Origin of the sequence: Pseudomonas nitroreducens TX1 (genome assembly GCF_000313755.1) — a bacterium.
In the GTDB taxonomy this organism is placed as follows: Bacteria; Pseudomonadota; Gammaproteobacteria; order Pseudomonadales; family Pseudomonadaceae; genus Pseudomonas; species Pseudomonas nitroreducens_A.
Genome location: NZ_AMZB01000133.1, coordinates 1 through 54,835 on the forward strand (window position 1 = coordinate 1; position 54,835 = coordinate 54,835).

Annotated in this window: 55 protein-coding genes and 1 pseudogene (1 of these 56 cut by a window edge); 30 read left to right on the forward strand and 26 right to left on the reverse strand. The window is 65.9% G+C overall.

What is annotated here, in order from left to right; genetic code table 11:
* Window positions 1-197 precede the first annotated feature (197 nt).
* The 10 genes from C167_RS0125040 (at window position 198) to C167_RS0125085 (ending at window position 9,531) form a co-directional block, all read left to right on the forward strand.
* The gene (locus C167_RS0125040; protein ID WP_017521058.1) at window positions 198-2,996 is read left to right on the forward strand and encodes a monovalent cation/H+ antiporter subunit A; all 2,799 of its coding nucleotides are present in this window, start codon (window positions 198-200) and stop codon (window positions 2,994-2,996) included.
* Window positions 2,996-3,328: a Na+/H+ antiporter subunit C gene (locus C167_RS0125045; RefSeq protein ID WP_017521059.1), complete on the forward strand. Its 333-nt coding sequence runs from the start codon at window positions 2,996-2,998 to the stop codon at window positions 3,326-3,328. The genes C167_RS0125040 and C167_RS0125045 overlap by 1 nt, the downstream gene beginning before the upstream one ends.
* On the forward strand, window positions 3,325-4,821 hold the full coding sequence (locus tag C167_RS0125050) for a monovalent cation/H+ antiporter subunit D (protein ID WP_017521060.1): 1,497 nt from the start codon (window positions 3,325-3,327) through the stop codon (window positions 4,819-4,821). Before C167_RS0125045 ends, C167_RS0125050 begins: the two co-directional genes overlap by 4 nt.
* Window positions 4,818-5,318, forward strand: coding sequence for a Na+/H+ antiporter subunit E (locus tag C167_RS0125055; RefSeq protein WP_017521061.1), 501 nt, complete (start codon window positions 4,818-4,820; stop codon window positions 5,316-5,318). The genes C167_RS0125050 and C167_RS0125055 overlap by 4 nt, the downstream gene beginning before the upstream one ends.
* A complete protein-coding gene (locus C167_RS0125060; RefSeq protein ID WP_017521062.1) occupies window positions 5,303-5,572 on the forward strand; it encodes a K+/H+ antiporter subunit F in 270 nt (89 codons plus the stop codon). The genes C167_RS0125055 and C167_RS0125060 overlap by 16 nt, the downstream gene beginning before the upstream one ends.
* Window positions 5,569-5,892 (forward strand): Na+/H+ antiporter subunit G, encoded by a 324-nt coding sequence (locus C167_RS0125065; RefSeq protein WP_017521063.1) that lies wholly within the window; start codon window positions 5,569-5,571, stop codon window positions 5,890-5,892. Before C167_RS0125060 ends, C167_RS0125065 begins: the two co-directional genes overlap by 4 nt.
* A gap of 621 nt (window positions 5,893-6,513) precedes the next feature.
* Window positions 6,514-7,419, forward strand: a complete 906-nt coding sequence (locus C167_RS0125070) for a DMT family transporter (protein ID WP_017521064.1) — start codon at window positions 6,514-6,516, stop codon at window positions 7,417-7,419.
* Between the two features lie 38 nt (window positions 7,420-7,457).
* Window positions 7,458-8,558, forward strand: coding sequence for a PLP-dependent cysteine synthase family protein (locus tag C167_RS0125075; protein WP_017521065.1), 1,101 nt, complete (start codon window positions 7,458-7,460; stop codon window positions 8,556-8,558).
* A gap of 17 nt (window positions 8,559-8,575) precedes the next feature.
* Complete coding sequence (locus tag C167_RS0125080; RefSeq protein ID WP_017521066.1) at window positions 8,576-9,283, forward strand: aspartate/glutamate racemase family protein; 708 nt, start codon at window positions 8,576-8,578, stop codon at window positions 9,281-9,283.
* The gene (locus tag C167_RS0125085; RefSeq protein WP_017521067.1) at window positions 9,280-9,531 is read left to right on the forward strand and encodes a hypothetical protein; all 252 of its coding nucleotides are present in this window, start codon (window positions 9,280-9,282) and stop codon (window positions 9,529-9,531) included. Before C167_RS0125080 ends, C167_RS0125085 begins: the two co-directional genes overlap by 4 nt.
* Before the next feature lie 230 nt (window positions 9,532-9,761).
* Here the strand turns inward: C167_RS0125085 and C167_RS0125090 are convergent, their stop codons facing one another.
* Window positions 9,762-10,430: a COG3650 family protein gene (locus C167_RS0125090; RefSeq protein ID WP_017521068.1), complete on the reverse strand. Its 669-nt coding sequence runs from the start codon at window positions 10,428-10,430 to the stop codon at window positions 9,762-9,764.
* A 76-nt stretch (window positions 10,431-10,506) separates the two neighbouring features.
* On the opposite strand from C167_RS0125090, the gene C167_RS0125095 reads away from it, so the two are divergent.
* On the forward strand, window positions 10,507-10,905 hold the full coding sequence (locus tag C167_RS0125095) for a DUF488 domain-containing protein (RefSeq protein ID WP_017521069.1): 399 nt from the start codon (window positions 10,507-10,509) through the stop codon (window positions 10,903-10,905).
* A 191-nt stretch (window positions 10,906-11,096) separates the two neighbouring features.
* On the opposite strand, the gene C167_RS0125100 is transcribed toward C167_RS0125095, so the two are convergent.
* Window positions 11,097-11,696, reverse strand: a complete 600-nt coding sequence (locus C167_RS0125100; RefSeq protein WP_017521070.1) for a short chain dehydrogenase — start codon at window positions 11,694-11,696, stop codon at window positions 11,097-11,099.
* Between the two features lie 95 nt (window positions 11,697-11,791).
* Between C167_RS0125100 and C167_RS0125105 the strand changes: the two genes are divergently transcribed.
* From C167_RS0125105 to C167_RS0125115, 3 genes are all read left to right on the forward strand, one after another.
* Window positions 11,792-12,721 carry a LysR family transcriptional regulator gene (locus tag C167_RS0125105; protein ID WP_037006346.1) on the forward strand — a complete coding sequence of 310 codons (930 nt, stop codon included), beginning with the start codon at window positions 11,792-11,794 and terminating at the stop codon, window positions 12,719-12,721.
* Between the two features lie 115 nt (window positions 12,722-12,836).
* Window positions 12,837-13,298, forward strand: coding sequence for a glycine zipper 2TM domain-containing protein (locus tag C167_RS0125110; RefSeq protein WP_017521072.1), 462 nt, complete (start codon window positions 12,837-12,839; stop codon window positions 13,296-13,298).
* Between the two features lie 20 nt (window positions 13,299-13,318).
* Window positions 13,319-13,780 (forward strand): hypothetical protein, encoded by a 462-nt coding sequence (locus C167_RS0125115; RefSeq protein WP_017521073.1) that lies wholly within the window; start codon window positions 13,319-13,321, stop codon window positions 13,778-13,780.
* A 77-nt stretch (window positions 13,781-13,857) separates the two neighbouring features.
* On the opposite strand, the gene C167_RS0125120 is transcribed toward C167_RS0125115, so the two are convergent.
* The 3 genes from C167_RS0125120 to C167_RS0125130 all read right to left on the reverse strand — a co-directional run bounded on the left by C167_RS0125120 (window position 13,858) and on the right by C167_RS0125130 (window position 17,400).
* Window positions 13,858-15,180, reverse strand: coding sequence for an aspartate aminotransferase family protein (locus C167_RS0125120; RefSeq protein WP_017521074.1), 1,323 nt, complete (start codon window positions 15,178-15,180; stop codon window positions 13,858-13,860).
* The gene (locus C167_RS0125125; RefSeq protein ID WP_017521075.1) at window positions 15,177-16,262 is read right to left on the reverse strand and encodes a phosphotransferase; all 1,086 of its coding nucleotides are present in this window, start codon (window positions 16,260-16,262) and stop codon (window positions 15,177-15,179) included. Before C167_RS0125125 ends, C167_RS0125120 begins: the two co-directional genes overlap by 4 nt.
* A gap of 109 nt (window positions 16,263-16,371) precedes the next feature.
* Window positions 16,372-17,400: an ABC transporter substrate-binding protein gene (locus C167_RS0125130; protein ID WP_017521076.1), complete on the reverse strand. Its 1,029-nt coding sequence runs from the start codon at window positions 17,398-17,400 to the stop codon at window positions 16,372-16,374.
* A gap of 297 nt (window positions 17,401-17,697) precedes the next feature.
* Between C167_RS0125130 and C167_RS0125135 the strand changes: the two genes are divergently transcribed.
* Window positions 17,698-18,432, forward strand: a complete 735-nt coding sequence (locus tag C167_RS0125135; protein ID WP_017521077.1) for an SDR family NAD(P)-dependent oxidoreductase — start codon at window positions 17,698-17,700, stop codon at window positions 18,430-18,432.
* A 72-nt stretch (window positions 18,433-18,504) separates the two neighbouring features.
* A complete protein-coding gene (locus tag C167_RS0125140) occupies window positions 18,505-19,191 on the forward strand; it encodes a GntR family transcriptional regulator (RefSeq protein WP_017521078.1) in 687 nt (228 codons plus the stop codon).
* A gap of 123 nt (window positions 19,192-19,314) precedes the next feature.
* Here the strand turns inward: C167_RS0125140 and C167_RS0125145 are convergent, their stop codons facing one another.
* Window positions 19,315-20,514, reverse strand: coding sequence for a CaiB/BaiF CoA transferase family protein (locus tag C167_RS0125145; RefSeq protein WP_017521079.1), 1,200 nt, complete (start codon window positions 20,512-20,514; stop codon window positions 19,315-19,317).
* A 260-nt stretch (window positions 20,515-20,774) separates the two neighbouring features.
* On the opposite strand from C167_RS0125145, the gene C167_RS32935 reads away from it, so the two are divergent.
* The 3 genes from C167_RS32935 (at window position 20,775) to recJ (ending at window position 24,427) form a co-directional block, all read left to right on the forward strand.
* Window positions 20,775-21,953, forward strand: a complete 1,179-nt coding sequence (locus C167_RS32935; RefSeq protein WP_037006347.1) for a sensor domain-containing diguanylate cyclase — start codon at window positions 20,775-20,777, stop codon at window positions 21,951-21,953.
* A 61-nt stretch (window positions 21,954-22,014) separates the two neighbouring features.
* The gene (locus C167_RS0125155) at window positions 22,015-22,554 is read left to right on the forward strand and encodes a YaeQ family protein (RefSeq protein WP_017521081.1); all 540 of its coding nucleotides are present in this window, start codon (window positions 22,015-22,017) and stop codon (window positions 22,552-22,554) included.
* A 157-nt stretch (window positions 22,555-22,711) separates the two neighbouring features.
* Window positions 22,712-24,427 carry a single-stranded-DNA-specific exonuclease RecJ gene (gene recJ, locus C167_RS0125160; protein WP_017521082.1) on the forward strand — a complete coding sequence of 572 codons (1,716 nt, stop codon included), beginning with the start codon at window positions 22,712-22,714 and terminating at the stop codon, window positions 24,425-24,427.
* A gap of 231 nt (window positions 24,428-24,658) precedes the next feature.
* Here recJ and C167_RS0125165 read toward each other — a convergent pair whose 3' ends face one another.
* From C167_RS0125165 to C167_RS0125175, 3 genes are read right to left on the reverse strand one after another with little or no spacing between them, the layout of a single operon-like run.
* Window positions 24,659-24,982, reverse strand: coding sequence for a hypothetical protein (locus C167_RS0125165; RefSeq protein WP_017521083.1), 324 nt, complete (start codon window positions 24,980-24,982; stop codon window positions 24,659-24,661).
* A complete protein-coding gene (locus C167_RS0125170; protein ID WP_017521084.1) occupies window positions 24,979-25,503 on the reverse strand; it encodes a hypothetical protein in 525 nt (174 codons plus the stop codon). The genes C167_RS0125165 and C167_RS0125170 overlap by 4 nt, the downstream gene beginning before the upstream one ends.
* Window positions 25,500-26,684 (reverse strand): PepSY-associated TM helix domain-containing protein, encoded by a 1,185-nt coding sequence (locus C167_RS0125175; RefSeq protein ID WP_026079268.1) that lies wholly within the window; start codon window positions 26,682-26,684, stop codon window positions 25,500-25,502. Before C167_RS0125175 ends, C167_RS0125170 begins: the two co-directional genes overlap by 4 nt.
* Window positions 26,685-26,985: 301 nt before the next feature.
* Here C167_RS0125175 and C167_RS0125180 point away from each other — a divergent pair, with 301 nt between their 5' ends.
* The 3 genes from C167_RS0125180 (at window position 26,986) to C167_RS0125190 (ending at window position 29,323) form a co-directional block, all read left to right on the forward strand.
* Complete coding sequence (locus C167_RS0125180) at window positions 26,986-27,606, forward strand: hypothetical protein (RefSeq protein WP_017521086.1); 621 nt, start codon at window positions 26,986-26,988, stop codon at window positions 27,604-27,606.
* A 20-nt stretch (window positions 27,607-27,626) separates the two neighbouring features.
* Window positions 27,627-27,938 carry a hypothetical protein gene (locus tag C167_RS0125185; protein ID WP_017521087.1) on the forward strand — a complete coding sequence of 104 codons (312 nt, stop codon included), beginning with the start codon at window positions 27,627-27,629 and terminating at the stop codon, window positions 27,936-27,938.
* A gap of 278 nt (window positions 27,939-28,216) precedes the next feature.
* Window positions 28,217-29,323, forward strand: coding sequence for an NADH:flavin oxidoreductase/NADH oxidase (locus C167_RS0125190; RefSeq protein ID WP_017521088.1), 1,107 nt, complete (start codon window positions 28,217-28,219; stop codon window positions 29,321-29,323).
* An 88-nt stretch (window positions 29,324-29,411) separates the two neighbouring features.
* Here C167_RS0125190 and C167_RS0125195 read toward each other — a convergent pair whose 3' ends face one another.
* From C167_RS0125195 to C167_RS32945, 3 genes are read right to left on the reverse strand one after another with little or no spacing between them, the layout of a single operon-like run.
* Window positions 29,412-30,218, reverse strand: coding sequence for a hypothetical protein (locus C167_RS0125195; protein ID WP_157791873.1), 807 nt, complete (start codon window positions 30,216-30,218; stop codon window positions 29,412-29,414).
* A 26-nt stretch (window positions 30,219-30,244) separates the two neighbouring features.
* Complete coding sequence (locus C167_RS32940) at window positions 30,245-30,646, reverse strand: TssQ family T6SS-associated lipoprotein (RefSeq protein ID WP_017521090.1); 402 nt, start codon at window positions 30,644-30,646, stop codon at window positions 30,245-30,247.
* Between the two features lie 38 nt (window positions 30,647-30,684).
* Window positions 30,685-31,728: a hypothetical protein gene (locus C167_RS32945; protein ID WP_017521091.1), complete on the reverse strand. Its 1,044-nt coding sequence runs from the start codon at window positions 31,726-31,728 to the stop codon at window positions 30,685-30,687.
* A 313-nt stretch (window positions 31,729-32,041) separates the two neighbouring features.
* Here C167_RS32945 and C167_RS0125210 point away from each other — a divergent pair, with 313 nt between their 5' ends.
* Window positions 32,042-32,371: a hypothetical protein gene (locus C167_RS0125210; RefSeq protein ID WP_017521092.1), complete on the forward strand. Its 330-nt coding sequence runs from the start codon at window positions 32,042-32,044 to the stop codon at window positions 32,369-32,371.
* 34 nt (window positions 32,372-32,405) lie between these two features.
* On the opposite strand, the gene C167_RS35520 is transcribed toward C167_RS0125210, so the two are convergent.
* From C167_RS35520 to C167_RS0125255, 10 genes and pseudogenes are all read right to left on the reverse strand, one after another.
* Entirely contained in the window at window positions 32,406-33,137 is a 732-nt protein-coding gene (locus tag C167_RS35520) for a cache domain-containing protein (protein ID WP_419146534.1), read from the reverse strand.
* 132 nt (window positions 33,138-33,269) lie between these two features.
* Window positions 33,270-33,455, reverse strand: a pseudogene (locus C167_RS35525) (methyl-accepting chemotaxis protein); the annotation flags it as partial.
* 379 nt (window positions 33,456-33,834) lie between these two features.
* Window positions 33,835-34,311, reverse strand: a complete 477-nt coding sequence (locus C167_RS0125220) for an ester cyclase (protein WP_017521094.1) — start codon at window positions 34,309-34,311, stop codon at window positions 33,835-33,837.
* A 103-nt stretch (window positions 34,312-34,414) separates the two neighbouring features.
* Entirely contained in the window at window positions 34,415-35,839 is a 1,425-nt protein-coding gene (locus tag C167_RS0125225; RefSeq protein WP_017521095.1) for a gamma-aminobutyraldehyde dehydrogenase, read from the reverse strand.
* Window positions 35,840-36,103: 264 nt separating this feature from the next.
* Window positions 36,104-36,910, reverse strand: a complete 807-nt coding sequence (locus C167_RS0125230; RefSeq protein ID WP_017521096.1) for an ABC transporter permease — start codon at window positions 36,908-36,910, stop codon at window positions 36,104-36,106.
* Complete coding sequence (locus C167_RS0125235) at window positions 36,900-37,850, reverse strand: ABC transporter permease (protein ID WP_037006348.1); 951 nt, start codon at window positions 37,848-37,850, stop codon at window positions 36,900-36,902. The genes C167_RS0125230 and C167_RS0125235 overlap by 11 nt, the downstream gene beginning before the upstream one ends.
* A gap of 1 nt (window position 37,851) precedes the next feature.
* Window positions 37,852-38,880 (reverse strand): ABC transporter ATP-binding protein, encoded by a 1,029-nt coding sequence (locus tag C167_RS0125240; protein WP_017521098.1) that lies wholly within the window; start codon window positions 38,878-38,880, stop codon window positions 37,852-37,854.
* Between the two features lie 232 nt (window positions 38,881-39,112).
* Entirely contained in the window at window positions 39,113-40,258 is a 1,146-nt protein-coding gene (gene ydcS, locus C167_RS0125245) for a putative ABC transporter substrate-binding protein YdcS (RefSeq protein WP_017521099.1), read from the reverse strand.
* A gap of 119 nt (window positions 40,259-40,377) precedes the next feature.
* Window positions 40,378-41,832, reverse strand: coding sequence for a gamma-aminobutyraldehyde dehydrogenase (locus C167_RS0125250; protein WP_017521100.1), 1,455 nt, complete (start codon window positions 41,830-41,832; stop codon window positions 40,378-40,380).
* Window positions 41,833-42,100: 268 nt separating this feature from the next.
* Window positions 42,101-43,012, reverse strand: coding sequence for a LysR family transcriptional regulator (locus C167_RS0125255; protein ID WP_017521101.1), 912 nt, complete (start codon window positions 43,010-43,012; stop codon window positions 42,101-42,103).
* Between the two features lie 255 nt (window positions 43,013-43,267).
* Here C167_RS0125255 and C167_RS0125260 point away from each other — a divergent pair, with 255 nt between their 5' ends.
* From C167_RS0125260 to eco, 3 genes are all read left to right on the forward strand, one after another.
* Window positions 43,268-43,984 carry a tellurite resistance TerB family protein gene (locus tag C167_RS0125260; protein ID WP_017521102.1) on the forward strand — a complete coding sequence of 239 codons (717 nt, stop codon included), beginning with the start codon at window positions 43,268-43,270 and terminating at the stop codon, window positions 43,982-43,984.
* Between the two features lie 196 nt (window positions 43,985-44,180).
* Complete coding sequence (locus tag C167_RS0125265) at window positions 44,181-44,957, forward strand: tellurite resistance TerB family protein (RefSeq protein ID WP_017521103.1); 777 nt, start codon at window positions 44,181-44,183, stop codon at window positions 44,955-44,957.
* A gap of 110 nt (window positions 44,958-45,067) precedes the next feature.
* Complete coding sequence (gene eco / locus C167_RS0125270; protein ID WP_017521104.1) at window positions 45,068-45,550, forward strand: serine protease inhibitor ecotin; 483 nt, start codon at window positions 45,068-45,070, stop codon at window positions 45,548-45,550.
* 375 nt (window positions 45,551-45,925) lie between these two features.
* On the opposite strand, the gene C167_RS0125275 is transcribed toward eco, so the two are convergent.
* A complete protein-coding gene (locus C167_RS0125275) occupies window positions 45,926-46,840 on the reverse strand; it encodes a LysR family transcriptional regulator (RefSeq protein WP_017521105.1) in 915 nt (304 codons plus the stop codon).
* A 266-nt stretch (window positions 46,841-47,106) separates the two neighbouring features.
* Between C167_RS0125275 and C167_RS0125280 the strand changes: the two genes are divergently transcribed.
* The 3 genes from C167_RS0125280 (at window position 47,107) to C167_RS0125290 (ending at window position 51,010) form a co-directional block, all read left to right on the forward strand.
* Complete coding sequence (locus C167_RS0125280) at window positions 47,107-48,771, forward strand: GMC family oxidoreductase (RefSeq protein WP_017521106.1); 1,665 nt, start codon at window positions 47,107-47,109, stop codon at window positions 48,769-48,771.
* 186 nt (window positions 48,772-48,957) lie between these two features.
* On the forward strand, window positions 48,958-50,580 hold the full coding sequence (locus C167_RS0125285; RefSeq protein ID WP_017521107.1) for an MFS transporter: 1,623 nt from the start codon (window positions 48,958-48,960) through the stop codon (window positions 50,578-50,580).
* Between the two features lie 145 nt (window positions 50,581-50,725).
* Entirely contained in the window at window positions 50,726-51,010 is a 285-nt protein-coding gene (locus tag C167_RS0125290; protein WP_017521108.1) for a hypothetical protein, read from the forward strand.
* Window positions 51,011-51,102: 92 nt separating this feature from the next.
* On the opposite strand, the gene C167_RS0125295 is transcribed toward C167_RS0125290, so the two are convergent.
* From C167_RS0125295 to C167_RS0125305, 3 genes are all read right to left on the reverse strand, one after another.
* Window positions 51,103-51,492: a hypothetical protein gene (locus C167_RS0125295; protein ID WP_017521109.1), complete on the reverse strand. Its 390-nt coding sequence runs from the start codon at window positions 51,490-51,492 to the stop codon at window positions 51,103-51,105.
* Between the two features lie 117 nt (window positions 51,493-51,609).
* Window positions 51,610-53,232 carry a methyl-accepting chemotaxis protein gene (locus C167_RS0125300; protein WP_017521110.1) on the reverse strand — a complete coding sequence of 541 codons (1,623 nt, stop codon included), beginning with the start codon at window positions 53,230-53,232 and terminating at the stop codon, window positions 51,610-51,612.
* 152 nt (window positions 53,233-53,384) lie between these two features.
* Entirely contained in the window at window positions 53,385-53,822 is a 438-nt protein-coding gene (locus C167_RS0125305) for a YqaA family protein (RefSeq protein WP_017521111.1), read from the reverse strand.
* Window positions 53,823-54,026: 204 nt separating this feature from the next.
* Here C167_RS0125305 and C167_RS0125310 point away from each other — a divergent pair, with 204 nt between their 5' ends.
* Window positions 54,027-54,835: the 5' end (the start) of a methyl-accepting chemotaxis protein gene (locus C167_RS0125310; RefSeq protein ID WP_017521112.1), read on the forward strand. It continues 811 nt past the right edge of the window; the window shows 809 of its 1,620 coding nt (coding positions 1-809); its start codon is at window positions 54,027-54,029; its stop codon lies beyond the right edge, outside the window.

A 54,835-nucleotide genomic window follows, 5' to 3' on the forward strand; every position in this document is an offset into this window, starting at 1 on the left:
CTGTCGCGCGCTATCGTTTGGGGGATCGCAAAATCTGCCGAAGCTCAATGCTGATGCGGCTCAAGCTTGCTATTTCGTAATAATTCAATCCATGACGCGTAATCGATAGATATGGATAATCGTCGTCTTTGCAAGCCGGCTGCCTGTGCGCGGGGTTGCCTGTCTGAACGCCGTGCGGCGGTGAAAAGGAGTGGGTCATGACGTTGGCGCTGATCATTGCGCTGCCTTTCCTCGGGGTATTGCTGCCGCTGCTCGCTGAGCGTTTCGGCCGCACCGCCTGCGCTGCCGCTACCGGCGGGGTGCCGCTCGCCGGGTTGATCCTGCTGATGTCCCAGCGCGCCGTGCTGGGCGCCGAGCCACTGGTGCAGCGCGTGGACTGGCTGCCGGAACTGGGCCTGAACCTCAGCCTGCGCCTGGACGGCCTGGGCTTCCTGTTCGCCCTGCTGATCCTCGGCATCGGCCTGCTGGTGATCCTCTACGCCCGCTATTACCTGTCGGAGAAGGAGCCTGCCGGGCGCTTCTTCGCTTTCCTGCTGCTGTTCATGGGCGCAATGCTTGGCGTGGTGTTGAGTGAAAACCTGCTGCTGATGCTGGTGTTCTGGGAACTGACCAGCCTCTCGTCGTTCCTGCTGATCGGCTTCTGGGGCCATCGCTCGGACGCGCGCAAGGGCGCGCGCATGTCGCTGGCGGTCACCGGTGGGGGCGGCCTGGCGCTGCTTGCCGGCATCCTGCTGATTGGCCACGTGGTCGGCAGCTTCGAGCTTTCCACGGTGCTCGGGGCCCGCGAGGTGCTGCAGGCCAGCCCGCTGTTCCCATTGGCGCTGTGCCTGGTGCTGCTCGGTGTATTCACCAAGTCCGCGCAGTTCCCGTTCCACTTCTGGCTGCCCCATGCGATGGCGGCGCCGACGCCGGTGTCGGCCTATCTGCACTCGGCAACCATGGTGAAGGCCGGCGTGTTCCTGCTGGCGCGCCTTTATCCGCTGCTGTCGGGCAACGACCTGTGGTTCTACCTGGTCAGCCTGACGGGCCTTGCAACCCTGCTGATGGGCGCCTTCATGGCGCTGTTCCAGAACGACCTCAAGGGCCTGCTGGCGTACTCGACCATCAGCCACCTGGGCCTGATCACTTTGCTGTTCGGGCTGGATTCGCCCATGGCCAACGTCGCGGCGATCTTCCACATCATCAACCACGCCACCTTCAAGGCCTCGCTGTTCATGGCCGCCGGGATCATCGACCACGAGACCGGCAGCCGCGACATGCGCCGCATCAACGGCATGTGGAAGTACATGCCGCACACCGCCGTGCTGGCGATGGTGGCGTCGGCGTCCATGGCCGGCGTGCCGCTGCTCAACGGCTTCCTCAGCAAGGAGATGTTCTTCGGCGAGACCCTGGCGCAGAACATGATGGGCAGCTTCAACTGGCTGATCCCGGCGCTGGCGACCCTGGGTGCGCTGTTCTCGGTGAGCTACTCGGTGCGCTTCATCCACGACGTGTTCTTCAACGGCGAGCCGATCAACCTGCCCAACCCGCACCCTCACGAGCCGCCGCGCTACATGAAGGTGCCGGTGGAAATCCTCGTGCTGATCTGCCTGCTGGTCGGCGTCATGCCGGGGATCATCGTCGGCCCCCTGCTGGCCGGCGCCGCCGCGTCGAGCCTGAACGGCGCGCTGCCCGAGTACAGCCTGGCAATCTGGCACGGCTTCAACGCTCCGCTGGCCATGAGCTTCGTCGCCACCGCCGGCGGTATATTGCTCTACGTGCTGCGCAAGCCGCTGTTCGACTGGTACGCCGGGTTGCCGGCGATGGATGCCAAGCGGGTGTTCGAGCAACAGGTGCAGCGAGTGGTGCGCTTTGCCGCGCGGGTTACCGACTACCTGGAGAGCGGCTCGCTGCAGCGCTATTCGATGTTGCTGGTGCTGGCCGCCGTGGTCGTGGTGTTCGCCGGCCTCGCGCCGTTGCCGGGTATCGAAGGTAACCGGGCGCAGACGCCGTTGGACGGCATCACCGCCCTGGGCCTGGTCCTGCTGGCCATCTCCGGGCCGCTTACCGTCTGGTTCCACCGTCAGCGCCTGACCGCGCTGGTCATTCTCAGCATCGCCGGCCTGCTGGTGGCGCTCGCCTTCGCCCGCTTCGCCGCGCCGGACCTGGCGCTGACCCAGCTGTCGGTGGAGGTGGTGACCATGGTCCTGCTGATGCTGGCGCTGTACTACCTGCCGGCACGCACGCCGAAAACCTCCAGCAGCTTGCGCCGCCTGCGCGATTTCGTGATCGCCATGGGTGCCGGGGTGATGGTCACGCTGCTGGCCTACGCCGTGCTCACCCGCCCCTATGACAGCATCGCTGGCTACTACCTGGAGAACAGCGTCACCGGTGGCGGCGGACACAACGTGGTGAACGTGATCCTGGTGGACTTCCGGGGCTTCGATACCCTGGGCGAGATCACCGTGCTGGCGATTGCCGCGGTCGGCATCTTCGCGCTGCTGGACGGCCTGCGCCTGCTGCGCCGCGAGGCTGACGACGAGGGGCGCGCCTGGGCGAAAGACCGCTTCCCGCCGATCCTCGCCACGCTGTCGCGCCTGCTGCTGCCGCTGGCGCTGCTGGTCTCGGTGTTCATCTTCCTGCGCGGGCACAACCTGCCGGGCGGCGGGTTCATCGCCGGGCTGATCACCTCGGTAGCGCTGATCCTCCAGTACATCGCCTGCGGCAGCCGCTGGGTGAGCACGCGCCTGCCGCTGGACTACAGCCGCCTGGCCGGCGTCGGTGTGCTGATCGCAGGGCTGACTGGCCTGGGCGCCTGGTTCTTCGGCTTCCCGTTCCTCACCTCGGCATTCGGCCACTTCCACATTCCGCTGGTGGGTGATATCGAACTGGCTACCGCCATGCTCTTCGACCTGGGCGTGTACTTCACTGTCGTCGGCGCGACGCTATTGATCCTTTCGGGCCTCGGTTCGGTCACCGCACCACCGGAGCCCGTGCTGTCCAAGGAGGCGCCCTGATGGAAGCGCTTTTCGCCATCGCCCTCGGCCTGCTGACCGCCAGCGGCGTCTACCTGCTGCTGCGCGCACGCACTTTCCCGGTGGTGCTGGGGCTGACCCTGTTGTCCTACGCGGTCAACCTGTTCCTCTTCGCCATGGGCCGGCTGGCCGGCGACCCGGCGGTGATCGGCCAGGTCGCCAACGCCGGAGACCCGATTCCCCAGGCGCTGGTGCTGACCGCCATTGTCATCGGTTTCGCCATGACCGCCTTCGTCATCGTGCTGGCCCTGCGCGGGCTGGCGGAAACCGGCGGTGACCATGTGGATGGTGGAGAAGGGGAGGACGGTCGATGAACCACTGGCTGATCCTGCCCGTCCTGCTGCCGCTGTTAGCCGGCTGCGCGCTGCTGCTGGTGGGCGAGCGTTGGCAACGCGGCCTGTCGCTGCTCGCGACCGTGGCACTGCTGCCGCTTTCCGCCGTGCTGCTGCAACAGGCCGACAGCGGCGTGGTGCAGTTCTACGCGCTGGGCAACTGGCAGCCGCCGTTCGGCATCATCCTGGTGCTGGACCGTCTCAGTGCGCTGATGATCGCTGCCACCGCGCTGCTCGCCAGTCTGTCACTGATCTACGCGGTGCGTGGGGATGACCGGCGTGGCAAGCGCTTCCATGCGCTGTTCCAGTTCCAATTGCTGGGGCTGAACGGGGCGTTCCTCACCGGCGACCTGTTCAACCTGTTCGTGTTCTTCGAGATCCTGCTGATCGCCTCCTACGCGCTGCTGCTGCATGGCGGCGGGGCCGGAAGGGTGCGCGCGGGGTTGCATTACGTGGTGCTCAACCTCGTCGGCTCGGCGTTCTTCCTCATTGCGGTGGGCATGCTCTACGGCATCACCGGCACCCTGAACATGGCGCACATGGCCGAACGTGTGGCCCAGCTGAGCGCCGAGCAGGCGCCACTGGTGCGTGCGGCAGCGTTGCTGCTGCTGGTGGTGTTCGGCCTGAAGGCGGCGCTGCTGCCACTGTACTTCTGGCTGCCCAAAGCCTATGCCGAGGCCAGCGCCCCGGTGGCGGCGCTATTCTCGATCATGACCAAGGTGGGCATCTACTCCATCCTGCGGGTCTACACGCTGATCTTCGGCGAGCAGGCCGGCGAACTGGCGAACCTCGCGCAGGCCTGGCTGTGGCCGCTGGCGCTGGCCGGGATAGTCGCCGGTGCGCTGGGCGCGCTGGCGGCGACCACGCTGCAAGGCCTGCTGTCCTACCTGGTGGTGGTTTCTGCCGGCACGCTGCTGGCGGCCATTGCGCTGGACACGCCGGAGGCGCTGTCCGCCGCGCTCTACTACCTGCTGCACAGCATCTGGGTGGCCGGCGGCCTGTTCCTGCTGGCCGATCTCATTGCCCGCCAGCGTGGCGACAAGGGCGGCCGACTGGTGCAGGGGCCGGCGCTGCTGCAACCGCATCTGCTGGGTGGTGCGTTCTTCTTCGGTGCTATTGCGGTCGCCGGCTTGCCGCCGCTGTCGGGCTTCCTCGGCAAACTGATGCTGTTGCGTTCGGTGAGTGGCGGCAGCGACGCCATTGCGTTGTGGAGCGTGGTACTGGTCAGTGGTCTGGTCACCCTAGTCGCGCTGAGCCGCGCCGGCAGCACGCTGTTCTGGCGGACCGGCCTGAGCGTGCTGGGCAGCGCCAATCGCGAGCCGGTGAAAATGCTCGCCGCTTTCGGCCTGCTGGCCAGCGCTCCGCTGATGGTGGTCGCCGCGCGGCCGCTGATCACTTACGCGCAGGCCACGGCGGCGCAGTTGCTGGATGCCGGGCTCTACCGCCAGGCGATCCTGCTGGGAGGTGGCGCATGATTCGGCGCATCCTGCCGCACCCGTTGCTCAGCGGCGTGCTGCTGCTGAGCTGGTTGTTGCTGGTCAATGATTTCTCCCTCGGCCACTGGCTGCTCGGTGCTTTCCTCGGCCTGACGATCCCGCTGCTGTGCCGCAACCTGTTGCTGGCCGCGCCGCGCATCCAGCGGCCGGGTCTGCTGCTGCGCTTCATCGGCCTGGTGCTCTATGACATCGTGGTCGCCAACCTGCAGGTGGCGAAACTGGTGCTGGGGCCGAAGGCGAAACTGCAACCGGGCTTCGTCGAGATTCCCCTGGAGCTGACCGATGACCTGGCCATCAGCATCCTCGCCAGCGTCATCACCCTGACCCCGGGCACCTGTTCTGCCGACCTGTCCGTCGACCGCCGCACACTGCTGGTCCACGGCATCGACGTACCGGACCCACAGGCGCTGGTGGCGGACATCAAGGCGCGCTACGAGGCGCCGCTGAAGGAGGTGTTCCCGTGCTCGGCATCGTGATCCCGATCTGCCTGGCGCTGTTGGGCGTCGCCGTGCTGCTCACCGTAGCGCGGCTGATCCGCGGGCCGTCGGTGGCGGACCGCATCCTCGCGCTGGATACCCTGTCGATCAAAGCCATCGCGCTGATCGTGCTGTTCGGCATCTGGAAGGGCAGCGGCCTGTACTTCGAGGCGGCGCTGCTGATCGCGGTGATGGGCTTCGTCAGCACCGTGGCGCTGTGCAAGTTCCTCCTCCGGGGAGACATCATCGAATGATCATTGAAGCGTTGGTTTGCCTGCTGTTGCTCGCCGGCAGCCTGTTCGCCCTGCTCGGTGCCATCGGCCTTTACCGCCTGCCGGACTTCTACACGCGCCTGCATGCGCCGACCAAGGCCTCGACCCTGGGCGTGGGCGGAATCGTCCTGGCTTCGCTGCTGTATTTCAGCTCGCGTGGCGAAGGCGTCAGCCTGCATGAGGTCCTGATCACCGTGTTCCTCTTCATCACCGCGCCGGTGAGCGCGCACCTGCTGGCCAAGGCGGCGATGCAGCAGCGCGTGCCGGTGGAGCGGGGGACCCAGGGTAAGCCCTGGGACTGATTTTGAGTCTTGTTGGCGATACTTCTGGATTGGGTGTTCCGCGTCGCTTCGGCGTGCGCGTGGGCTTTTCGTTTCGCCCCCTCGGGCGAGTTACTTTTCCAAACGACGGAAGGCCGCCCCCCCAAAAAGTAACCAAAAGGCTTGCCCCGGACATCCGGTTTTTCGCTTAGGCGAAAAATTCCCTCGTTGAAGCGAAGTTTCAGGGGCACGCCGCGAAGGGCCATCCCTGGCCCATCGCGGCTCTCGCGGCATCCATGCCGCTCAACCCCTGAAACTCCGCTTCAACGAGGCCTCCTGAACAGGGCCGTTCGGAGTGCGCGGGTGTTTCTCTGGAAGCCTTCAGAGCCGGAGCCGGGAAGTTTTTCGTAGGAGCGGACCTTGTCCGCGAATTCCCTTGCGGCGGAAGCGAATCTTTCAGGATCACGCCAAATCATCCCGCCAACTGTAGGAGCGAGCTTGCTCGCGAACCGCGTCAGCGATGGAGTTGCCGGTGAATCTGTTCGCGAACACGCTCGCTCCTACGAAAGATATCCAGCCCATACAGTTTCCCCGCGATTCTGTACCTGTCGGCCGCCAGTGCGCGCCTCCTATACTCCGGGGACCTTTTGACTGGAGCGTCCCGTGCAGCAATCCCGGCCGTTCGCCCTCGCGTGCCTGGTGCTGGCCATGGCGCTCTGGGGCAGCTCGTTCATTGCACTGAAATTCGCCTTCCAGGAAATGCCGGCCATGTGGGTGATCTTCGCTCGCATGGCGCTGGGCAGCCTGATCTTCCTCGCCGCCTGGCGCTGGCGGGGACGCGTCGATTACCGCTCCGGCGACTGGAAGTGGCTGCTGGCGCTGGCCGCCTGCGAGCCCTGCCTGTACTTCATCTTCGAGTCCCTGGCGCTGCAGCAGACCAGCGCCGCGCAGGCCGGGATGATCACCGCGCTGTTGCCGCTGCTGGTGGCAGTCGGCGCGTTCTTCCTGCTGCATGAGAAGATCGCCCGCAACACCTGGCTGGGCTTCGCCCTGGCGGTGCTCGGCTCGCTCTGGCTGACCCTGGCCAGCGAGCCGGACAGCCACGCGCCCAATCCGCTGCTGGGCAATTTCTACGAGCTGCTGGCGATGCTCTGCGCCACCGGCTACACCCTGCTGCTCAAGCACCTGTCGGCGCGCTACTCGCCCTTCATCCTCACCGCCATGCAGGCGTTCATCGGTTCGCTGTTCTTCCTGCCGCTGGCGCTGACGACCTCCGGCCTGCCGGCGGCGCCCGGCCCGACCGGCTGGTTCGCCCTGGTGTACCTGGGCAGCGTGGTCACTGTCGGTGCCTATGGCTTGTACAACTTCGGCGTCAGCCGCCTGCCGGCGAGCCAGGCCACTGGCTTCATCAACCTGATCCCGGTGTTCACCCTGGTATTCGCCGCGCTGCTGCTGGGCGAGGTACTCAGCGGTCAGCAGGCGCTGGCCGCCGGCCTGGTGTTCGCCGGCGTCGCCCTCAGCCAATGGCGCAGCGCGCCGCCCACAGCGCCCGCCGGTGTGCTGGACTGAACCTATTGAATCGCTTGCCCTGCCAGGAGAACGACACGATGGCGACCCAGGAACGCAACTGGACCCGAGAGGCGATCCGCATCATCGAAGCGGATTTCCAGCGCAGCGCCGATACCCACCTGATCCCCCTGGACATGCCCGGCCTGCCGGGCGTGGACCTGTATTTCAAGGACGAGTCGAGCCACCCCACCGGCAGTCTCAAGCACCGCCTGGCGCGCTCGCTGTTCCTCTATGCGCTGTGCAACGGTTGGCTGAAGCCGGGGGCGCCGGTGATCGAGGCGTCCAGCGGGTCGACGGCGATCTCCGAGGCGTACTTCGCCCGCCTGGTCGGCCTGCCGTTCATCGCCGTGGTGCCCGCCAGCACCTCGAAGGAAAAGATCGCCCAGATCGCCTTCTACGGCGGCCAGGCTCACCTGGTGGAGGACCCGACGCAGATCTACGCCGAGTCCGAGCGGCTGGCGAAGGAAACCGGCGGCCACTTCATGGACCAGTTCACCTACGCCGAACGCGCCACCGACTGGCGGGCGAACAACAACATCGCCGAGTCGATCTTCCAGCAGTTGCGCCACGAGCGCTTTCCCGAGCCGGCCTGGCTGGTCTCCAGCCCCGGTACCGGCGGCACGCTGGCGACCCTGGGGCGCTTCGCCCGCTATCGCCGGCATGACACCCGCGTGCTCTGCGCCGATGCCGAGCGCTCGGTGTTCTTCGAGTCCTACAAGACCGGCGATCGTGACCTGACCCTGAGCTACGGCTCGCGCATCGAGGGCATCGGCCGGCCGCGGGTGGAGGCGTCCTTCCTGCCCAACGTGCTCGACGCCTGCTGCAAGGTGCCGGACGACCTTTCGCTGGCCGCCATGCACTATCTCGCCCAACGCCTGGGCCGGCGCGTCGGCGGCTCCAGCGGCACCAACCTGATCGGCGCGCTGCTGGCTGCGCGGCAGATGGTGGCGCGGCGCGAGAGTGGCTCGGTGGTGGCGATCCTGTGCGATGGCGGTGAGCGCTACGAGACCACCTACTACAACCCGTTGTGGCTGATCTCCCAGGGCTTCGACCTCGATCCGCTGATCGAGGCCGTGCGCCAGTGCGCCGAGCACGGCGCCGCGCTGCCCGGCGATCTGCCCTGCATCGGACTGGACTGATACCCATGGAGGGAAGCATGAAAACCATCGGCCTGATCGGCGGCATGAGCTGGGAATCGACCATTCCCTATTACCGGCAGATCAACGAACGCATCAAGGAACGCCTGGGTGGCCTGCACTCGGCGAAGGTCGCGCTGTTCAGCGTGGACTTCCACGACATCGAGCGCCTGCAGCATGCCGGCGAGTGGGACGCCGCCGGCCGTGTGCTGGCTGATGCGGCGCGTTCGCTGAAGGCGGCGGGCGCGGACTTCCTCGTGCTCTGTACCAACACCATGCACAAGGTGGCGCCGGCCATCGAGGCGGCGGTGGATATCCCGCTGCTGCACATCGCCGACCCGACCGCCGAGGCGATCCGCGCGGCGGGCGTCTCCACGGTCGGCCTGCTGGGCACGCGCTTCACCATGGAGCAGGCGTTCTACAAGGATCGCCTGGTGGAGAAGTTCGGACTGAAGGTGCTGACGCCTAACGAGGCCGATCGCCAGGTGGTGCACCGGATCATCTATGAGGAACTGTGCCTGGGGCGGATTCGCGACGAGTCGCGGGAAGAGTACCGGCGCATCATCGGGGCATTGGTGGAGCAGGGCGCGGAAGCGGTGATCCTCGGCTGCACGGAAATTTCCCTGCTGGTCGGCGCGGCGGATTCGTCGGTGCCGCTGTTCGATACCACTGCATTGCACGCCCTGCACGCGGCCGACGCCGCTCTTCGAGGAGGACCCGGAGCATGAGTTTCATCAGCCTGAAGGTACGCGCGGCGTTCATCATGCACGGCTACGACGAGCAGAACCGCGAGGTGATCGAGCAGGTCTCGGACCCGGATTTCGTCGAGAAGCTGGTGCGCGTCGAGCGCATCCAGTCGATCAGCGAGAAGTACGTGCTGGTCACCGCCAGCGATGGCCGGCTGGCGTACTGGGAGTACGAGGGCGAATTCGCCGTGCTCAAGGCACGATTGATGGCGGCGGGGTTGCTGATCTAGCGGGGGCCGCTCCTACCTGAAATATCGTGCCTAGGCATGCCCTGGCTGCGCGCCCCGCTCCGAAGGGAGAGGGAGCTATCCGTGCCGGCTGACGCCATTGATTCAGCCGACGCCGAACCGGTCCCCTCTCCCTTCAGGGAGAGGGTTAGGGAGAGGGGAAGTCCCAGGCACGAACTATCAGAAGAAGACAGTTGCTCCTAGGTCTCCGGGGTGTTCGCAGCCGGGTGTGATCAATCGCCGCTGGAGCCGCCCGGATAGGCACACCCGCGCATGACCTTGTTATCCAGGCGCAGCTCGGCGGAGAGGTTACTCAGCGCGCCGCTCATGCTGTCCTGGCAGCGTGCCGGGGCGACCCAGAGTTCGACCTTCTCGCCGTTGGCTTCGCTGGAATAGCTGGTGCTGCCATCGGGTACGCCTTCGGCGATATACGGTAGCGCCAGCGACTCCTTGCCCGGTTGCTCGATCAGCATGCCCTGGCTGTTCACCAGTACGCTCCAGCCCGGCTCATTGCCGTGGGCGCGGACCACCGCGCGCTTGAAGTTCGGGTCGTCGCAGCCGGAGCCTTCGTTCTGCAGGCGATAGACCTTGGCCACCTCCAGCTTGCCGTCGGTCCCCTGGGCGCTGCTGCCGCTGAAGCTGCCGCGCAGGTCGGCGTACAGCGAGGTGGCGCCGTCGTTGAACATCTCCAGCGCGTCGCGGGGCAGGCCGGTATTGCCGGTGTCCTCGATGCTGAAGCGGCGCTGCTCGGTGCAACTGCGGAACACCAGCTTGCCGTCCTGACGAGTCAGTTCGCCCTGCAGGCGGGTGGAAGCATTAAGATCGGTCTTGTTCGGCGTCCACACCTGGCAGGCGGCGAACAGGGGCAGCAGGCTGAACAGAATGAAACGGCTGGATCGCATGGAACGGGCTCCCTCGAAAGTGCGCCCACGTTACCCAGCGAAGCCGGCCATCTCAAGCCGACGAGGAGGTTTTCGGATGATTCGTTGCAAGCGCGCCTATGAACCGGCGACGAAGGATGATGGCCAGCGGGTCCTGGTGGATCGCCTGTGGCCACGGGGAATTCGCAAGGAAGACCTGCACATGCTGCAGTGGGCCAAGGAGGCCTCGCCGTCCAACGAACTGCGCCAGCGCTTCCACCACGATCCGGGTCTGTTCGAGGACTTCCGCAAGGCCTACCACGGCGAGCTGAATGCCCACCCGGAGCACTGGATCGGGATGCTGGACCTGGCGCGCAAGGGTACGCTGACGCTGCTTTATGCGGCCAAGGACGAGGAGCACAACAACGCCCGGGTGCTGGCGGAGTTCCTCGAGGACGAGTTGGAGAAGCAGGGCGAGGGGAGTTCGCCGGTGTGCTATGCCGGGAGGGCCGAGTAGGGGCGGTTCGCGAGCAAGGCCAACGACTGACGCAGAATGTAGGGCGTATAACGTTCGACGTTATACGCCGTTTGTCCTGCCCCCAGCGCGCTCCGAGTGGGCATTGCCAGCGCTATCGAGCCACGGATTATCGGCGTACAACCGCGAACGGTTGTACGCCCTACGTCAGCGGACGGGGTGAGGCCGTTGGTTTACCAGATCTTGTACACCTGCCCGCTCTGCTTGCCTTCCACGCTGCGGGCGAAGCCCAGCGCGGCATCGGCGGCCGGCACCGGCTTGAAGCCGCGGAAGAACGGCGCGTAACCTTCCATCGACTCCACCAGCACGTTCGGGCTCACGGCATTGATCCGCTGACCGCGCGGCAGCTCCAGTGCGGCACTGCGCACGAAGCCTTCCACTGCGCCGTTCACCAGGCTGGCCGAGCTGCCCAGGACGATGGGCTGTTCGCTGAGGATGCCGCTGGTGAGGGTGAAGGACGCCCCGTCGTTGGCGTACTGACTGCCGATCAGCACCAGGTTGACCTGGCCCATCAGCTTGTCCTTCAGGCCGACCGCCATTTCCGCCTCGCCCATTTCAGAAAGCGCGCCGAAGTGCACCTTGCCGGCGGCGCTGATCAGCGCGTCGAAGCCGCCGACCTGTTCGAACAGTGCGCGGATCGAGGCGCTGTCAGTGATGTCCACGCGATAGTCGCCGCTGCTGCGGCCGACGCGGATGATCTCGTGGCGTGGTGACAGTTCGTTGTCGACCGCCCGGCCGAGGGTTCCGCTGGCGCCGATCAGGATGATTTTCATAAGCACTCCACTGAGGTGTTTGGCTGAAAGTGAATTCAGTCTAGAGTGGCTTTCTGTTTTGATAATCCAGCCAATCGATAACCTTTGGTTTTCATATGGAAACAATCGCCAGTGACTTGGAAGCTCTCGCCGCCTTCGCCGTGCTGCTCGAAAGCGGTAGCTTCACCCGTGCGGCCGAGAAGCTCGGCTGCAGCAAGGGCCAACTGTCCAAGCGGATGTCCGCGTTGGAGCGGGCGTTGGGGGCGACGCTGTTGCACCGTACGACACGGCGTCTGTCGCTGACCGCCGCGGGCGCTGCGCTGTTGCCCGAGGCCCAGGCGCTCAACATACAGGCGGCACGGGCGCGGCAGGCGGTGCTGGCGTTGCAGGAGGAGGCGCAGGGCAAGGTCCGGCTGAGTGTGCCGGTGTCCTTGGGCGAGACCTTCTTCGATGCCTGGCTGATGGAGTTTTCCCGTCAGTACCCGGACATCCGTCTGGAGCTGGACCTGTCCAACGAGCGCCGCGACCTGATGGCGGACGGTTTCGACCTCGCCATCCGCTCGGGCAGCCTGGCAGTGGACGAGCGTCTGGTGGCGCGGCCGCTGTTCGCCCTTCAGGAGCTGACCTGCGCGACACCGGCCTATCTCGCCGAGCACGGCGTGCCGCAGGCTCCCGCGGAGCTGGCCGCACATTCCTGCCTGCAGAACACCCACTATCAGGACAGCGACGTCTGGCTCTACCAGCGCCACCACGAACTGTTCCGTGTGACAGTGAATGGCCTGCTGGCGAGCAACCACTACACCCTGTTGAAAAAAGCGGCTCTGGCCGGCGCAGGGATCAGCCGACTGCCGTCCTACATGATTCAGCAGGAATTGGCTGAAGGCAGCCTCGTCTGGCTGCTGCGTGATTACCAGACCCGCACCCAGCCGGTGTTCCTCATTCACCCGTACCAGAGGCGCCTGCCGCGCCGCACGCAGCTTCTGGCGGACTATCTGCTGCGCTGGTTCGAACGCAGTCGGATGCAACTGATTGCCCTGGAAGGCTGAAAGAAAGTTCGTTCAGCTTCGTTCAGCGTTGGTTCAGAGAGGGTTCAGGGGGAGTTCAGGGACCGCTCGTTAGGCTTTTCACCATCACTTTTGAGAGCCTTCCGAGGTCAACATCATGAATCGTCCCACGCTGCTTCTGACTGCCCTGATTGCCAGCGCCGCTCTGCTGAGCGGCTGCGCTTCCAACCTGTCGGGTTCTTCCTACTCCCGTGCGGATGCCCGCGCCGTGCAGAACGTGCGCATGGGTACTGTCGAGTCCCTGCGGCCGGTGCAGATCGAAGGCACCAAGACGCCTATCGGCACCCTGGCCGGCACGGCGGTCGGCGGTATCTCCGGCAACTCCATCGGCGGCGGCCGCGGCAAGGCCATTACCACCATTCTTGGCGGCGTTGCTGGCGGCGCGGCAGGCTCGGCGGTGGAAGAGGGCATCACCCGCACCCAGGGCGTCGAAATCGTGGTCCGCGAGGATGACGGCGGCACCCGCGCCTATGTCCAGGCGGTGGATTCCCAGCAGTTCCGAGTCGGTGATCGCGTTCGCATCCTGTCCGTCAACGGCGCCAGCCGCGTGACCCTTTGAGCTGACGCGGAGAGCCCACCATGCGCCGCCTGTTGATCGCTCTGTTGCTGACCCTCGGCTGTGGCACCGCTATGGCCGATGACGACGGGGGATTCTGGTACCTGCAGACCAGCGTCTACACCACCCACTGGACCCACGATCCGGAGCACAACAACCACCAGGAACTGATCGGCCTCGAGCGTAACCGCGCCGATGGCATCGTCTGGGGCGGCGCGACCTTCAAGAACTCCTTCAGCCAGCGCTCCAACTACGTCTACGCCGGCAAGCGCTTCGACTGGGAAGGCACGCCGTTCTACGCCAAGGTCACAGGCGGCGCGCTGCAGGGCTATCGTGGCGACTACCGCGACAAGATTCCGCTGAACCGCTTCGGCGTGGCGCCGGCGATCATTCCTTCGGTCGGGGCGCATCTGGGGCCGGTCGGTGCCGAATTCGTGGTGTTGGGCGGCTCGGCGGCGATGATCAACGTCGGCGTGCGCTTCTGACCTTTCTGTCAGCCGAAATGAAACGGGCCGCGATGCATGTGCATCGCGGCCCGCGTCGTTTCTGAAGGAGGTAAGTGTCAGGCGGTGACGTCCTTCAGCGACTTGTCCAGGCAATCGATGAACAGCTCGGCATGTTCCTGCTCGAAGGCCAGCAACGGGCGAATCTTCAGGATGTTTTCCAGTGGACCGGCGGCGCTGATCAGCACGCCGCGCTCGCGCATGCCGTTGACCACCTGGCGGGTCTGGTTGGCGGCGGGAGACTTCGACGCGCGGTCGGTGACGAGTTCGACGCCGAGGAACAGGCCCGCGCCGCGTACGTCGCCGATCAGTTCATGGCGCTCGGCCAACTGGCGGATGCCGTCAGCGAGGAAGGTGCCGATACGCTGGGAGCGTTCCTGCAGCTGCTCGTCGCGGATCACGTCGAGCACCGCCTGGGCGGCTGCGCAGGACACCGGGTTGCCGCCGAAGGTGTTGAAGTAGCGCACCTCGCGACCGAAGCTTTCGAGGATTTCCGGGCGCACCACCACACCGGCGATGGGCTGGCCGTTGCCCATGGGCTTGCCGAGGGTAACCAGGTCCGGTTGCACGCCGTGGCGCTGGAAGCCCCACATGGTGTCGCCGGTGCGGGCGAAGCCGCTCTGCACTTCGTCGGCGATGTAGAGCAGGCCTTCGTCCTGGGCGACCTTCACCGCTTCGGCGAGGAAACCGGCCGGGCCTGCCAGCACGCCGTCGCTGGCGAAGATGCCATCGAGCAGCAGCGCGGCGGGCTTGATGCCGTGGGCGCGCATATCGGCGATGGCGGCGCGCACGTCGTCGGCGAACAGCTTGCCGACGTTCTCCAGACCCAGCCGGTAGGCGTCCGGCGCAATCACGGTGCGGGCGTGGGCGGGCAGGGTGATGCCGGCGCCGAGGGACGGCGACAGTTCGGAAATGGTCCCGGTGACGCCATGGTAGGCGAAGCGGGTGATGATCACCCCGGTGCCGCCGGTGTACTGGCGGGCGATGCGCAGGGCCAGGTCGTTCGCCTCGCTGCCGGTGCAGGTGAACATCACCTGGTCCAGGCCAGCGGGGAAGGTGGCGAGCAGGTCCTCGGCGTAGTCGAGGATGCCTTCCTGCAGGTAGCGCGTGTGGGTGTTCAGCACTGCTGCCTGGTTGGCGATGGCCTGCACCACGCGCGGGTGGCAGTGGCCGATGGAGGCGACGTTGTTGTAGGCGTCGAGATAGCGGTTGCCCTGGTTGTCGTAGAGCCACACGCCCTCGCCGCGCACGGTGTGCAGCGGACGCTCGTAGAACAGCCGGTAGGCCGGGCCAAGCAGGCGCGCCCGGCGCTCGATCAGGCGGCGCTCCTGTGCGCTCAGGCGCTCGGCATCGGCGGCGCTGAATCCGTTGGGCATGGTCATGGGCGGGGCTCCTCTTCTTTCCTGGCGGCTTGGCAGGCCGCAATGATCTGCTCCTGCGCCTGTTCCCGGCTCAGGCTGGCCAGGCCTTGCAGGCTCTGCCAGGCGTGGCGGGTGTTGCGCAGGATGTAGTCGCGGTTCTCGGGGTGCAGGCTGGCGCGCCAGGCCGTGATGCTCAGGGTCATGATCAACCGCGTGGCGATCAGGTCGGCGAGGATTTCCTGTTCCTCGACCAGCAGCGGGCAGCGGCGGTGGTAGGCGGCGATCATTTCGCAAGCGGTGGCCAGCGGTGCGTCCGGTTCGCCCACCTGGTAGGCGGCGGCGACGCCGAGGTCGTTGATCAGCGGCGCATGGACCATGTCGCCGAAGTCGAGGATGTTGCGTACCTGGTCCGGGTGCTGGGCATCGACTATGACGTTGTGCGGGTTCAGGTCGTTGTGGATGACCTGGGCGCGCAGCGTGGCCTGGCGGGGCAGGGCATGGCGCTCGAAGTTGTCGAGGAAACGCTCGACCAGAGCGCGTTGCTCCCGGTCCTGAATGTAGGCCAGCAGGTTGCGCAGGCGCGAGGCGTGCTTGAGGTCCCAGAGCAGTTCGTGACCGGCGGTGGCCGGGTGCTCGAACCCCTTGAGCGCCAGGCCCAGGCGGGCTAGGTCGTCGCCCAGGTTCTCGCGCAGGGCGCGGCTGCGCTGATGCACGCGGTGCAGCGGAACGCCGTCGACGAAGGAGAACAGCCGGGCAATCATCGGCTGGCCGTCGACGGTGAGGGGAATCTGGTGCTCGCCGTTGAGCGAAGGGTGGACGCGCTGTACGGCCAGGGTCGGGTCCTGCGCCTCGACACGGAGCAGGGCGCGGGTCTGGAAGTCCACGACCTGTGGGTCTTCCAACGGGTGCGAGAGCTTCAGCAGGCGGTCGTCGCCATGGCCGCAGGCGATGTGGAAATTCAGGTCGCGCTCGCCGGCGAGGCGGTGCAGCGTGCCGCGCTGGCCGAAGTATTCCTCGGCGATGGCAGCGGCCTGGGCGTCGCTCACCTGGGCGGGGGCCGCTTCCAGCAGGTGGTCGTGGACGGGAGCGGTATTGAGGGGCACGGGTACATCTCCAGCAGGATTCAGCGAGGTGTTGCGGGTCGAGCGGTGTTTCCAGAGTGCGGCGAACAAGTGCGACCGCCCGGCGTGGAGCCGAGCGGTCGGCGCGGGCTTACTTGCTGGCCCAGGCGTTGAAGCGCTGTTCCAGCTCTTCGCCGTGGTCGATCCAGAACTCGGTGTCCATGGCGCGCGCGTTCTCCAGGTTCTGCGGCGCGGTGGGCAGCTTCGCCGCGATGGCCGGGTCGATCAGCGGGATGGTGTTCTTGTTGGTCGGGCCGTAGGGGATATTCTCGGCGAAGACCTTCTGGTGCTCGGGCTTGTTGGCCAGCGCGATGAACTGCTCGGAGAGGTCCTTCTTCGGACTGCCCTTGACGATGGCCCAGTGGTCCAGGTCGTAGATGCTGCCGTTCCACTGCATGGCGAAGTCGCGGCCTTCCTTCTGCGCGGTGGCGACGCGTCCGTTGTAGGCGCTGGTCATCACCACGTCACCGGCGGCCAGCCACTGCAGCGGTTGCGCACCGGCCTCCCACCACTGGATATACGGCTTGATCTCGTCGAGCTTCTTGAACGCGCGGTCCACACCTTCCTTGGTGCCCAGCACCTTGTACAGGTCGGCCTGCTTCACGCCGTCGGCTTCCAGGGCGAATTCCAGGGTGAACTTGGCGCCACGGCGCAGGCCGCGCTTGCCGGGGAATTTCTTCACGTCCCAGAAATCGGCCCAGCCGGTGGGCGCGCTGGCGAGCTTCCGGGCGTCGTAGGTGAGCACGGTGGACCAGATGAAGATACCCACGCCGCAGTCGCTTACGGCAGCGTCGAGGAAGTCCTCGCGCTTGCCCAGCCTGGACCAGTCGAGCTGCTCGAACAGGCCTTCGCTGCAACCACGGATCAGCTCCGGGGATTCCACCTCGACCACGTCCCAGCTGGTCTTGCCGGTGTCGGCCATGACCTTGATCTTGGCCATCTCGCCGTTGTACTCGGCGCCCTGGACGGTGACCTTGGCCTGCTGCTCGAAGGGTTTGTAGAAGGCCTTTTCCTGGGCCACCTTGTTGTCTCCACCGAAGGACACCACGGTGAGTGTTTCAGCCTGGGCCTGGGTGGCGGCGCCGGCCAACATCATCAGTGCTATGGCTTTCTTGAACATGCGATGACTCCTGAGCGGGCCAATCCGGCCCATGAATAAGAGGGCAGCTTCAAGAGTGGGGCGCTACGCCGGATCAAGCTGGAAGGCCGGCTGATACGCCCTCGGACATCAGGGAGAAGAACGGGCGGAACGGGTGAAGTCGATCATGGGAAGGTGCTCCGTTTCTTGTTGTTGTTCGGATAGCTCGTAGTAGGACCAAGCTGGGCCGATTAAAACATCTTCCAAAACATGATGCATCATGTTTTTATTGGCGACATAGGTCCACGGACCCAAACGAACAGCAAAGGGGATGCACTTATGAACCAGACCCGTACCTTGCTTCTCACCGGCGCCAGCCGCGGCATCGGCCACGCCACGGTGAAGCACTTCAACGCCGCCGGCTGGCGGGTGTTCACCGCTTCGCGCCAGGACTGGAGCGCCGAATGCCCCTGGGCCGAAGGGTTGATCAACCACATCCACCTCGACCTGGAAGACATCGACAGCGTGCAGGCCAGCCTGCCGATGATCCGCGAGAAGCTCGGTGGCACCCTGCATGCCCTGGTGAACAACGCCGGTATCTCGCCCAAGGGCCCGGAAGGCGAGCGCCTGGGCGTGTTGGGCAGCGACTACGGCACCTGGCTCAAGGTGTTCAACGTCAACCTGTTCTCCACGGCCTTGCTGGCGCGCGGGCTGTTCGACGAGTTGAAGGCGGCCAAGGGCTCGGTGATCAACGTCACCTCCATCGCCGGCTCCCGCGTGCATCCGTTCGCCGGTGCCGCCTATGCCTGCTCGAAGGCCGCGCTGGCAGCGCTGACCCGCGAGATGGCCCACGACTTCGGCCCGCACGGTGTGCGGGTGAATGCCATCGCGCCCGGGGAAATCGACACGGCCATCCTGTCCTCGGGCACCGAGCTGATCGTCGAGCGCGACATTCCCATGCACCGCCTGGGCAAGCCGGAGGAGGTCGCCTCGCTGATCCACTTCCTCTGCACCAGCGGCGCGTCCTACGTGAACGGCGCGGAAATCCACGTCAACGGCGGCCAGCATGTGTGAAACCGGTTGGCATTCGCAGCGAGCAGCGACCATCATGCGCGCCCGAATTCCGCACCACGCGATGAGACGGCCATGAACTACCCGATCGAAGGGCTCAATCATTCCTACCTGGGCAGCGGCGTGTACGCGCTTCTGCGCGAGGCTTTGATCACCGGTCGCTTCAAGCCCGACGACCGCCTGCGCATCCGCGACCTCGCCCAGCAGCTTGGCACCAGCGTCACCCCGGTGCGCGATGCCATCCTGCAACTGGCCAAGGAACAGGCGCTGGTGCTCAAGACGCCGCGTGACATCCGCGTGCCGTTGCTGACCCGCGAGCAATACCTGGAGATCCGCAGCATCCGCGTTGCGCTCGAAGGCCTTGCCGCGCAGACCGCCGCCGAACGCGCCAGTGACGCGCAGCTGGATGATCTGGAAGCCAACATCCGCGAGAACCTCGACGCGATTCACGCCGACGATCTGGTGCTGGCGCTCAAACTCAACCAGGCCTTCCACTTTGCCCTCGCCGACATCGCCGGCATGCCGCTGCTGCGTGCCTTCCTCGACAGCCTGTGGATGCGCACCGGCCCGCTGATCGCCCAGGCCTACGCCGACTTCAACGAACGCATGGCCATCGAGCACCACTGGGATGTCCTGCGCGCCCTGCGCGAACGCAACGGCGCCGCCGCACGCGAGGCAATCCACGCCGACCTGCTGGACGGCAGTGAAAAGATGCTGGAGTTCATCGCCCAGACCGAACAACCGGAGCAGGAAGCCGGCTGACCGATCCCGGCGCGCGAATGTAAGACCGGCCGTCCTGTAGGAGCGAGCTTGCTCGCGAACCGCTTGGCGCGGCGATAGGCGGCGAAATCCTTCGCGAGCAAGCTCGCTCCTACAAGTCTCGTGTCAGACGGCGCCGACCTTGCGCAGCGCGGCGATAGTCGTCGCGTCGTAACCCAGCCCGCTCAGCACCTCATCGGTATGCTCGCCCAGCTTGGGCCCGATCCACTCGGCGCTACCGGGGGTGTCGGAGAGCTTGGGCACGATGCCCGGCATGCGGAACGGCTTGCCATCCGGCAGCTTCGCCGAGAGGAACATCTCGCGGGCGAGGAATTGCGGGTCGCTGAACATGTCCTCGGCGGAGAAGATGCGGCTGGCCGGTACTTCGGCTTCGCTCAGCACCTTGAGCACCGTCTCCAGCGATTCGGAGCGCGCCCAGCGGTCGATGATGCCGTAGAGCTCATCGCGCCGTGCATCGCGGCCGTCGTTGCTGGCAAGGGCCGGGTCTTCGGCGAGATCGAGGCGGCCGATGGCGGTCATGAAGCGGCGGAAGATGGCGTCACCGTTGGCTGCGATCTGCACGTGCTTGCCATCCGCCGTGGTGTGCACGGAGGACGGCGTGATACCGGGCATGATGTTGCCTGTGCGCTCGCGGATGAAACCGAACACGTCGAACTCCGGAACCATGGACTCCATCATGGCGAACACCGCCTCGTAGAGCGCCACGTCGACCACCTGGCCGGGGCCGCCGTTCACCTCGCGATGCCGCAGCGCCATCAGCGCGCCGATCACGCCCCACAGCGCGGCGATGGAGTCGCCGATGGAAATGCCGGTGCGCACCGGCGGACGATCCTCGAAACCGGTGATGTAGCGCAGCCCGCCCATGGATTCGCCCACCGCGCCAAAGCCGGGCTGATCCTTGTAGGGGCCGCTCTGGCCAAAGCCGGACAGGCGCACCATGACCAGCTTCGGGTTCAGCGCATGGATCACCTCCCAGCCCAGGCCGAGCTTTTCCAGCACGCCGGGGCGGAAGTTCTCGATCAAGATGTCGGCCTCGGCCAGCAGCTTCTTCAGCACCTCGCGGCCGGACTCATGCTTGAGGTTCAGCGTCAGCGAGCGCTTGTTGCGCGCCTGCACGAACCACCACAGCGAGGTGCCTTCGTAAAGCTTGCGCCACTTGCGCAACGGATCGCCGCCATCGGGGGATTCGACCTTGATGACGTCGGCGCCGAATTCCGCGCACAGGCGCGAGGCGAAAGGGCCGGCGATCAGGGTGCCGAGTTCGATGACCTTGAGGCCGGCGAGGGGTTTGGCGGTGCTGTTCATCGGTCTGTCCGATCAGATGGGAATCGCCGGACTCTAACCCTTGTGCGTCGCTTCGAACAGGCCGCCGGGCAGACGCCTGGCAACGGCGCTTTGCGCCGACCTTTGGCGCGCGTAGAGTAGCGGCATTCAAGGATGTTTCTTACTTCAGCTCGCCGGTTTTCGGACAGGTACACCGTGATGCGCTCGCCGATTCGCAAACAGCCCCTTGGCCTGGCGGCATTCCCCGACGAATGCGCGCAGGCGGGTGGCGAGGGGGCTGCATGACGTTGCATTTGCCGACGCTGGTTGTCGTCGACCTCTACGTCCTGACCCTGGTAGGTGTGCTGATGGCTTTCGCCTGGCACAGCGGCCGCCGCGACCCGACCCTGGGCTACATGAGCGCCGCGCTGCTGCTGGGCGCCATCGGTACTTTCCTCGGCACCCTGCGTGGAATGGGCTTCGACTGGGTGGCGATCCTGCTGGGCAACGTTGTGCTGCACCTGTCTTCGGCCATGACCTGGACGGCCATGCGCGTCTTCGCCGGGCGCAAGCCGAACTGGCCGCTGATGGGGACGGGCGCTGCGCTCTGGGCGGTGCTCTGCCTGGTCCCGGCTTTCTACGAGTCCCTTCCCGCGCGAGTGCTGGTCAGCACGGCGATCACCATTGCCTTTTGTCTGGCATCCATCGCCGAGCTCTGGCGCAGTCGCCTCAAGCTGGAAGTGGAGCTACGCCCGACCCTGGCGCTGCTGGTCCTGCATACCATCGTCTACGGTGTGCGCCTGGTGGTGGATCGCGGCATGCCGTTCGCCAGCGTCGCCAACAACGGCCAGGGCTCGACCTTCTTCACCTTCCTGGTCTTCGAGACCATGCTGTTTGCCATCGGCATCGCCTTCGCCACCCTGGCGATGGTGAAGGAGCGCGCCGAGCTGCAGTTCCGCAGCGCCGCCCTGAGTGACCCACTGACCGGGGTGGGTAACCGCCGCGCCTTCATGGAAACCGGCGAGCGCCTGCTGCGCCTGTGCGCCGAGCGCGGCGAGCAGGCCTCGCTGCTGCTTTGCGACCTGGACAACTTCAAGCGCCTCAACGACTCCTTCGGCCACCCCGCCGGCGACCGCGTGCTGGTGGAATTCAGCCGCATCACCGCCTCGCGCATGCGCAAGCACGACCAGTTCGCCCGCATCGGCGGCGAAGAATTCGCCTGCCTGCTGGTGGCGGCCGATACCGAGGGCGCCTGCCAGGTGGCCGAGCGGGTGCGCCGCGAGTTCGCCGAGCTGCCTTTCATGGCCGAGGGCCAGTTGAGCGTGAGCATTGGCATCGCTACCACGCGCGAGGCGGGGCATGACCTGCTGCGCCTGTTATCGCTGGCCGACCAGGCGCTCTATGCTGCCAAGGCCAAGGGCCGCAACCGCATCGAGCTGGCCGCGCCTGAGCCCGGAGCCGACCGACGTCCGCGCACTTGAGCCACGGTGGCGGCGCTTTCGCGGTAGACTTGCCGCCTTCGAAAATTCGCCGGGAACTCCCATGGCCCTGTCCGCCACGCCCTACAAAGCCGATATCAGCCTGACCGACCTCGACCGGGGGGTCTACGAGACCCTGCGCTTCACCGTCGCCCGTCATCCCTCGGAAACCGAGGAGCGCCTGGCGGTGCGCCTGCTCGCCTACGTCATCTGGTACAACGAGCAGCTGGCGTTCGGACGCGGCCTGTCCGACGTGGAAGAGCCCTCGCTCTGGGAAAAGAGCCTGGACGACCGCGTGCTGCACTGGATCGAAGTCGGCCAGCCCGACGCTGACCGGCTGACCTGGTGCTCGCGCCGCTGCGAGAAGCTGACCCTGGTCGCCTATGGCAACCTGCGCGTGTGGACCACCAAGGTGCTCGACAGCGTGCGCCACCTGAAGAACCTCAACGTCGTCGCCATGCCCCAGGACGCGCTGGAGGAAATCTCCCGCGATTTGCCGCGTTCGATCAACTGGACCGTGATGATCAGCGAAGGGACCATCTTCGTGACCGACGAGCGCGGCCAGCACGAGCTGCAGGTGGAATGGCTGATGGGCGAACGCTAATCGCGCTAGCTGTGCGTCGGCCCGGCTGCGTTGGAAGTAGGCCCGGGCGTGCTCATTTACTAAAGTAAACTCCGCCGCCCGTGCCTACTTCCGCCTTGCCGTGCTCTAGCTCGCAAGGCGCGAGATAAGAGTCGAGAAAGGAATAGTTGGAAGCCTGATGCGCATTGAATCCCGCCCCCTCCCGCCAACCCTGCCCGACCTGGGCGACCTGCCGCCGCTGTTGACCCGTCTTTACGCCGCCCGCGGCGTACAGAGCGCCGCCGAGCTGGACAAGGGCCTGGCGCGGCTGATCCCGTACCAGCAGCTCAAGGGTGTGGACGCGGCGGTGGAGCTGCTGGTCGATGCGCTGGAAAAGGGTCAGCGGATTCTCTACGTCGGCGACTTCGACGCTGATGGCGCTACCGCCAGCAGCGTCGGCGTGCTGGCGCTGCGCATGCTCGGCGCGGCCTGGGTCGATTACCTGGTGCCCAACCGCTTCGAGTACGGCTACGGCCTGACCCCGGAAATCGTCGCCGTGGCGCTGGAGAAGGGCCCGGAGCTGCTGGTGACCGTGGACAACGGCATCTCCAGTATCGACGGCGTGGCCGCCGCCAAGGCCGCCGGCCTGCGCGTGCTGGTCACCGACCACCACCTGCCGGGGCCGGAGCTGCCCGCCGCCGATGCGATCGTTAACCCGAACCAGCCCGGCTGCGATTTCCCCAGCAAGGCCATGGCCGGTGTCGGTGTGATCTTCTACGTGATGCTCGCTCTGCGCGCCCGCCTGCGTGAACGCGGCTGGTTCGCTGCGCGCGGTATCGCCGAGCCGAACCTCGCCGAACTGCTCGACCTAGTGTCCCTGGGCAGCGTCGCCGACGTGGTGCCGCTGGACGCCAACAACCGCATCCTGGTGCACCAGGGCCTCGCTCGCATCCGTGCCGGCCGCGCCCGCCCAGGCCTGCGTGCGCTGCTGGAGGTCGCCGGGCGCGATTGCCGGCGCATCACCTCCACGGACCTAGGCTTCATCCTCGGCCCGCGCCTGAACGCCGCCGGCCGCCTGGATGACATGTCTCTGGGGATCGAGCTGCTGCTCTGTGAGGACGAAAGCGTCGCCCGTGACATGGCCGTGCAGCTCGACCAGCTCAACCAGGACCGCAAGGCCATCGAGCAGGGCATGCAGCGCGAGGCGCTGGCCCAGCTCAAGGAGCTGCCGATGGAAGAGATGCCTTTCGGCCTGTGCCTGTTCGACCCGGAATGGCACCAGGGCGTGATCGGTATCCTCGCCTCGCGCCTGAAGGAGCGTTACCACCGCCCGACCATTGCCTTCGCCGATGCCGGCGATGGCACGCTCAAGGGCTCGGCGCGTTCGGTACCGGGGTTCCATATCCGCGATGCGCTGGACGCCGTGGCGGCGCGCCACCCGGGGCTGATCAGCAAGTTCGGAGGTCACGCCATGGCCGCCGGCCTGTCGCTGCCGCAGGAAAACTTCGGCGCCTTCGCCGCCGCCTTCGATGCCGAGGTGCGCCGCCAGCTGGATGAAGACGATCTCACCGGCCGCCTGCTCTCCGACGGCCAGCTGGGCGCCGAGGAGTTCCACCTGGAACTGGCCCGCGCCCTGCGCCAGGCCGGGCCCTGGGGCCAGCATTTTCCCGAGCCGCTGTTCCACGGCATCTTCCAGATCGTCCAGCAGCGCGTGGTCGGCGAGCGTCACCTGAAGCTGGTGCTCAAGACCGAATGCGGCTCGCTGCAGCTCGACGCCATCGCCTTCAACATCGACCGCGAAATCTGGCCGAACCCCACCGTGCGCTGGGCGGAAGTGGCCTATAAGCTGGACGTCAACGAGTTCCGCGGCAACGAAAGCGTGCAACTGATGGTGGCGCATATCGCGCCGCGCTGAGAGGGCTTCAGGTCTGCGCGCTCACTGGCACAGGCAGGAACATCTGTCTGCTACTGAAAATCCGTGCCTGGGATCCCCCTCTCCCCCCGCCCTCTCCCTGAAGGGAGAGGGCGCCGCTCGGTATGGCCGGGAAGTACGGCGTTCCGCTTGCTGCCGTTCAGTCCCCTCTCCCTTCAGGGAGAGGGTTAGGGAGAGGGCCGATTCTTGCGCCGAGCTATCCCGTTGCGAAGCTCAGATGCCTTTGATCTCGCTCGGCTCGACCTCGACCTGATACCCCGGCCCGACGTCGAAGAGGATGTAGAAGCCCTCGGCGGGGCGCTTGAAGGTCAGGCTGGAGTCCGCGCCGAGCTTGCCGGGCAGCAGCACTTTGTTGTCGGCAGCGCTCATCACGTCAAGGGTTACGCCCGGTGCGGCGCTGCCGTCGGTGAAGCCGCCAACGCAGCGGATGGTTTCGGCATCCAGCGCCTTGCATTCGCAGAAGGGCGCATGGGCCAGGGCGCTGGCGCTGAGGGTGAAGCCCAGCAGCAGGGCGCTGCAGGAGAGGATCGCGTTCATGGAGTGCTCCGGGTCTTTTCCAGCCAGGCCACCAGCGAGGGCGAGGCCTTGTCGAGAGGGACCTGCGCCTGGTGCACGGCGCCGTCCCAGCCTTCTACGGTCAGCCACAGCTGATCGCTCGGAGTGACGCGGGCCGGGATGGTGACCTCGGCGAACAACTGGTGCGGCGTGCCGGTGAAGAGGCCACCGGCGGCGCGCAGGCTGCGCGGTTCGCCGATGCGCAGGTAGGCGGCCTTCACCTGTGCAGAACAGCTGTCGCAGAAGGCCAGGGTAAAGGCCTTGACGAAGCCCGCGCGGCCTTCGTCCTCCGGATCGCCCACTTCCCATTCGGCCATGCGCGCGGTCCACGGTCCGACCTGCACGGCGCCGAACTCGCGCTCGCCCAGGCCACGCAGGCCGCGGTCCAGCTTCGCCTCGTGGAAGTACTGCGGCATGAAGCCCAGCGGGATCAGCACCAGCAGGGCGCTGAGGTGGAATCGCCAGCGCAGCCACTGGCGGTGCAGCGTGCTGTGGCCGCTCATTGGATGGCCTCCGGGGTGGCCGCGACGGTGTTCCGCTCGCCGGCTTTCTGCTTCTTCAGTTCCTTGGCGGTGGCGATCAGGGTGCGCTTGCTCCAGATCATCAGGCCGCTGAGCACCATCATGCTGAGGATCAGGCCGAACACGAACCAGATCAGCTTGACCCACAGGCCACCGAAATCGCCGGTGTGCAGCGGTCGCATGGACTCGGTGACGAACTCCAGGCCCGTGCGGTCGCCCAGCAGGCGGGTCGCCGCCACGCTGCCGTCATAGGGATTCACCTGGGCGCTTTCGAACATCAGCGGATACCAGGCCTTGCCGAAGATCGTCACCGGATCGTAGGCGCTGGCCGGGAGGCGGAAGAAGTTCGCCTCGAAGCCCGGAATGCGTTGCTGGGCAGCCAGCACCGCGGCGTCGAGGCCGATGCGCGGCGGTGCGGCGCCGTTCTCGCCCAGCGGGATGCTGTCGCGCTGGATGATGGTCGGCACGCCTTCGCTGGAGATGGAGATGCTGTTGTCGTAGAGCACCGCCTGGATCAGGAACCAGGTGCCGGTGATGGAAATCACCGCAATGAACCAGATCGACCAGATACCCATCAGCCGGTGCAGGTCGCCCCAGAAAATCCGCGCGCCCTGGCGCAAGCGCAGGGTCGGTTTGAGGAAGCCGCGCCAGAAGCGTTTGTAGACCACCAGCCCGGTGACCAGCGAGGCCAGCATCGGCAAGCCCAGCAGCGAGACCAAGTACCAGCCCCAACTGAAGCCGTGGGTGAAGGGCACCAGCCACCAGCCGTGCAGCGCGCGGGTGAACTGGCGGAAGTCGAACAGCGGCGTCTTGCCCTGGATGACCCCGGTGTAGGGGTTCACATAGAGCGTGGCGGTGGAGCTGTCGGGGTAAGTCACCTGCGCCAGCAAGGCGAAGTGCGCTTCGGTCGGCGCGCTGAGCATGCGCACCGCGGCCTGCGGCTGCTGTTCGGCGACGGCAGCCAGTACCTGATCGTAGCCCAGACGTGGTGCGTCGCCGTCCGGTGCATTGGCGCGCACCGCCGGGTCGACCAGCCAGACGATCTCCTGGCTCACCGTCGCCAGGGTGCCGGTGATGCACACCAGCAGTACGAAGAACCAGATGGGCAGGGCCAGCCAGCTGTGGACCAGGAACCAGAGCCTGGAGCGGGATTTCTTGGACATGGGGTCACGGTCACGCAAAGGGGAGGAAGGGAAAGGGCTCCTCCCGGACCAGGCCGCAGAGGTGCGAAAACACCCAGTCGCAGCGGTGCTCTAGGAATAAGGACGGATGAGATCGAAAAACCGGCCAGCTGCAGTTGCAAACAAATGTTTCGGAACGCATTGGCCGGACTTTTCGATTTATTTACACAATTTCGCTGCGTGTTTTCCGTGGCTCATCCGTCTTGTATGTGAAAGCCATCGATTCGCAACGGATGCGAGCGACGTCTTTTCCAGATAGCGCCCCACACAGGAGAACCCCCGCATGAACGTTTCCCTTCGCCAGCCCGTTCTGCTGGCCTTGGCGCTGAGCGGCGCGCCGTTGGCCAGCGCGGACTATCTGTGGTTGGAACGCAATGCAGGCCAGAGCGCGAAAAGCTATTTCAGCGAACTGCAGCCGGGCGAGCATCTGCCGGTGGCGCAGTTGCAGAATCCTCACGTCGTGCTGGGCGAGGGCAAGCGTGCGCCGATGAAGGCCGGGGTCGAGTCCTTCGAGATCGGCAACGCGCCGGCGGGAGACTTGCGCGTCGCCGCCCAGCGCGTGGACGGCAGCACGCTGACCATCTATGAGGCGCGTGAGGGACGAACCGAAACTCGGGCGCAGAATGATCTGGAACTGGTGCCCACCGCGCCCGGCGGTAATACCTTTGCCCTGCATTGGAAAGGAACGGTAGTGCCGGCCTCGCAGGTCAACGTGTACACCTCCGAGCAGTGGAGCCGCAGCCTGAAACCGGCGGAGGACGGCACAGTGACCCTGAACACGCCGTTCCCGGCGCGCTATGTGCTGGAGGTCTCCGCCCAGGTCAATGGCGGCGCCAGCTTCGATGGCAAGCGCTATGACAGCGTGATCCACGTTTCCACACTGTCTTTCGAGGTGCGCCCATGACCGCTCCCGCACGAGCAGCGATGAAAGTCAGTTCCCCGGTGCAGCCGCGTCTGCCGCGCCCGGCCCGTCAATTGCTGGAACATGCCGGCCTGCGCAGCAGCCTGCCGCGGCTGAACATCCTCGATGCACTGGTGGTCTGCGGCAGGGCCACCGCGGTCGAGCTGCACGCCTACCTGGAGGAGCCGGGGTTGCCCATCTCGCTCAGTTGCGTCAGCCAGACGCTGCGCCGCTTGCACCTGTCGGGCCTGCTCGAACGCGATCGCAACAAACGCTACAGCCTGGCACCGGGAGCGGTGGCGGCGGCCATGGGCAGATCGAGCGGGCTGCACTGACAGCCGGTCGTTGGGCCTCCTCTGCCGGAGCGACAGTCTTCTTCTGAGAGTTCGTGGCTCAGGAGCGGACTGCGTCCGCGTTTGTTTTCCGCCGGTACATCCACTACCTGGGCGGTGCCTATCGCGAATACATGCGCTCCTGCGCGAGCGCCAGCGTTTTCCGTCCTGCCGCAGCTACCCCGGTTGCGTCGGAGCCACCGATCATCCGGACCTATCCTTAGGCGATCCCGGTCTACAGTTGTAGGACAAGATCTGAAGACCCAAGAGGGAGTGCCATCATGAGCCAGTTGTTCGAGCCCCTGACCCTGCGCCAGCTGACCCTGTCGAACCGCATCGCCGTATCGCCCATGTGCCAGTACTCTGCCCAGGACGGCCTGGCTAACGACTGGCATCTGGTCCACCTGGGCAGCCGCGCCGTGGGTGGCGCCGGCCTGGTGATAGTCGAGGCCACGGCGGTCGCTCCGGAAGGGCGGATCAGCGCCGAGGACCTGGGCATCTGGAATGACGACCAGGTCGAGCCGCTGCGGCGCATCACCCGCTTCATCGAATCCCAGGGTGCGGTCGCAGGTGTGCAACTCGCCCATGCGGGGCGCAAGGCCAGCACCTGGGCGCCCTGGCTGGGCAAGCATGGCTCGGTGCCGATCAGCGAAGGTGGCTGGACGCCGGTGGCGCCCTCGGCCATCGCCTTCGATCCGCAGCACACTGCGCCCATCGCGCTTAGCGAAGAGCAGATGGCGACCATCAAGCAGCAGTTCGTGCGCGGCGCCGAGCGCGCCCTGGCCGCCGGCTTCAAGATCGCCGAAGTACATGCGGCCCACGGCTATCTGTTGCACCAGTTCCTTTCGCCGCTCTCCAACCAGCGCCGTGACCAGTACGGCACCTGCTTCGAGAACCGCATCCGCTTCCTTCTGGAAGTCACCGAAGCCGTGCGTGCGGTGTGGCCGCAGGAACTGCCGCTGTTCGTCCGGCTGTCCGCCACCGACTGGGTAGAGGACGGCTGGAACCCCGACGAAACCGTGGAGTTGGCGCGCCGCCTGAAGGATCTGGGGGTGGATCTGATCGACGTGTCGTCCGGGGGGACTGCGGTGAACGCCGAGATTCCCGTGGGGCCGGGTTACCAGACGCAATTCGCCGAGCGGGTGCGCAAGGAAGCGGGCGTTGCCAGCGGCACCGTGGGGATGATCACCGAACCGGTGCAGGCCGAGCACATCCTGCGGACCGGGCAGGCCGACCTGATCCTGCTGGCCCGTGAGTTGCTGCGCGACCCGTATTGGCCGCTGCATGCTGCCGACGAACTGGGCGGTCAACCGGTGCCCTGGCCGGCGCAGTACCTGCGGGCCGCGCAACGCGGCACGCCCAAGCGCAAGGCCTACGGGCAGGTTTGACGCTTGACCGGGGGCGCGTAGGCCGGTACCGAGTGCCCCTCTTTGCTTCAAATCCTGAAGTTGCAGCCGGGCTGGGAGCGGCTGAGACTCACGGCTGGCCGCTTTCCTTCACCCAGAACAGTGCTGGCCGCAGTGGGGTGGTGAAGGAGCGATGTTCTTCGTCCCGCGCCTTCGTCACGGGTGTGCGCTCCACACGATCAATCATCCAGGCTTCGCCTTCGTGCTTGAGCAGATAGGCCAGCGGAACGCCCTGACTGAGGACGCGCTCAACCCCCTTGCGCCCGAGCGTGTAGAGCGAGACTTCATAAGCGTCGATCTCGCCGGCCTTGTCGCGGCTGGCGGGCACCAGGCGTGCATAATTGAGCTCCGGCGAGTCGGGCAGGCGGCCCAACGCGTGTTCAGCCAGGTCGGCGTCGGCGTAGAGCGGGTAATAGACCGGCACCGACGGCGAGCTCACGTCGACCACGTGGAGAAAGCCGTAGCGCTGCCAGTCGCCGACGCCGAACAGGCCGGCGCCGGGCCCGGCGAGCAGCTGATAACGTTTTTTCGGAAGGCTGATTTCCAGCAGGCGGGTATGGCGCATGTCCAGCCGGGGGAAGTTACCCCAGGCTGTCGCGACCGCGTCGAAGCGCTTGTTGCCGACTGCCACCCAGGCGGATTCCCCGGCGGCTTGCCGATAGATCGGCGCGTTCTTCACCTCGGTACGGAACTCGGGGCCGGCCTTGGACACCTGCCCGGTGAAAGTGGCGCTCAGCACGCGGCTGGAAACCTGCTCGCCGCTCCAGAGGCTCTGCACGGCGGCACTCGGGCTTTCATGGGCGTCGGCTTGGGCCAGCGGCAAGACCGCCAGCAAGCATAGCGCCAGGCTGCGGCGTGGTCGGTGAGTGAGAAACATGGGGGCCTCGGGGACGGGGAAGAGGTTCAACGGCGTGCCGCCGAAACGAACACCGGCCCCCAGAGAGGATGGCTCGCTTCGGCGGTTCCCAGATGAAAGGTCGGGTCGATCTGCAAGGCGCGGTCGAAGGAGAAGCGGCACTGGATCGGCCGCTCGGTGACGCAGTAGCTGAACGCCAGGTATTTGAGCGCCTTCAACTGTACCTGGGTGTCGCCGGCCCACAGGGACGGAGAGAGAAACTGCTCCTCGGCCAGGTAGTAATGCCCTGCCTCATACAACCGCAGGCCTTCGCCGAAGGTGCTCTCGGCGTGTGCCTGGGTGTCGTTTGCAAGCGGCGCGGGTGGTGCGTCCGGATGGCTCCCGCAGCCTGAGGCCAGCGCCACAAGTCCGGTCAGCAGCGATGTCGAAAGAAAGTGCAGCGTCTTCATAGGGCGGTCCGTATGCGGAAGAGAATGCCTGCCGGCGCTCATTGGAAGCTGTGCTGCAACGTCACCGACTGGCCGCCGGCGACCTGCACCTTCTGGCTGTAGCTGGGCAGGTCCGGGTTGCGCAGTTCGATGGTGTAGATGCCGGGGGGTAGTTGCAGCTTGAGCAGCGGCGGGCTGATGCCGCGCTTGCGGCCATCGATCCAGACCTCGGCCCACGGCTGCACGGCGACGACCAGCGTGCCGGATGCGGCAGGCGTGGGTGCGCTGCGAGGCTTTGCCGGGATGACTGGCTTCTTGTCGGTGATGGTCGAGGTTTTGATTGGCTCAGGAATATTCCTCGGCGCCGGGGTAGCCGGCGAAGGAAGCGCCGGCTGCTTCGGTTGCGGGAGCTTCTGCACCGGGGCCGGTGCCGTGGGGGCTGTCTGTTCTGCGCCAGGCTTAGCTGTTGGAGCGCTCGACCGGATCGGCGGCAAATGCACTGCACCAGCGGCGTCGGCCGCGGGTTGCCGGTCATCCACAGCCGGGGCGGGAAGTGCTTGCGGTGTCGGCTCGGAGGGCGCCGTGAGCCATGGAGCATCGTCCAGCGGTTCCTGGATCAGCATGTCGTCCTGGCTGTAGTTGGCAGGGGCGGGGGAAGCGGAATCCGACGGCTCTGCCGGTGCGCCTGCCCGATTGGCCGGGGCGTCCGGCGCACTGTAGGCCGCCCAGAAATACCACAGCGCCATGAGCAGCACTGTGAGCAGCATGCCAACGACAACACCGACCATCAGCGGCCAGTTCATCAATGGCCTGGTAGCAGGTTTCAGCAGAGCGGTCTCGGCGCCATCAAGCTCCGCGACTCCCGGTGACAAGGCGTCAGCCGGTACCTCGGGGCTCGGTTGGAGGGCTGGCTCGACGGGCGCAGGCGGCACGGCGCGTGGCATCACGGTGTAGGACGTGCCGGGACCGTACCAGGAGCTCAGGGGGTCGCCGGCGGCGGACTCCTCAACCGAGGGATCGACGGGTTCGAACGCGTTGGCGGACGGGCGGTTCGGCGGCGTCCGGATGTCGGGAGGGCGGGGGGAGTTCGCGGTCGGTTCCATCGGCGGCATCTTCAGGAGGCGAAGGCCTGGCTCCCGTGCTGGGTAGGCAGACAGTGTTCGAAAATGGTCGCGGATCATAGGAAGCGGGGTTATTGCGCTCAAACGCGCCTGGGGGGTTCCGTCGCCGGGGAGGGGGAATTGCGTATCAGGTCGCGCTTTGACGGCGGAGTGTGCGGCTCTTGGATGAAGATGACCAAGTGGTCAGGAAAAGAAATGAAATGTGATATCTGTCGCAATGTGGCGTTCTGATGCTACTCTCACGGGGCTCGCGCAAGGATTGCGCCCTACCCACCTGAGCACCATCGGAGCACGCATGGACGCCTCTGCAACGCCTGCTGTCATTCCGCAATCGGAAATCGCCCTGCTGGCGAACATCCTCGCCCTCGCCACCCGCAACATGACCGATCTCAGCACCCTGATCACCCAGTTGTCGGTGGAGCTCGGCCACAGCCCGGACCCGCACCTGCAACGCGTGGGGCAGCGGGTGCTGGCGGATGTGGATGTGTTGTCGAAATCGCTGGATACCCAGTGGGAGCTGATTGGCGCCCTGGCGCGCTATTGCCCGCTGCTGGCGCGTACGCCACTGGTGAAGCCGGCGCTGGTGACGGAAATCCATATCACCGAGCTGCCGGATCGGGGGTAGCTCGCGAACCCCCTGCAGCGTCACGCCCCTGGTGCTACTCGCCGGCCTGCGCCAGCTCGAAGCTCATCAACAGAGCCCAGGACGCATCGCTGTCGCCCACGCGTATGGGGTGCAGCAATTGCACGCTGCGGCCCTTCACCCGTTCCCAGCTGCGCCCCTGCGCGACGGCGTTGCGTGCCTCCTGCGGCAGTTCGCTGGCCTTGTCGCCCAGCCGGTGGGCGTCGGGGTGGGTGACATAGACGCCCGCGTTGGAAATCAACGCGTATTGGCCGTTGCCCATGGGCGTGAGCTTGCCGAGGCTTTCCTGCAACTGGTGCAGGGTGTAGTCGGCGCCGAGGATGCCGAGGAAGCGACCGTTGGCGAACATCGGCGACATGAACGAGGTCATCAGCACGGTGCTGCCGCCGACGCTGTACTCGTAGGGCTCCATGAACACGTCGCGGCCCCTGTCGCGGGGGATCTGGTACCAGTCGCCGCTGCCATCGGCCTTGTCGTAGCCGACCAGGCATTCGCGCTGCGCCACGCCGCTGCCGCGGTGCCAGTAGGCCATGAGGCGTCCGCTGGCGTCGTGGCCGGGGGCGTCGATGAATTCACTGTCGCGACCGTCGAAGGCGTTGGGCTCGCAAGCGCAGGCGAAGGCCAGCAGCTCGGGGTTGCGGGTGAGGTATTCGTGCATCACCGCGTCGATCTGCTCGCGCTGCGGGCCGAGGTTGCGGCTCTTCATGCCGAGGATGAAGTGCTTGAGGCCATAGAGCGCGGTGGCCATTATGGCGAAACGCGCCTCCAGGCGTTGGGCCTCGCTGGCGAGCACCACGCGGGCGGTGTCCAGCAGGCTGGAGTGTTCGGCCTGTTCGACGTCGGCCAGGGCGCGAGCGCTCTCGCTCCTGATCGAGGCGACGACATTGCCGATATCGGCGGTGGCGTTGGCCGACTGGGTCGCCAGGCGGCGCACCTCGTCGGCGACCACCGCGAAGCCGCGCCCGCTTTCCCCGGCGCGGGCGGCTTCGATAGCGGCATTCAGAGCAACCAGGTTGGTGTTCCTGGCGATCTGCTTGATGACTTCGGAGACCTTGCTGATCTGCGTCCAGCGCTCGTTGAGGTCGGCGATCAGTTGCTTGACCTGGTCGATGGTGGAGCGGGGGCTGGCGCTGTCTTCGGCCTTGGCGGGCCGTGGTTCGAGTGTGGTTGGCATGGATTGCGACTGCTGTGACGGATGAGGGCAGGGGTAGGCGAGAGCTTGTCTTCTTCTTGTGCCAGCCGCGCCCTACGGCGTGACCGTGGATCTGCGATGCCGTAGGGCGAATAACGCGCAGCGTTATCCGCCGTCGTGGCCAATGGCGGATAACCCGTCCCGGGTTATGCGCCCTACGTTTCCGGAATCTCCGCGCAGGAGCGGATTCATCCGCGATGGTCTCCAGCGGTGGCAGACCTATCGCGGACGGTGTGCGCTCCCATGAACAGCCTTACCAGCCGAGCTGCTTGTGCAGGCCCAGGGCGTCGTAGTAGTCGCCCTGGTAGACGATCTTGCCGTCCTTGACCTTTACGTAGCTCACACCGTCGAACGACAGCGGCTTGTTGGTGGCCGGGGTCTGGGCATCCCAGGCGCCGGTGTTGGTGCCGCTGAAGGTCCACTGGAAGGCGATGCCGTCCTTGTCGACGATCGGCTTGCCATTCATCTTCCATTTCAGGTCCGGCACGGCCCCCACGAACACCTTGATCACATTGTCGCGCGCGGCTTCGCGGCCCTTCTGCGGGGTGCCGACGGTGACGTCGAAGTACTCCGCGTCCTTGGCCAGGTAGCCGGCGGCCTTCTCGGCGTCGTGGGCGTTCCACGCGGCCATGTAGGCGTCGACGATCTGCTTGGGTGACTCTGCTGCCTGTACAAGACCGGCAAAGGTGAACAGCGACAGCAGGTAAAACGCTCTGACGAGGTGACGCATGCTTGCCTCCGTTGCGGGCGTGCCCGCGGGTTGTCGGCCGGGCGGCCGATGAGTGCGGCGCCACGCATGGCGTGGCGCCGGGTTCTACTGACGGTAGTCAGGATCAGTGCTTGATCATCACGTGGCGGATCGCGGTGTAGTCCTCCAGGCCATACATGGACATGTCCTTGCCGTAGCCCGACAGCTTCATGCCGCCGTGGGGCATCTCGGTGGTCAGCATGAAGTGCGTGTTGACCCAGGTGCAGCCGTACTGCAGGCGCGCGGACAGGCGATGGGCGCGACCGATGTCACGGGTCCACACCGAGGAGGCCAGGCCGTAGTCGGAGTCGTTGGCCCAGGCCAGTGCCTGTGCTTCGTCCTCGAACTCGGTGACCGAGACCACCGGGCCGAAGATTTCGCGGCGGACCACTTCGTCGTCCTGGCGGGCGCCGGCCAGGACGGTCGGCTCGAAGAAGAAGCCCGCGCGGTCGGCACGCTTGCCGCCGGTAACGACTTCGATGTGCGGCACCTGGCGGGCGCGCTCGACGAAGCCGATCACGCGCTCCAGGTGCTGCTCGGTGATGACCGGGCCCAGCTCGGTGTTCGGGTCGTCCTGCTCGCCGTACTGGATGCTGGCCACCGCTTCGCCGAGCTTCTGCACGAACTTGGCGTAGATACCCTTCTGCGCGTAGATGCGGCAGGCGGCGGTGCAATCTTGCCCTGCGTTGTAGAAGCCGAAGGTGCGGATGCCTTCCACGGCGGCGTCGATGTCGGCGTCGTCGAAGATCAGTACCGGGGCCTTGCCGCCCAGTTCCATGTGCATGCGCTTCACGGTGTCGGCGGTGCCGGCGATGATGCGGCTGCCGGTGGCGACCGAGCCGGTCAGGGACACCATGCGCACTTTCGGGTGGGTGGTCAGCGGTTCGCCCACGGTCGGGCCGCGGCCGAAGACCAGGTTGACCACGCCGGCGGGGAAGATGCCGGCCATCAGTTGCGCCAGGCGCAGGGCGGTCAGCGGGGTCTGCTCGGAGGGCTTGAGCACCACGGTGTTGCCGGCGGCCAGGGCCGGGCCGAGTTTCCACGCGACCATCATCAGCGGGTAGTTCCACGGCGCGATGGAGGCGACCACGCCCACCGGATCGCGACGGATCATCGAAGTGTGGCCCGGCAGGTATTCGCCAGCGGCGGAACCTTGCATCACGCGGCAGGCGCCGGCGAAGAAGCGGAACACATCGGCCACGGCCGGCAGTTCGTCGTTCAGCGCGGCGGAGTAGGGCTTGCCGCAGTTGTTGGATTCCAGGCGGGCCAGTTCTTCGGCGTTGGCGTCGATGGCGTCGGCCAGTTGCAGCAGGAGCATCGCGCGGTCTTTCGGCGCGGTCTGCGACCAGCTGTCGAAGGCGGCGTCGGCGGCCAGCACAGCGGCGTCGACCTGGGCCGGAGTAGCCTCGGCGATCTCCACCAGGGTGGTGCCCAGGGACGGGTTCAGGACGGCGAGCTTCTCGCCTTCGCCAGCGACCAGTTGGCCGTTGATCAGCAGGTTGGTTTGCATGGTTGAGTCCTCTTGGTCAGGAACGTGGTGCAAATACGGTTGGGGTGTTTCTTTTTAGGGGCCTGCCGGTTTGTGGACGGCGGGCCTGAGGGGTTCTGTGGGTTTGGAGTGGGGGCTTTCCCTCTCCCTAACCCTCTCCCTGAAGGGAGAGGGGACCGTTCGGTGCAGGATGAAACCTGGGGTGTCAGCCGGCACGGATAACTCCCTCTCCCTTCGGAGCGGGGCGCGCAGCCAGGGCGGGGGAGAGGGCGCACGGCACCCAACTTACTTGCCGCTCCCCGCCACGCCTTCGCCACCCTTGGTCAGGTAGTAGGCGCCGAGGATCGGCAGCATGGTCACGATCATCACCAGCATTGCCACCACGTTGGTCACCGGCACGTCGCGCGGGCGGCCCAGCTGGTTGAGCAGCCAGATCGGCAGGGTGCGCTCGTGGCCGGCGGTGAAGGTGGTGACGATGATCTCGTCGAAGGACAGCGCGAACGCCAGCATGCCGCCGGCCAGCAGCGCCGAGCCGAGGTTGGGCAGGATGACGTAGCGGAAGGTCTGCCAGCCGTCGGCACCCAGGTCCATCGAGGCTTCGATGAGGCTGTGCGAGGTGCGGCGGAAGCGGGCGATGACGTTGTTGTAGACAATCACCACGCAGAAGGTGGCATGGCCGATGACGATGGTCAGGAAGCCCGGCTCGATGCCGAGGGTCTTGAACGCCGACAGCAGCGCGATGCCGGTGATGATGCCGGGCAGGGCGATCGGCAGGATCAGCATCAGCGAGATGCCTTCCTTGCCGAAGAAGTCACGGCGGTACAGCGCGGCCGCGGCCAGGGTGCCCAGCAGCATGGCGATCAGCGTGGCGATGCTGGCGATCTTCACCGACAGCTCGATGGCTTCGAGCACGTCCTGGCGCGCGAAGGCGACGCTGAACCAGTGCAGGGTGAAGCCCTTGGGCGGGAAGCTGAAGGCCGCGTCCTCGGTGTTGAAGGCGTACAGGAAGATGATCAGGATCGGGAAGTGCAGGAACACCAGCCCACCCCAGGCGGCCGCTTTCAGGCCCCAAGACGCTTTCTCAGAGTGCATCGAAGGCCCCCAGACGTTTGACGATGGACAGGTACACGGCGATCAGCACGATCGGCACCAGGGTGAAGGCGGCGGCCATCGGCATGTTGCCGATCGCGCCCTGCTGGGCGTAGACCATGCTGCCAATGAAGTAACCGGGCGGGCCCACCAGCTGCGGCACGATGAAGTCGCCCAGGGTCAGGCTGAAGGTGAAGATCGAGCCGGCGGCGATGCCGGGGATCGACAGCGGCAGGATGACCTGGAAGAAGGTCTGCCGCGGGTGCGCGCCGAGGTCCGCCGAGGCTTGCAGCAGCGAGGGCGGCAGGCGCTCCAGGGAGGCCTGGATCGGCAGGATCATGAACGGCAGCCAGATGTACACGAACACCAGGAAGCGTCCGAAGCTGGAGGTGGACAGGGTGTTGCCACCGACGCCTGGCAGGCCCAGCAGCAGGTTCAGCACGGGCTCAAGACCGAGGTGCTGGACGAACCACATCGCCACGCCGCCCTTGGCCAGCAGCAGGGTCCAGGCGTAGGCCTTGACGATGTAGCTGGCCCACATCGGCATCATTACGGCGATGTAGAAGAACGCCTTGGTCTTGCCGGTGGTGTAGCGCGCCATGTAGTACGCGATGGGGAAGGCCACCGCGCCGCTGGCGATGGACACCGCGACCGCCATCAGCACCGTGCGCTGGATGATGTCGAAGTTGGAGCCACTGAGCAGCGAGCCGAAGTTGGCCCAGGTCAGGTCCGGCGTCACCGTCATGGTGAAGTCGTCGAAGGTGTAGAAGCCCTGCCACAGCAGCGTCAGCAGCGAGCCCAGGTAGATCGCGCCGAACCACAGCAGCGGCGGGATCAGCAGCAGCGAGAGGTACAGCGTCGGCTTGCGGTACAGCAGGTTCGACAGCCGGCGCAGCGGGCCATTGGCAGCCGCCTGCACCGGTGCATTCATCGTCAGCTCCATGTCACGCGCCCTCGTTCAGCGCCACCATGGCCTCTCGGGACCAGCGAGCGGTCACGCGCTGGCCCGGCTGGTGGGCGAGGTCGACGTCGGCCCACTGGCTGTTGGCCTGGCTGAGGCAGAGGTTCTGGCCGTTGTCCAGACGGATCTCGTAGCGGGTCGCCGCGCCCTGGTACTGGATGTCGTGCAGCAGGCCGCTGATCTCGATGTCCGAGGCGCCGCGCTCGCCGTTGGCGAAACGGATGTGCTCGGGGCGGATGGAGAAGGGCTGGGCGTTGCCGGTGAGATGCTGGGCGATGTCGCCGCGCAGTACGTTGGAGGTGCCGACGAATTCCGCCACGAACGGCGTGGCCGGCTTCATGTAGAGGTTGCGCGGGGTGTCGACCTGCTCGATGCGGCCCTTGTTGAACACCGCCACGCGGTCGGACATGGACAGCGCTTCGCTCTGGTCGTGGGTGACGAAGATGAAGGTGATGCCCAGTTGGCGCTGCAGCTTCTTCAGCTCGCTTTGCATCTGCTCGCGCAGCTTGAGGTCCAGCGCGCCAAGAGGTTCGTCCAGCAACAGCACGCGCGGGCGATTGACCAGCGCGCGGGCCAGGGCCACGCGCTGGCGCTGGCCGCCGGAGAGCTGCACCGGCTTGCGCACGCCGTAGCCACCCAGGGCAACCATGCTCAGCGCCTCTTCGGCGCGCTTGAGGCGTTCGGTCTTGGCGATGCCTTTCACCTTCAGACCGTAGGCGACGTTTTCCAGCACGCTCATGTGCGGGAACAGCGCGTAGTCCTGGAATACGGTGTTGACGTCGCGCTGGTAGGGCGGCAGGCCCGCGGCCTCTTCGCCATGGATACGGATGGAGCCTGCGGTGGGTTGCTCGAAACCGGCGATCAGGCGCAGGCAGGTGGTCTTGCCCGAACCCGACGGGCCGAGCATGGAGAAGAACTCGCCGTCCTTGATGTCGATGGACACCCGGTCAACGGCCTTGACGTCGCCGAACTGGCGGGAGACCTGGGTGAATTGAACAGCGGGAGTGGTCATGGTGCACGCTCCAAGGGGCAGGAATCCGGCGTAGGGGAGCCCTGCCCGTGAATCTGAGATACGGGTGAATCGATAAATAGAAAAAAGCGGAAAAGTCTTTCAGGAAGCGTCGCGAGCAGGCCCTCAGCCGCGTCCGGCCAGCGCGCAGGAACCGCAGCGTACTTCAGTACGTGAGGATTCCGAGCTCTGCCCGGGCGCGGATCAGGGCCGCGCAGCAGCTACCTGATGACTTTTAACGGCCGCCCATGATCCCGATATAGTCCTGGGTCCAGCGGCTGTACGGGACGAACTTGCCGCCCTCGGCCACCGGGGTCTTCCAGAACGCGATCTTGTCGAACTGGTTGTAGCCGTTGGTGGCGCAGCCTTCGCCGCCCAGCAGGGTGCTCGCCTTGCAGCCTTCCGGCACGGCCGGCACCGAGCCGAACCAGGCCGCCACGTCGCCCTGTACCTTGGGCTCCAGCGACCAGTTCAGCCACTTGTAGGCGCAGCTCGGGTGCTGGGCTTCGGCATGCAGCATGGTGGTGTCGGCCCAGCCGGTGACGCCCTCCTTCGGGAACACGGTGCCGATCGGTTGACCTTCGGCCTTCAGGGCGTTGGCCTGGTAGGGCCAGGCGCCGGAAGCGGCGACGCCTTCGTTCTTGAAGTCGCTCATCTGCACGGTGGTGTCGTGCCAGTAGCGGTGGATCAGGTCATGCTGCTTGCGCAGCAGGTCAACCACGGCGGCGTACTGTTTCTCGTCGAGCTGGTACGGATCGGTGATGCCCAGTTCCGGCTGGGTGGCCTTGAGGTACAGCGCGGCGTCGGCGACGTAGATCGGGCCGTCGTAGGCCTGCACGCGGCCCTTGTTCGGCTTGCCGTCGGGCAGGTTCTGCGCTTCGAACACGACCTTCCAGCTGTCCGGCGCGGTGGGGAAGACCTTGGTGTTGTACATCAGCAGGTTCGGGCCCCACTGGTACGGCGCGCCGTAGGTCTTGCCGTTGACCACGTACCAGGCGGCGTCCTTCAGGCGCGGGTCGATGTTCTTCCAGTTGGGGATCAACGACGGATCGATGGGCTGCACGCGCTTGCCGTAGATCAGGCGCAGGGAGGCGTCACCGGAGGCGGTGACCAGGTCGTAGCCACCCTTGGCCATCAGGCTGACCATTTCATCGGAGGTGGCGGCGGTCTTCACGTTGACCTGGCAGCCGGTGTCCTTCTCGAACTGGGTGACCCAGTCGTAGTTCTTGTCGGACTGGCCGCGCTCGATGTAGCCGGGCCAGGCGATGATGTCCAGGCGGCCTTCGCCCTTGCCGACTTCCTTCAGGGCCTCGGCGGCCTGGACGCCGGCGCTGGCCAGCAGGGCGGTGGTGATGGCACTGAGCAGTGCAGTCTTGCGCATCGGGTGTCTCCCTCTCGTTGTTGTCTCTATTGGTGGGGCAGTTCAATCGAGCAACAGCCCTCTAACGGCTTGGCGTCGGGGCGTTTCTTATATGCCGGCGGGCGATGCCGCCGGACGGTTCAATCCAGCTGCTGGCCGTGGCGCGCCATGATGTGGCGCACCACGCTGTAGTCCTGCAGCGAGTCGCTGGACAGGTCCTTGCCGTAGCCCGAGCGCTTGAGCCCGCCGTGGGGCATCTCGCTGGCGAGCATGAAATGGGTGTTGATCCAGGTGCAGCCGTACTGCAGGCGATTGGCGATCTGGAAGGCCTTGTCCAGGTTCTGCGTCCACACCGAGGAGGCCAGGCCGTATTCGGAGTCGTTGGCCCAGTCCACCGCCTGCTCCAGCTGGTCGAAGCGGGTCACGGTGACCACCGGGCCGAACACTTCGCGCTGGACGATCTCGTCCTGCTGCTTGCAGCCGGCCAGCAGGGTCGGCTGGTAGTAGAAACCGGGGCCCGAATGCACGGCGGCGCCGGTGACGCGCTCGATGTGCGGCTGGCCGAGGGCGCGTTCGACGAAGCTGGCCACGCGGTCGCGCTGGCGGGCGCTGATCAGCGGGCTGATCTCGTTGTCGGCGTCGCGCTTGCGGGCGAAGCGGATGCTCGCCACGGCATCGCCGAGTTCGGCGACGAGGCGGTCATGGATGCCGGCCTGGGCATAGATGCGGCAGGCGGCGGTGCAGTCCTGGCCCGCATTGTAGTAACCGTGGGTGCGTATGCCCTGGACCACGGCTTCGAGGTCGGCGTCGTTGCAGACGATCACCGGCGCCTTGCCGCCCAGCTCCAGGTGGGTACGTTTGAGCGTGCGCGAGGCGGCCTGGAGAATCTTCTGCCCGGTAACGATGTCGCCGGTGAGCGAAACCATGCGCACCTTCGGGTGGCTGACCAGGTGGCTGCCGACGCCTTCGCCGCCGCCGCAGACGATGTTGATCACGCCCGGCGGGAGAATCTCGGCCAGCGCCGGAGCCAGCGCCAGGATGCTCAGCGGGGTGTGTTCGGAGGGCTTGAACACCAGCGTGTTGCCGGCGGCCAGTGCCGGGGCGATCTTCCACGCGGCCATCATCAGCGGGTAGTTCCACGGCGCGATGGAGGCCACCACGCCCACCGGATCGCGACGCACCATGCTGGTGTGGCCGGGCACGTATTCGCCGGCGAGCTGGCCCTGCTGGCAGCGCACGGCGCCGGCGAAGAAGCGGAACACGTCGGCGGTGGCCGGGATGTCGTCCTGCCGCGCGAGGTGCAGCGGCTTGCCGCAGTTCAGCGATTCCAGCTGGGCGAGGTCGTTCGCGCGTTTGTCGATGGCATCGGCGATGGCCAGCAGCGCGGCGGAACGTTGTGCAGGAGTCGTGCGGGCCCAGGCGGGGAAGGCGCGGTGCGCGCTGGCGATGGCCTGTTCGACCTGATCGATGGAGCCGTCGGCGATGCTGACGATAGTCTCGCCCGTGGTCGGGTTGATGATCGGCTCGGCCATGCCTTCGCCGGCGACCAGTTGGCCGTCGATCAGCAAGGCGGTATGCAGGGTTGCGCCGGTCATCTTGGAAACTCGTCTTTTATCTGTCTTGTTTTCGGGGGCCATGTGCGTGCTCCGGCGTAGGGGCGGTGCCCGGAACTTGGCCCTTTGGTATGGGACGAGAGACTAGAGTCCGGGCGTGGGGTCGACAAATTCTAATTACTGAAAGTGCCATTCGATTAAATCGAATGGCCGGAAGTCGTAGGGCGGATAACGCTCCTGGCGTTATCCGCCGCAGATTCAGCGCCAAACCTTATCGGCGGATAACCGCAAGCGGTTATTCGCCCTACGTCTAAATGGACAGCCTCTTCGCGTTGGGCTGCTCGCGGGCCACGGTCAGGAACGGGTCTACCAGCGGCGGTCGCGCGGTGCCGCGACGCCAGGCCAGCCCCACGTCCAGTGGTTCGGACAGGTCCACCAGTGGCCGAGCCTCGATGATGTCACCTTCCAGCGACCAAGGGCGGTAGGTCATGTCCGGCTGGATCGACAAGCCCAGGCCGGCCGCCACCAGGCTTCGCACCGCTTCCACCGAGGCGGTGCGCAGCGTCACCTGCGGTACCAGCCCGGCGCGCGACCAGATGCGCTGGGTGTGCAGGCCCATCTCGTCGGCGTTCAGCTGGATCAACGGCTCGCCGGCCACATCGGCCAGGGCGATGCTGTCGCGCTCCAGCAGCGGGTGTTGTGCCGGTAGCCAGAGGCGGTGCGGCGAGTGGGTCAGTACTTCGGTCTGCAGGGCGTGACGGTCTTCCAGGTTGGAGAGGATCAGCACGCCGACGTCGATCTCGCCGCTCACCAGCAGGTGCTCGATGTACGGGCGCTCGTCCTCCACCACGCGGGTCTGCACGTTGGGGTAGGCGCGCTGGAAGCGGTTGATCAGGTCCGCCAGGTAGTAGCCCGCCACCAGGCTGGTCACGCCGATGGTCAGGCTGCCGGCCACCTGGTCGGTGCTCTGCTGCAGGCTGCGCTTGGCGTTCTCCACCGTGGCCAGGATCAGGTGCGCCTGGCGCAGGAACTGGTGCCCCTGGTGGGTCAGGGTCATGCCCTTGGCGTGACGGTCGAACAGGCGCACGCCGATTTCCTCTTCCAGCTGCTGGATGGCCAGTGTCAGGGTCGACTGGGAAATGAACACGGCCTGGGCGGCGGCAGAGATCGAGCCGGTCTCGGCGACGGCGATGAAATGGCGGATCTGGCGGAGCGTCATCATGGGCGGTGGGCCGCTTGCGAGTCGGTGATGGCAGAGTGCAAGCGTCTAGGACGGCACTCCAGCGCTTTTCATTGTTGATTATCGAAAATCTATAGGAGCATTCTTTTTTATCGAAGGAAAGCCGCTTATCGCGCTGCGGGTTCGCTGGCAAATGGCTCGCAATATCCGGAAGCACACTGCAGCTCCGTCTGAATCGCCCGTCGGGCTAGAGTCGGAATCCACATTTTCCGATTCCAAGAGACAGTGGAGATCGCCATGAACACACGCGGCCTGCTCGACCAGTTGCTCAAATCCGGCCAGGACCTCCTGCAGAACAAGGGCGTTGCCCGGCAGGACGGCGGCAAAACCTCTTCGTCCGGCAAGGGCGGCCTGGACCTCGGCAGTCTGCTCTCCGGTGCGGGTGGCGGCGCCCTGGCGGCGGGTGCACTGGGCCTGCTGATGGGCAGCAAGAAGGCACGCAAGATCGGCGGCAAGGTCGTCACCTACGGCGGCCTCGCGGCACTCGGCGTGCTCGCCTACAAGGCCTACGGCAATTGGCAACAGAAACAGGCCAGTGCCCCGCGCGGTGAGCCGCAGACCGTCGACCGCCTGCCGCCGGCGCAGGCCGAGCAGCACAGCCATGCCATCCTGCGGGCCATAGTCGCCGCCGCGAAGGCCGACGGCCATATCGATGATCGCGAACGCCAACTGATCGATGGCGAAATCGCCAAGCTCACCGGCGACGTTGAGCTGCAGGGCTGGCTCGACCGCGAACTGGCCAAGCCCCTGGACCCGGCCGAAGTCGCCCGCGCCGCCACCAGCGAGGAAATGGCCGCCGAGATGTACCTGGCCAGCCTGCTGATGATCGATGAAACCAACTTCATGGAACGCGCCTACCTCGACGAGTTGGCCCGCCAGCTGAGCCTCGACGCCGGCCTCAAGGTGGAACTGGAGGCCCAGGCGCAGAAGGCACTGGAGGCTGTTCCGGCCTAGCCCCGTGATCTCCCTCGCAAGCGCTGAATAAAGGTCGCCGCAGCAGCGCTTCGTCTGGCTCCTGATAGCGCGGGGCGGCAGTCTCCGTCGCCGGGCGTCCCGAGCATGCCGGGCCGGCCGGCGGACAGCGCTGGCGCATCGGTGTGGCGGGACTATCGTTGCCCAACGCACACCGCGCGAAGGCGAGGGACTGGTCATGAACACAACCGATCTACTGGAACAACTGCTGCGGGCCGGACAGGGCGCGCCGGCGCAACAGCAACAGGGCGGCGCCGGTGGCACGGACCCGCTGGGTGGCCTGGGCGGCCTGCTCGGCGGGCTTCTGGGCGGCGGCGGTGGCGGCCTGGGCTCGATCCTCGGCGGTGGCAGTGCCGGTGGAGGTGGTCTTGGCGGCCTGGGTGGCGTGCTCGGCAGCATGCTCGGTGGCGGCAACAGCGGCGGTGGCATGCCGCAAGGCCGCTCCAGCGGTGGTGGCGTCAACTACGCCATGCTCGCCTCGCTGGGCATGATGGCCTTCCAGGCGTACCAGAACTGGCAACGCCAGCAGAACGCCAATGCCTCGCAGCAACAATCGCTGGCCACGGTCGACCAGCTCGAAGGTCCGGAGGCCGAAGCCCACAGCCACGCCATCCTCCAGGCCATGCTGGCGGCGGCCAAGGCGGACGGCCGCATCGACGAACGCGAACAGGCCGCCATCCAGGGCGAGTTGCAGCGCCATGCCGGCGAGCCGCAACTGCAAGCGTGGATCGACGCCGAGATGCGCAAGCCGCTGGACGCCGCCGATGTCGCCCGCGCGGCCCAGGGCGACCCTGCGGTGGCAGCGGAGATGTACCTGGTCAGCGTGATGCTGGTGGATGACCAGCAGGACGCCGAGCGGACCTACCTCGACGAACTGGCCTACAACCTCAACCTCGACCCGCAGTTGCAGGCGCACCTGGAGCAACAGGCCAAGACGGGCGGCGAAGTAGCTTGATACAACTCAGGGCATGGCCGTAGGAGTATTCGTACAATCTAACGGTCAGAGAGGCTCGGACGAACGCACCGTCACGGCGCGTTCGTTCCTCAATTCTGCAAGGAGGCTTCATGCCGTTCGCTCGTTACACCCTGCCCACTGTGCTGCTGCTCAGCGCCACCGCCACCCTGGCCAACGCCGCCAAGCTCGAAGATATCGCGCCTTACCCAAAGGCCGATGACGGCTTCGTCCGCCAGGTCATCCACCTGCCCAAGCAGGCCCATGAAGAGAACTTCAAGGTCGAGATCCTGGCCGGCAAGACGCTGACCGTCGACTGCAACCGCCAGCGCCTGGGCGGCACCCTGGAAGAGAAGACCCTGGAAGGCTGGGGCTACACCTTCTACCGCCTGGACAAGGTCAGCGGCCCGGCCAGCACGCTGATGGCCTGCCCGGATGGCAAGAAGCAGGAGGCCTTCGTGCCCGTGATCGGTGACGGCTTCGTGCTGCGCTACAACAGCAAGCTGCCCATCGTGGTCTACGCGCCGAAGGACGTCGAAGTGCGTTACCGCCTGTGGTCGGCCTCTGAGAAGGTCGAGAAGGCTCGCGCGGAGTAATCCCTGCGTTTCCCCTGTAGGACCTGGCCATGCCCGAGATCGCGCGCATGGCGTGCCTACATGAAACGCAACGCTCCGCCGCTATCGGCGGCGGGGCGCCTCGCCCCACCCCGGACTCAACGCCTGCGGCAACTCCGGCAAGGGCACCCACAGCTGCCCTTTCCCATCCAGCACGCTCAACTGCTGGCGCTCCCAGCGCAGCAGGCGTCGGCGTGGCTGTTCATCTGGCGTCTGCGCATCCGCCCAAGGGCTGGGGACTATGGTCTGGGTGATTCACTGGCGGATGCAGCGGTTTTTTTGTTGATGGATTGGCGAGCATCTGCCAGATCCTGCGCTGCTGGTTGATTCCCTGTAGGGCGGATAACGCCCCAAGCGTTATCCGCCCGACGCTGGCACTGGAGTTTTCCCTCCCACCAGCATCCCCTGTTCGCGCCCACAGACCTCCACCAGAAAATCCCACACCAATCTCAGCCGTACCGACCGGTGCAGTTCGCGCCGGGTGCACATCCAGTACTCCCGCTCGATGAATTCCTCCGGCAGCACCGGCACCAGCCGCGGGTCGTGCAGGCCCATGTACTGCGGGAGGATGGCGATGCCGATGCCGGCCTGCGCGGCCTGTTGCTGGGCGACCACGCTGGTGCTGCGGAACACCACCTGCGGGTGGCGGCAGAAGCTGTGGTGGAACAGCAGTTCCTGGCTGAACAGCAGATCGTCGACGTAGCCGATCCACGGATGCTGGCCGAGGTCTTCGCGGTCGCGCAGGGGCGGGGCGTTCTCCAGGTAGGCGGGGCTGGCGAACAGGCTCAGGCGGTAGCGGGTGAGCAGGCGGCTGATGACCAGGTCGGCGCTGGGGCGTTCCAGGGTGATGGCGATGTCCGCCTCGCGGTTGGTGATGCTGACGAAGCGCGGCACCGACACCAGTTCCACTTCCAGACCGGGGTAGCGCTGCATCAGCTCGCCCAGGCGCGGTGCGAGGAACATGGTGCCCAGGCCTTCGGTGACGCCGATGCGGATCTGCCCCAGCGGTGAAATGGCCTGGCTCATTTCTTCCTGGGCGAGCAGGGCGGTGTTCTCCATGGCCTCGGCGTGCTTGAGCAGCGCCTGGCCGGCCGGGGTGAGCTGGTAGCCGCCGGTGTGCTGGGCGAACAGTTGGGTGCCGAGGTCGCGCTCGATGCTCTCGATGTGCCGCGCCACCGTGGCATGGGTGGTGCCCAGGCGCTTGGCGGTGGTCAGCAAGCGGCCGCTGCGGTGCAGCTCCAGGAAGTAGCGCAGGTCATTCCAGTCGAACATCTCGGCAGTCCTTGTTGTTAGAAAACGCACAGCAGCTGACTCGAAATGACTGTTCTTTTATCACGAACGAGCGACTAGGCTCAGCTCGACAGTGTCTACGCATCGGTGATGCTTCGTTAAAAATCGCTTCGGACTGCTCATTAACTGCGTGTTAACTCCGCGTCCTCACCGATTTTTGCCTCGCCTGACCTTCGCTCGACAACTGTCGAACTGAGCCTAGGCTCGGTCTTCAGATAAAAAGAACAAGCACGACGAGGTACTTCTCCATGCCCCAGGCACGGGATGCTTATGACTACCTGATCGTCGGCGCGGGCCCTGCCGGCTGCCTGCTGGCCAATCGTCTGTCCGCCGACCCTGCCAACCGCGTGCTGTTGCTCGAAGCCGGCGGCCCGGACAACTATCCCTGGATCCACATTCCCGTCGGCTACCTCTACTGCATCGGCAACCCGCGCACCGACTGGTGTTTCGACACCGAACAGGTGCCGGGCCTGAACGGTCGCGCCATCAAGTACCCGCGCGGGCGCACGCTCGGCGGCTGTTCCTCGATCAACGGCATGATCTACATGCGTGGCCAGGCGCTGGACTACGACGGCTGGGCGGCGGAGGGCAACCCAGGTTGGGGCTGGAACGACCTGCTGCCGCTGTTCATGAAGATGGAGGACCACTTCGGCGGGGCGAGCGAACTGCACGGCGCGGGCGGCGAATGGCGGGTGGAGAAGCAGCGGCTGTCGTGGGCGATTCTCGATGCCTTCCGCGAGGCGGCGGCGCAGACCGGCGTGCGCCCGGTGGAAGACTTCAACGGCGGCGACAACGAAGGCTGTGGCTACTTCCAGGTCAATCAGCGCTCTGGTGTGCGCTGGAACGCGTCGAAGGCCTTCCTGCGGCCCATTGCCAATCGCCCCAATCTCACCGTGCTGACGAATGTCGAGGCCCTGCGCGTGTTGCTCGAGAACGGCCGCGCCACCGGGCTGGAAGTGAGCTGGCAGGGCGCGCGGCGTGAGCTGCGAGCCCGGCGCGAGGTGATTCTCTGTGCCGGGGCGATCAACACGCCAGTGCTGCTGCAGCGCTCCGGCATCGGCCCGCGCGAGCTGCTGGAGAAGCATGGCATCGGTGTGCGCCATGAGCTTTCCGGCGTGGGCGGCAACCTGCAGGACCACCTGCAACTGCGCCTGATCTACCGCATGAACGGCGCGCCCTCGCTGAACCAGATCGCCTCCACCCTGTGGGGCAAGATGGGCATGGGCCTGGAGTACCTGCTCAAGCGCAGCGGCCCGCTGTCCATGGCGCCGAGCCAGCTGGGCGCGTTCGCCAGGTCCGATCCGAGCCAGCGCTCGGCCAACCTCGAATACCACGTGCAGCCGCTGTCGCTGGAGCGCTTCGGCGAGCCGCTGCACAGCTTCCCGGCGTTCACCGCTTCGGTGTGCGACCTGCGCCCGCTGAGCCGTGGCACGGTGACGCTGCGCTCGCTGGACCCGCGCGACAAGCCGGTGATCCAGCCCAACTACCTGAGCCACCCGCAGGACCTGCGCGTGGCTGCCGACGCCATCCGCCTGACCCGGCGCATTGCCGCCGCGCCGGCGCTGGCGCGCTTCAATCCGGTGGAGTTCAAGCCCGGCCCGGACTACCAGACCGAAGAAGACCTGCACCGCGCCGCCGCCGAGATCGGCACCACCATCTTCCACCCGGCCGGTACCTGCCGCATGGGGCAGGGCGAGGGCGCGGTGGTGGACAGCCAGTTGCGCGTGCACGGTATTCCCGGCCTGCGTATCGCCGATGCCTCGATCATGCCCAGCCTGACCTCCGGCAACAGTTGCTCGCCGGTGCTGGTGATCGCGGAGAAGGCCGCACAGATGATTTTGAGCGAACCCGCGCGCGGCGCGGAGGTCATCCCTTCCAGTGGGCGCACACAGGAGGAAGCTCCGGTGGCGTGACGGTAGAACCGTCTCCCCACCTTCCGTTGCGTGGATTTCTGCTATCGGTCCGCCTGAGTGCACGGTGGCTCGCGAGCAAGCTCGCTCCTACAAGGAGCCGAAGAAAACGCTATCGCGCGGTGTGACAACCGTGGCAGTCGAGGCTGACAAAAACAAAAGCCCCCAGAAGGGGCAGGAGAGCCCGTAATGACCGATGTAGCGCAGTCCAGTTCCTACGAGCGGCCCGCGACCTCGCGCCGCGATGAGCGCAAGGTGATCTTCGCCTCGTCGCTCGGCACCGTGTTCGAGTGGTACGACTTCTTCCTCTACGGATCGCTGGCGGCAATCATCGCCAAGCATTTCTTCGCCGGGGTCAACGACACCACCGCGTTCATCTTCGCCCTGCTGGCCTTCGCCGCCGGCTTCCTCGTCCGCCCCTTCGGCGCACTGGTGTTCGGCCGGCTGGGGGACATGATCGGGCGCAAGTACACCTTCCTCGTGACCATTCTGCTGATGGGCCTGTCGACCTTCGCGGTGGGGCTGCTGCCGGCCTACGCCACCATCGGCGTGGCCGCGCCGATCATCCTCATCGTGCTGCGCCTGCTGCAGGGCCTGGCGCTGGGCGGCGAGTACGGCGGCGCGGCGATCTACGTGGCCGAGCACGCGCCGGACCACAAGCGCGGCGCCTACACCAGCTGGATCCAGTGCACCGCCACCGGCGGCCTGCTGCTGTCGCTGGTGGTGATCTGGGGCTGCCGGCAGATCACCGGGCCGGAGTTTGAGACCTGGGGCTGGCGGCTGCCCTTCCTGATCTCCATCGTACTGCTGGGCATCTCCACCTGGATTCGCCTGTCCATGCAGGAGTCGCCGGCGTTCCTGAAGATGAAGGCCGAGGGCAAGGTGAGCAAATCGCCGCTCAAGGAGTCCTTCACCAACTGGAGCAACCTGAAGATCGTCCTGATCGCGCTGTTCAGCATCAACGCCGGCCAGGCGGTGACCTTCTACGCCGCGCAGTTCTACGTGATGTTCTTCCTCACCCAGGTGCTGAAGGTCGACCCGGCGCTGTCCAACGGACTGCTGATCATTTCCCTGGTGATCGGCGCGCCGTTGTTCGTGATCATGGGCTGGCTGTCGGACAAGGTCGGCCGCAAGCCGGTGCTGATCGCCGGCCTGCTGCTGGCCACGGTGCTGTACTTCCCGCTGTTCAAGGCGCTGACCCACTACGCCAACCCGCAGATCGACGCGGCCTCGCGCCAGGCTCCGGTGACGGTAATGGCCGATCCGGCGACTTGCACCTTCCAGTTCGACCCGGTGGGCAAGGCCAAATTCGACAGCGCCTGCGACAAGGCCAAGACCCTGCTGGTGAAGGGCGGCGTGCCCTACAGTTCGGTGGCCGCCCCGGCCGGCAGCGAGTTGGTGGTGACCGTGGGCGAGAAGCGTATCGAGGGATTCGACGCCGCCGCGCTGGGCGCTGCCGTGAAGGAGGCCGGCTACCCGACCGTGGCCGACTCCTCGCTGGTGAACCGGCCGATGGTGGTGGCGATCATCGTCGCGCTGATCTTCATCGCGACCTGCTGCTACGGCCCGCTGGCGGCGCTGATGGTCGAGCTGTTCCCGACGCGCATCCGCTACACCTCGCTGTCGCTGCCGTACCACATCGGCAACGGCTGGTTCGGCGGGCTGCTGCCGACCATCTCGTTCGCGCTGGTGGTGTACACCGGCAACATCTTCTACGGCCTGTGGTACCCGGTGCTGATCACGGCGATGAGCCTGGTCTGCTCGCTGCTGTTCCTGCGCGAGACCAAGGACAATGATATCCACGCCGGCTGAGGGCGCCAGGTGGAGCGAGGGGCGCCATTGGGCGCCCTTTGCTTTTCCCAAAGGTATCCGGGCTCGCCTGGCGGCCGGCACTGGAATACCCTTGCGCTACTTCCGGCGCGCCTTGCGCCGAACCCATCGTGGAGAGTCATCGAACATGAAACAGGAAATCGCCACCGTGACCGTCAGCGCCGAGCATTGGGGTCGCGAGACTGAGGCGGTGGACAATGCCCGCGTAACGGTGAGCCTGAGCGCGCCGGAAGAGGGTGTGATCGAAGTGAGTTTCAAAGGCCAACTGGATGCGCCGCAAGAGCCGACCCACGTCTGTGTGACGCTGGAGAATGGGCTGTCCTATTACGGTGAAATCCAGGGTGGCGAGGCGAACGAGGAGGGTGGGTCGATTCGCTTCGAGGGCGAGTTGATCGATCTGGAAGGGTTCTGATTTCTCCGGAGGCTGCGGGCTCCTGCCTGCCAAAAACCGTCCCATGAAAAACCGGCCACATGGGCCGGTTTTTCATTGCCTGCGCAGACCCCTCACTGCCGCGGGATCATCCCTTCGATGCGTTTGGCGAAAGCATTCGCCAGCGGGCCATCGGCGAGCAGCAGCAGGTAGTCGTGCTCGGATTTGGCCGCCGGGGCGATCTGGTACTTCAGGGTGCCCGAGGCGACCTGGCCAACCACCGGCACGGTCAGGGTACCGACGCACTCCAGTACGCCACTGTCCGGGTCCTTTTCGATGATCGCCACGTCTTTCAGCTCGGCCTTGCTCAGCGCGTCGGACTGGGCAGAAAGCGCGCCGGACAGGAAGATCTTCACCAACTGGTTCTTCACATCGTCCGAACCGCAGACCTTGGCCTCGTTGCCTCCGCAGGCGCTCAGCAACGCGGCTGCGGCCAGCACGGCCGACAATTTCAACAGTTTCATCAATCCACCCTGTGGCATTCCATGATGGCCATTGGATAGGAAAATGCCGGAAAAATTCCCTGCTGACAGCTCCCGTTTCGCTATATATCGAGCGAAACGGGAGTAAGCAGTGGCGCGTCAGACCACGAAACGCGCCACCATGCCGTTCAGGTCCACGGCCAGGCGGGACAGCTCCTGGCTCGCTGCGCTGGTCTGGGTGGCGCCGGCCGAGGTCTGGGTCGCCAGGTCGCGGATGTTCAGCAGGTTGCGGTCCACCTCGCGGGCGACCTGGGCCTGTTCCTCGGTGGCGCTGGCGATGACCAGGTTGCGTTCGTTGATCAGCGACATGCGCTCGAGGATCACCTGCAGCGATGCGCCAGCCTCGCCGGTGCGACTGACGGTGCGCTCGGCGTGGGCGGTGCTGCTGAGCAGGGCGGCAACGGTGCGGTCGCTGCCGTTCTGGATGGCCGAGACCAGCTCCTCGATCTCGCGGGTCGAGCTCTGGGTGCGCTGGGCCAGCGAGCGCACTTCATCGGCGACCACCGCAAAACCGCGCCCGGCTTCGCCAGCGCGGGCGGCTTCGATGGCGGCATTGAGTGCCAGCAGGTTGGTCTGCTCGGCGACGCTGCGGATCACTTCCAGCACCTTGCCGATGTCCTGCGCCTGGCTGGCCAGGACTTCCGCCTGCTGCGAGGCCTGGCCCACTTCGTCGGCCAGGGTTCCGATGGCGCTGGAGGTCTCGTCGACCCGCTCGCTGCCGCTGCGCGCGGCGTCGATGGCCTCGCGGGAGGCGGCGGAGGTCGAGGCGGCGTTGCTGGCCACTTCTTCCACGGCGCTGGTCATCTGGTTGACGGCGGTGGCGGCCATCTCGATCTGGTCGCTCTGCTGCTGCAGCGCGTGGCTGCTATGCTCCATCACGCTGTGCATCTCTTCGGCGGCCGAAGCCAGCTGGCTGGCCGAGTTGCCGATGCCACGGATGGTCTCGCGCAGGCTGTTCTGCATGTCCGCCAGGGCGTTGAGCAGTTGCGCCGGCTCGTCGCGACCTTCGACGCTGAAACGCTGGCTGAGGTCGCCGCTGGCAATGGTCCGGGCCACGCGCACCGCCTGGTTGAGCGGCACGACGATGCTGCGGGTGAGTTGCCAGGCCAGCAGCAGGGTGAGACCGACGCTCAGCAGCAGCACCGTGCCCACCACCAGCCGACCGCTCTGGTACTGCTCCACGGCGCGGTTGGCTGCCGCAGCAGCGCCGTTGCGGTTGAGGGCGATCAGCGCGGTGAGGCGCTTGTTCAGTTCCGCGCCTTGCTGGGCAATGCTGCCGTTGAGGAGTTGCAGCGCGCCTTCGTTGTCGTCCCGGCGGACATTCTCCAGCAGCTGGTCGACGTATCCCAGGTAACCATTCAGCGCCTGGTGCAGCTCATCGGTGTGCTGCTGCTCCTCGGCGCTGAGGATCAGCCGGCGGTAGTCGGCGAGCACCTTGTCCTTGTCCTGCCGCGCCTCGGCGATCAGGTCGAGGCTGCGCTGGCGCGCAGCGCTGTCGTGGTTGACCAGCAGGCGCATGGACTCCAGGCGGATGCGGGCGATGTCGCCCGACAGCTGGTTCATGTGGTTGATGCTCAGCAGCCAGTTGCTGTCGATCTCTTCGGAGGCGGCGCGCAAGGTCGAGAGCTTGTATAGCGAGAACAGCCCGAGGAATACCAGCAACAAGCCCATCACGGCAAAACCCAGGGAGGCGCGGCGGCCAATACTCATGCTTCTGAACATCGCGAATTCCTTTTCATCGGTCGTGGTCTAGGCCCGCAGGCCCCTGCCAAGGCAATAGTGGCGCATTGATATTAATTGGCGCCATTTTTTCCAGGCAGTGGCAAAACAGGACTAGCAGACGAAATTCGTGTCCGCTTTTTACGAGGGAATATTCAGACGAGCGTGAGCCAGGCCAGCACCGCGTAGCGCCCGACCTTGGCGACGGTGACCAGCAGCAGGAAGCGCCACAGCGGTTCGCGCATGACGCCGGCGATCAGGGTCAGCGGGTCGCCGATCACCGGTGCCCAGCTCAGCAGCAACGACCAGCTGCCGAAGCGCCGGTAGTGACGCTGGGCCTTTTCCAGCGCCGCATCGCTCACCGGGAACCAGCGGCTACCGTGCCAGCGCTCTATTCCGCGTCCCAGCAACCAGTTCACCAGCGAGCCGAGCACGTTGCCCAGGCTGGCGGCCAGCAGCAACGACCACAGCGGGTACTGGCCGCCCAGCAACAGGCCGACCAGCACGGCTTCCGATTGCAGCGGCAGCAGGGTGGCGGCGCCAAAGGCGGAGAGGAAGAGACCGGCGTGGGCGGCGAGAGAGAGGCTCAACATCGGGTACGGGCGAAACGGCGAGTCGGGGCGGTCAGAATGAAAGGAACCGTCGTACTAAAAATTTGGAATAAAGAGAGGAGCTTCAGGCGTCTACAGATACTATATGTCCTATCTTGCTGACGATTTAGTAGGAATTTACATTCGCGCGATTGTCCGCCTGAATCCATCATCCGTCGGCACGCCACACATCTTCTGGGGAACGCTGTGAAGAATTGGACTCTACGCCAACGCATCCTGGCCAGCTTTGCCGTCGTCGTCGCGATCATGCTGCTGATGGTGGTGATTTCCTACACGCGCCTGCTGCGGGTGGAGCACAGCACCCAGCGGGTGAGCCAGGACGCCATGCCCGGCACCTACGCGCTGACCACTGTGCGTTCGGCATGGACCGACAGCATCCTGATGACCCAGGTGGTGGTCGGCCTGAGTGATGGCAAGCCTCTGGACGATGCCCGTCGCCAGGAGTTCCGCGCCAACCATGACGCACTGGTCGAGCGCATCGCTCGTTACGAGCTCACGGTCAATGACCCCCGCGATAAGGAAATGCTCGCTCACTTCAAGCAGCAGGCGAGCGAGTACGACACCATGCTGGCGCAGGTACTGCAGCTCTACGGCACAGACCGTGAAGGCGCGCGGCGCCTGCTGCTGGAGCGCCTGGAACCTTTGTGGGACGACGGCCGCAAGACGCTCAACCAGTTGATCTCACTGAACAAGGAAATCGCCGATGCCGCAGCGTCCGACATCGTCGACGAGGTGGCTGCCGCCAAGGCGATCATGCTCATCTCCCTGTTACTGGCCGTCGCCGCCGCCGTGGTTTGCGGGCTGCTGCTGATGCGCGCCATCACCGAGCCGGTGCGCCAGGTGGTAAAGGGTCTGCAGGTCATGGGTAGCGGCGACTTCACCACGCGCCTGGCGATGGAACGCAACGACGAATTCGCGGTGATCGAGACCGGCTTCAACGGCATGGCCGAAGAGCTCAAGGGCCTGGTATCGCAGGCGCAGCGCTCGGCCATCCA

Coding starts and splice junctions, on each gene's coding strand:
- C167_RS0125090 (WP_017521068.1), bottom strand. CDS start 10,430: ATGCGATCCAGCCGTTTCATTCTGTTCAGCCTGCTGCCCCTGTTCGCC.
- C167_RS0125065 (WP_017521063.1), top strand. CDS start 5,569: ATGATCATTGAAGCGTTGGTTTGCCTGCTGTTGCTCGCCGGCAGCCTG.
- C167_RS0125050 (WP_017521060.1), top strand. CDS start 3,325: ATGAACCACTGGCTGATCCTGCCCGTCCTGCTGCCGCTGTTAGCCGGC.
- C167_RS0125220 (WP_017521094.1), bottom strand. CDS start 34,311: ATGCGTCACCTCGTCAGAGCGTTTTACCTGCTGTCGCTGTTCACCTTT.
- C167_RS32935 (WP_037006347.1), top strand. CDS start 20,775: ATGACGTTGCATTTGCCGACGCTGGTTGTCGTCGACCTCTACGTCCTG.
- C167_RS0125120 (WP_017521074.1), bottom strand. CDS start 15,180: ATGACCATGCCCAACGGATTCAGCGCCGCCGATGCCGAGCGCCTGAGC.
- C167_RS0125250 (WP_017521100.1), bottom strand. CDS start 41,832: ATGACCGGCGCAACCCTGCATACCGCCTTGCTGATCGACGGCCAACTG.
- ydcS (WP_017521099.1), bottom strand. CDS start 40,258: ATGCGCAAGACTGCACTGCTCAGTGCCATCACCACCGCCCTGCTGGCC.
- C167_RS0125155 (WP_017521081.1), top strand. CDS start 22,015: ATGGCCCTGTCCGCCACGCCCTACAAAGCCGATATCAGCCTGACCGAC.
- C167_RS35520 (WP_419146534.1), bottom strand. CDS start 33,137: ATGGCCACCGCGCTCTATGGCCTCAAGCACTTCATCCTCGGCATGAAG.
- C167_RS0125165 (WP_017521083.1), bottom strand. CDS start 24,982: ATGAACGCGATCCTCTCCTGCAGCGCCCTGCTGCTGGGCTTCACCCTC.
- C167_RS0125105 (WP_037006346.1), top strand. CDS start 11,792: ATGGAAACAATCGCCAGTGACTTGGAAGCTCTCGCCGCCTTCGCCGTG.
- C167_RS0125175 (WP_026079268.1), bottom strand. CDS start 26,684: ATGTCCAAGAAATCCCGCTCCAGGCTCTGGTTCCTGGTCCACAGCTGG.
- C167_RS0125290 (WP_017521108.1), top strand. CDS start 50,726: ATGAAACAGGAAATCGCCACCGTGACCGTCAGCGCCGAGCATTGGGGT.
- C167_RS0125100 (WP_017521070.1), bottom strand. CDS start 11,696: ATGAAAATCATCCTGATCGGCGCCAGCGGAACCCTCGGCCGGGCGGTC.
- C167_RS0125210 (WP_017521092.1), top strand. CDS start 32,042: ATGGACGCCTCTGCAACGCCTGCTGTCATTCCGCAATCGGAAATCGCC.
- C167_RS0125180 (WP_017521086.1), top strand. CDS start 26,986: ATGAACGTTTCCCTTCGCCAGCCCGTTCTGCTGGCCTTGGCGCTGAGC.
- C167_RS0125045 (WP_017521059.1), top strand. CDS start 2,996: ATGGAAGCGCTTTTCGCCATCGCCCTCGGCCTGCTGACCGCCAGCGGC.
- eco (WP_017521104.1), top strand. CDS start 45,068: ATGCCGTTCGCTCGTTACACCCTGCCCACTGTGCTGCTGCTCAGCGCC.
- C167_RS0125135 (WP_017521077.1), top strand. CDS start 17,698: ATGAACCAGACCCGTACCTTGCTTCTCACCGGCGCCAGCCGCGGCATC.
- C167_RS0125300 (WP_017521110.1), bottom strand. CDS start 53,232: ATGTTCAGAAGCATGAGTATTGGCCGCCGCGCCTCCCTGGGTTTTGCC.
- C167_RS0125195 (WP_157791873.1), bottom strand. CDS start 30,218: ATGTTTCTCACTCACCGACCACGCCGCAGCCTGGCGCTATGCTTGCTG.
- C167_RS32945 (WP_017521091.1), bottom strand. CDS start 31,728: ATGGAACCGACCGCGAACTCCCCCCGCCCTCCCGACATCCGGACGCCG.
- C167_RS0125285 (WP_017521107.1), top strand. CDS start 48,958: ATGACCGATGTAGCGCAGTCCAGTTCCTACGAGCGGCCCGCGACCTCG.
- C167_RS0125295 (WP_017521109.1), bottom strand. CDS start 51,492: ATGAAACTGTTGAAATTGTCGGCCGTGCTGGCCGCAGCCGCGTTGCTG.
- C167_RS0125255 (WP_017521101.1), bottom strand. CDS start 43,012: ATGATGACGCTCCGCCAGATCCGCCATTTCATCGCCGTCGCCGAGACC.
- C167_RS0125170 (WP_017521084.1), bottom strand. CDS start 25,503: ATGAGCGGCCACAGCACGCTGCACCGCCAGTGGCTGCGCTGGCGATTC.
- C167_RS0125240 (WP_017521098.1), bottom strand. CDS start 38,880: ATGACCACTCCCGCTGTTCAATTCACCCAGGTCTCCCGCCAGTTCGGC.
- C167_RS0125085 (WP_017521067.1), top strand. CDS start 9,280: ATGAGTTTCATCAGCCTGAAGGTACGCGCGGCGTTCATCATGCACGGC.
- C167_RS0125305 (WP_017521111.1), bottom strand. CDS start 53,822: ATGTTGAGCCTCTCTCTCGCCGCCCACGCCGGTCTCTTCCTCTCCGCC.
- C167_RS0125185 (WP_017521087.1), top strand. CDS start 27,627: ATGAAAGTCAGTTCCCCGGTGCAGCCGCGTCTGCCGCGCCCGGCCCGT.
- C167_RS0125040 (WP_017521058.1), top strand. CDS start 198: ATGACGTTGGCGCTGATCATTGCGCTGCCTTTCCTCGGGGTATTGCTG.
- C167_RS0125225 (WP_017521095.1), bottom strand. CDS start 35,839: ATGCAAACCAACCTGCTGATCAACGGCCAACTGGTCGCTGGCGAAGGC.
- recJ (WP_017521082.1), top strand. CDS start 22,712: ATGCGCATTGAATCCCGCCCCCTCCCGCCAACCCTGCCCGACCTGGGC.
- C167_RS0125055 (WP_017521061.1), top strand. CDS start 4,818: ATGATTCGGCGCATCCTGCCGCACCCGTTGCTCAGCGGCGTGCTGCTG.
- C167_RS0125280 (WP_017521106.1), top strand. CDS start 47,107: ATGCCCCAGGCACGGGATGCTTATGACTACCTGATCGTCGGCGCGGGC.
- C167_RS0125080 (WP_017521066.1), top strand. CDS start 8,576: ATGAAAACCATCGGCCTGATCGGCGGCATGAGCTGGGAATCGACCATT.
- C167_RS0125140 (WP_017521078.1), top strand. CDS start 18,505: ATGAACTACCCGATCGAAGGGCTCAATCATTCCTACCTGGGCAGCGGC.
- C167_RS0125230 (WP_017521096.1), bottom strand. CDS start 36,910: ATGCACTCTGAGAAAGCGTCTTGGGGCCTGAAAGCGGCCGCCTGGGGT.
- C167_RS0125145 (WP_017521079.1), bottom strand. CDS start 20,514: ATGAACAGCACCGCCAAACCCCTCGCCGGCCTCAAGGTCATCGAACTC.
- C167_RS0125190 (WP_017521088.1), top strand. CDS start 28,217: ATGAGCCAGTTGTTCGAGCCCCTGACCCTGCGCCAGCTGACCCTGTCG.
- C167_RS0125265 (WP_017521103.1), top strand. CDS start 44,181: ATGAACACAACCGATCTACTGGAACAACTGCTGCGGGCCGGACAGGGC.
- C167_RS0125130 (WP_017521076.1), bottom strand. CDS start 17,400: ATGTTCAAGAAAGCCATAGCACTGATGATGTTGGCCGGCGCCGCCACC.
- C167_RS0125260 (WP_017521102.1), top strand. CDS start 43,268: ATGAACACACGCGGCCTGCTCGACCAGTTGCTCAAATCCGGCCAGGAC.
- C167_RS0125115 (WP_017521073.1), top strand. CDS start 13,319: ATGCGCCGCCTGTTGATCGCTCTGTTGCTGACCCTCGGCTGTGGCACC.
- C167_RS0125235 (WP_037006348.1), bottom strand. CDS start 37,850: ATGGAGCTGACGATGAATGCACCGGTGCAGGCGGCTGCCAATGGCCCG.
- C167_RS0125110 (WP_017521072.1), top strand. CDS start 12,837: ATGAATCGTCCCACGCTGCTTCTGACTGCCCTGATTGCCAGCGCCGCT.
- C167_RS32940 (WP_017521090.1), bottom strand. CDS start 30,646: ATGAAGACGCTGCACTTTCTTTCGACATCGCTGCTGACCGGACTTGTG.
- C167_RS0125075 (WP_017521065.1), top strand. CDS start 7,458: ATGGCGACCCAGGAACGCAACTGGACCCGAGAGGCGATCCGCATCATC.
- C167_RS0125095 (WP_017521069.1), top strand. CDS start 10,507: ATGATTCGTTGCAAGCGCGCCTATGAACCGGCGACGAAGGATGATGGC.
- C167_RS0125275 (WP_017521105.1), bottom strand. CDS start 46,840: ATGTTCGACTGGAATGACCTGCGCTACTTCCTGGAGCTGCACCGCAGC.